The sequence below is a fragment of the Roseburia amylophila genome (assembly GCF_025567465.1).
GTDB lineage: Bacteria > Bacillota > Clostridia > Lachnospirales > Lachnospiraceae > Roseburia_C > Roseburia_C amylophila.
This window is the reverse complement of record NZ_JAOQKI010000023.1, coordinates 1-42,262: the sequence shown is the minus strand read 5'-3', so window position 1 is coordinate 42,262 and position 42,262 is coordinate 1. Positions and strand designations below refer to the sequence as shown.

The 42,262-nt window shown below is 37.1% G+C and carries 41 protein-coding genes and 1 pseudogene; 40 read left to right on the top strand and 2 right to left on the bottom strand.

Features of this window, described 5'->3' with window-relative positions:
- From OCV43_RS12345 to OCV43_RS12295, 11 genes and pseudogenes are all read left to right on the top strand, one after another.
- A pseudogene (locus OCV43_RS12345) lies at positions 1-636 on the top strand (hypothetical protein); the annotation flags it as partial.
- A 13-nt stretch (positions 637-649) separates the two neighbouring features.
- Positions 650-1,102, top strand: a complete 453-nt coding sequence (locus OCV43_RS12340) for a hypothetical protein (RefSeq protein ID WP_117842380.1) — start codon at positions 650-652, stop codon at positions 1,100-1,102.
- Between the two features lie 132 nt (positions 1,103-1,234).
- Positions 1,235-1,819, top strand: a complete 585-nt coding sequence (locus tag OCV43_RS12335; protein ID WP_158561528.1) for a DNA/RNA non-specific endonuclease — start codon at positions 1,235-1,237, stop codon at positions 1,817-1,819.
- Positions 1,820-1,868: 49 nt separating this feature from the next.
- Complete coding sequence (locus OCV43_RS12330) at positions 1,869-2,309, top strand: hypothetical protein (protein WP_242994226.1); 441 nt, start codon at positions 1,869-1,871, stop codon at positions 2,307-2,309.
- A gap of 130 nt (positions 2,310-2,439) precedes the next feature.
- Entirely contained in the window at positions 2,440-2,673 is a 234-nt protein-coding gene (locus tag OCV43_RS12325; protein WP_262624236.1) for an Imm74 family immunity protein, read from the top strand.
- 333 nt (positions 2,674-3,006) lie between these two features.
- Positions 3,007-3,339: a DUF2185 domain-containing protein gene (locus OCV43_RS12320; protein ID WP_262624235.1), complete on the top strand. Its 333-nt coding sequence runs from the start codon at positions 3,007-3,009 to the stop codon at positions 3,337-3,339.
- A 158-nt stretch (positions 3,340-3,497) separates the two neighbouring features.
- Positions 3,498-4,124 carry a hypothetical protein gene (locus OCV43_RS12315; RefSeq protein ID WP_118087635.1) on the top strand — a complete coding sequence of 209 codons (627 nt, stop codon included), beginning with the start codon at positions 3,498-3,500 and terminating at the stop codon, positions 4,122-4,124.
- A 43-nt stretch (positions 4,125-4,167) separates the two neighbouring features.
- Positions 4,168-4,545, top strand: coding sequence for an SMI1/KNR4 family protein (locus OCV43_RS12310; protein WP_262624234.1), 378 nt, complete (start codon positions 4,168-4,170; stop codon positions 4,543-4,545).
- A gap of 371 nt (positions 4,546-4,916) precedes the next feature.
- Positions 4,917-5,405: a hypothetical protein gene (locus OCV43_RS12305; protein ID WP_118087633.1), complete on the top strand. Its 489-nt coding sequence runs from the start codon at positions 4,917-4,919 to the stop codon at positions 5,403-5,405.
- 114 nt (positions 5,406-5,519) lie between these two features.
- The gene (locus tag OCV43_RS12300; RefSeq protein ID WP_022242374.1) at positions 5,520-6,506 is read left to right on the top strand and encodes a Panacea domain-containing protein; all 987 of its coding nucleotides are present in this window, start codon (positions 5,520-5,522) and stop codon (positions 6,504-6,506) included.
- Between the two features lie 65 nt (positions 6,507-6,571).
- Entirely contained in the window at positions 6,572-7,246 is a 675-nt protein-coding gene (locus OCV43_RS12295; RefSeq protein WP_262624237.1) for a YoaK family protein, read from the top strand.
- Positions 7,247-7,248: 2 nt separating this feature from the next.
- On the opposite strand, the gene OCV43_RS12290 is transcribed toward OCV43_RS12295, so the two are convergent.
- Positions 7,249-7,611, bottom strand: a complete 363-nt coding sequence (locus OCV43_RS12290) for a metal-dependent transcriptional regulator (protein ID WP_227710703.1) — start codon at positions 7,609-7,611, stop codon at positions 7,249-7,251.
- A gap of 220 nt (positions 7,612-7,831) precedes the next feature.
- Between OCV43_RS12290 and OCV43_RS12285 the strand changes: the two genes are divergently transcribed.
- The 5 genes from OCV43_RS12285 to OCV43_RS12265 all read left to right on the top strand — a co-directional run bounded on the left by OCV43_RS12285 (position 7,832) and on the right by OCV43_RS12265 (position 11,067).
- Positions 7,832-8,044, top strand: coding sequence for a FeoA family protein (locus OCV43_RS12285; protein WP_117699278.1), 213 nt, complete (start codon positions 7,832-7,834; stop codon positions 8,042-8,044).
- Between the two features lie 19 nt (positions 8,045-8,063).
- A complete protein-coding gene (locus OCV43_RS12280; protein ID WP_022242378.1) occupies positions 8,064-8,285 on the top strand; it encodes a FeoA family protein in 222 nt (73 codons plus the stop codon).
- A gap of 159 nt (positions 8,286-8,444) precedes the next feature.
- Complete coding sequence (gene feoB, locus OCV43_RS12275; protein WP_227710702.1) at positions 8,445-10,610, top strand: ferrous iron transport protein B; 2,166 nt, start codon at positions 8,445-8,447, stop codon at positions 10,608-10,610.
- Positions 10,611-10,638: 28 nt separating this feature from the next.
- On the top strand, positions 10,639-10,776 hold the full coding sequence (locus OCV43_RS12270) for a FeoB-associated Cys-rich membrane protein (RefSeq protein ID WP_227701596.1): 138 nt from the start codon (positions 10,639-10,641) through the stop codon (positions 10,774-10,776).
- An 18-nt stretch (positions 10,777-10,794) separates the two neighbouring features.
- Positions 10,795-11,067, top strand: coding sequence for a Fur family transcriptional regulator (locus OCV43_RS12265; protein ID WP_022242381.1), 273 nt, complete (start codon positions 10,795-10,797; stop codon positions 11,065-11,067).
- Between the two features lie 81 nt (positions 11,068-11,148).
- On the opposite strand, the gene OCV43_RS12260 is transcribed toward OCV43_RS12265, so the two are convergent.
- Entirely contained in the window at positions 11,149-12,252 is a 1,104-nt protein-coding gene (locus OCV43_RS12260; protein ID WP_227710701.1) for a CPBP family glutamic-type intramembrane protease, read from the bottom strand.
- 362 nt (positions 12,253-12,614) lie between these two features.
- Here OCV43_RS12260 and OCV43_RS12255 point away from each other — a divergent pair, with 362 nt between their 5' ends.
- The 24 genes from OCV43_RS12255 (at position 12,615) to OCV43_RS12140 (ending at position 41,958) form a co-directional block, all read left to right on the top strand.
- Complete coding sequence (locus tag OCV43_RS12255) at positions 12,615-13,388, top strand: PP2C family protein-serine/threonine phosphatase (protein ID WP_262624233.1); 774 nt, start codon at positions 12,615-12,617, stop codon at positions 13,386-13,388.
- A gap of 15 nt (positions 13,389-13,403) precedes the next feature.
- On the top strand, positions 13,404-15,086 hold the full coding sequence (locus OCV43_RS12250) for a serine/threonine-protein kinase (RefSeq protein ID WP_262624232.1): 1,683 nt from the start codon (positions 13,404-13,406) through the stop codon (positions 15,084-15,086).
- Positions 15,087-15,099: 13 nt separating this feature from the next.
- On the top strand, positions 15,100-15,498 hold the full coding sequence (locus tag OCV43_RS12245; protein ID WP_262624231.1) for a hypothetical protein: 399 nt from the start codon (positions 15,100-15,102) through the stop codon (positions 15,496-15,498).
- 45 nt (positions 15,499-15,543) lie between these two features.
- Positions 15,544-20,415, top strand: a complete 4,872-nt coding sequence (locus OCV43_RS12240) for an Ig-like domain-containing protein (protein ID WP_262624230.1) — start codon at positions 15,544-15,546, stop codon at positions 20,413-20,415.
- Positions 20,416-20,436: 21 nt separating this feature from the next.
- On the top strand, positions 20,437-21,474 hold the full coding sequence (locus OCV43_RS12235) for an FHA domain-containing protein (RefSeq protein WP_262624229.1): 1,038 nt from the start codon (positions 20,437-20,439) through the stop codon (positions 21,472-21,474).
- A gap of 20 nt (positions 21,475-21,494) precedes the next feature.
- On the top strand, positions 21,495-22,304 hold the full coding sequence (locus OCV43_RS12230; RefSeq protein ID WP_262624228.1) for an FHA domain-containing protein: 810 nt from the start codon (positions 21,495-21,497) through the stop codon (positions 22,302-22,304).
- Between the two features lie 4 nt (positions 22,305-22,308).
- Positions 22,309-23,361 (top strand): AAA family ATPase, encoded by a 1,053-nt coding sequence (locus OCV43_RS12225; RefSeq protein WP_262624227.1) that lies wholly within the window; start codon positions 22,309-22,311, stop codon positions 23,359-23,361.
- A 12-nt stretch (positions 23,362-23,373) separates the two neighbouring features.
- Positions 23,374-23,628: an EsaB/YukD family protein gene (locus OCV43_RS12220; RefSeq protein ID WP_022242275.1), complete on the top strand. Its 255-nt coding sequence runs from the start codon at positions 23,374-23,376 to the stop codon at positions 23,626-23,628.
- 2 nt (positions 23,629-23,630) lie between these two features.
- Positions 23,631-28,142: a type VII secretion protein EssC gene (gene essC / locus OCV43_RS12215; RefSeq protein ID WP_262624226.1), complete on the top strand. Its 4,512-nt coding sequence runs from the start codon at positions 23,631-23,633 to the stop codon at positions 28,140-28,142.
- Positions 28,143-28,192: 50 nt separating this feature from the next.
- On the top strand, positions 28,193-28,486 hold the full coding sequence (locus tag OCV43_RS12210) for a WXG100 family type VII secretion target (protein WP_022242273.1): 294 nt from the start codon (positions 28,193-28,195) through the stop codon (positions 28,484-28,486).
- A 70-nt stretch (positions 28,487-28,556) separates the two neighbouring features.
- Positions 28,557-29,267, top strand: coding sequence for a hypothetical protein (locus OCV43_RS12205; RefSeq protein ID WP_262624225.1), 711 nt, complete (start codon positions 28,557-28,559; stop codon positions 29,265-29,267).
- 40 nt (positions 29,268-29,307) lie between these two features.
- Positions 29,308-30,000, top strand: coding sequence for a hypothetical protein (locus tag OCV43_RS12200; protein WP_262624224.1), 693 nt, complete (start codon positions 29,308-29,310; stop codon positions 29,998-30,000).
- Positions 30,001-30,087: 87 nt separating this feature from the next.
- Positions 30,088-30,789, top strand: a complete 702-nt coding sequence (locus tag OCV43_RS12195) for a hypothetical protein (protein ID WP_262624223.1) — start codon at positions 30,088-30,090, stop codon at positions 30,787-30,789.
- A gap of 48 nt (positions 30,790-30,837) precedes the next feature.
- Positions 30,838-31,548, top strand: a complete 711-nt coding sequence (locus OCV43_RS12190) for a hypothetical protein (RefSeq protein WP_262624222.1) — start codon at positions 30,838-30,840, stop codon at positions 31,546-31,548.
- Positions 31,549-31,611: 63 nt separating this feature from the next.
- Entirely contained in the window at positions 31,612-32,310 is a 699-nt protein-coding gene (locus OCV43_RS12185; protein WP_262624221.1) for a hypothetical protein, read from the top strand.
- 28 nt (positions 32,311-32,338) lie between these two features.
- Positions 32,339-33,529: a hypothetical protein gene (locus tag OCV43_RS12180; protein ID WP_262624220.1), complete on the top strand. Its 1,191-nt coding sequence runs from the start codon at positions 32,339-32,341 to the stop codon at positions 33,527-33,529.
- Between the two features lie 18 nt (positions 33,530-33,547).
- A complete protein-coding gene (locus OCV43_RS12175) occupies positions 33,548-34,258 on the top strand; it encodes a hypothetical protein (protein WP_118087618.1) in 711 nt (236 codons plus the stop codon).
- Positions 34,259-34,279: 21 nt separating this feature from the next.
- Entirely contained in the window at positions 34,280-34,735 is a 456-nt protein-coding gene (locus tag OCV43_RS12170; RefSeq protein ID WP_262624219.1) for a hypothetical protein, read from the top strand.
- Positions 34,736-34,755: 20 nt separating this feature from the next.
- The gene (locus OCV43_RS12165) at positions 34,756-35,256 is read left to right on the top strand and encodes a DUF5082 domain-containing protein (protein WP_262624218.1); all 501 of its coding nucleotides are present in this window, start codon (positions 34,756-34,758) and stop codon (positions 35,254-35,256) included.
- A 29-nt stretch (positions 35,257-35,285) separates the two neighbouring features.
- Complete coding sequence (locus tag OCV43_RS12160; RefSeq protein ID WP_262624217.1) at positions 35,286-35,573, top strand: hypothetical protein; 288 nt, start codon at positions 35,286-35,288, stop codon at positions 35,571-35,573.
- 12 nt (positions 35,574-35,585) lie between these two features.
- On the top strand, positions 35,586-35,861 hold the full coding sequence (locus OCV43_RS12155; RefSeq protein WP_022242323.1) for a hypothetical protein: 276 nt from the start codon (positions 35,586-35,588) through the stop codon (positions 35,859-35,861).
- A 23-nt stretch (positions 35,862-35,884) separates the two neighbouring features.
- A complete protein-coding gene (locus tag OCV43_RS12150; RefSeq protein WP_262624216.1) occupies positions 35,885-40,867 on the top strand; it encodes a DUF6531 domain-containing protein in 4,983 nt (1,660 codons plus the stop codon).
- Positions 40,848-41,330 (top strand): hypothetical protein, encoded by a 483-nt coding sequence (locus tag OCV43_RS12145; RefSeq protein ID WP_262624215.1) that lies wholly within the window; start codon positions 40,848-40,850, stop codon positions 41,328-41,330. The genes OCV43_RS12150 and OCV43_RS12145 overlap by 20 nt, the downstream gene beginning before the upstream one ends.
- A gap of 148 nt (positions 41,331-41,478) precedes the next feature.
- A complete protein-coding gene (locus OCV43_RS12140; RefSeq protein ID WP_262624214.1) occupies positions 41,479-41,958 on the top strand; it encodes a hypothetical protein in 480 nt (159 codons plus the stop codon).
- Positions 41,959-42,262: the final 304 nt, after the last annotated feature.

Below are 42,262 nucleotides of genomic sequence, written 5' to 3'. Positions count from 1 at the left end.
TATGGCTTTTCAAATACAGTAGAAGGTGGTCAGGATGTTTATGCAGGAGTAACAGGAGACCCAAGAATGGTATCGGTTAATCCAAACCGTGATACAGTATTTGCCAGTAATCCGGACCTCTATTATTTAATAGGAAATGTATTGACAATCGCTGCTTCCCTGATACTGACAGGAGGAATGGCGGCAAATGCAGCAGTAAGTGCAGGAACATCCATCGGCAGGGCAGTAGTAACAGAGTATGCAAAGCAGGGACTGACGGTGGCAGCCAGCAGCTATGTGGAAAAGAGCATGACAGAAGCAACCAACAGTCCACTGGCAGGCTTTGTAGTTGGTTCACTAACTGGAATGGCAACATATGGAACGCTCAGTGAGGCAGAGCTGGAAGTAGTAAATAACGTAAAAAGACCGCAGCAGTTGGGGAATGTTGGAGAGAGTGGTAGTAAGACGGGTACTGTATGGGATAATATTACCCCAACTCAAGAAAAGTATCCGTATACTAATATTCCAAAATCATTTGAGATAGAGGTTTATGGAGAAAAGATTACGGAAGGTAATTGGGAATTTATATTTGCTCAGTCAAGACAAGCAGGACAGTTGCCAGTAATAAAACATGCACAGTTTAATGGATGGCATTAGGAGGTACAAGAATATGCAAGATATAATAGATATGGAATTGGAAGAATATATTCCTTTGAAGATTATATTTAATAAGGATAAGGAAGCGGTTGAATATATTTCGTATTCAAAAGATAAAACTTCTTCATTGGAATTTACAGTGGGTATAAAGAGTAAGTTATTAAAAAGAATAACGCTACTGCTTTGCAAGGAGTATTCAGAAACTACGGATAAGCTAGTGGTGGAAAATTTTGAAGATGGAAAGATAATTTTTCATAGTGATGATATAGAATGCCCTGTTTTTAAAACTATTTTGTATTCTAATGGTAGCAGAATAATATTATCAGACAAAAAAAGTTCACATTATATAAAAATGGACAAAGTGTATTTTGGATTGTCAGAAACAGATGATATTATTGAAATATGTGTATGTGATATGAGAGATTCTGAATTGGAACACTTAAAAAAAGAATTAGAGTTGCAGTGAGTGATGCCATGGCAGCCAGCAGCTACATGGAAAAGAGCATGACAGAAGAAATTTACCAGTCCACTGGCAGGCTTTGTAGTTGGTTCACTAACCGGAATGGCAACATATGGAACGCTCAACGAGATAGATTCCATGGCAAATGTAAGTGGATTACACGGTTCTTTTGCAGAAGGAATGTCAAAGGAAGATGTCCAGAAATATCTTGATTTTCTTGAGAATGGAAGCAAGGAAGGGCTCACAGAGGCAGAAATAAGAGGAATCGGAAAGGTAGACGAAGCACTTGCATTAAAGAAAGTAAACCCGGAGGAGCTGTTGGAACTTAGAAAACAGCAACTGGGGAATGTTGGGGAGAGTGGTAGAAACACAGCACAAAAAGTCTTTACAGATAATCCTTTTGATGAAGCTGGAAATTTAAAACCCAATATTAGCTATCAGACAGGTGAATTTAAGTATAATTACGAAACAGATGCTAATGGAAGAATATCCAATTGGAATACTGATAATCTACAATTAACGAAACGAAATGGTCGGCTAAAACATAACCCAAACACTCCAGGAAAAATTGCAGGAGATTATGCGGGACACTTAGCAGGAGATAGGTTTGGCGGTTCACCAAATTTGGATAATATAGTATCTCCATCAAAAGATGTTAATTTGAGTCAATATAAGAAAATAGAAAATCAATGGGCAAAAGCTATAAGCGAGGGAAAAAAGTAAATGTAGATGTTAATGTTAAAACGCATTGTTTTCAGGAAAGATTGATGTTATGAGAATGATGCGTTTTGCTTATCTGGAATTATATTGTAATTTTTGTCTCCTTGATAGTGAGTGGTGTGATAAAGTTCGAGAATTAAAAAATGAACATTACAATAGATTGGAAAATAGAAGAATGATAGGAAATGAAGAGTTTTTGCAGTTGCGAGAGGCGTATATAGAGATTGGCAAAATGGTACAAAAATATGGATATGGACAATATAACGGGATATTAAGAATTCTTATGGGACAAGTTAATTGTATTGACTCGGATGAGAGCGATGGTGAAAAAATGAAATACTTGATAGAAAGCTATAGTAAACTGTTTGCTTCGAGAGGCGGGTTAAGCGATTTCATTATTTATGATGCAGATGTTCAATTAAGAAATCAGTTAAATGAGAAATATAATGACGAAGTAAAAAGGGTTTGGAACATTATGAAAGACTATATTTAATAATGACTTCGTATAAGAATATCTGAAATCGCAACGGAACATAGTTTCTTTAAAGATGCAAACGTATTGTTTTCATAGAACTAGATGCTGTGGAGATGATTGAAAAATTATTTTCGAGAGGTAGAAAAACATGAAAATAACAGGTAGTATGAATTATGTAAAATTTGATTTGGAGAATGGATATGTTGTAAGAGCAGAAGGAGAAATGCTTGTAGGCAAAAAGTTTGTGGCATATAGAGATACAATGAAATTTTGGGAGCCACCACATGAGCATGAAGAATTTCTAGAAGAGCAAATTGAGTGTATAATACAGGAAGTTCAGAGAAACATGAATGAAAATACGGTTCAAATTGATTTTGAATAATAGGTATTATGTCTCCACATGAGGTATTTCAGATATAAAAATCGGTTTCAAAAGCGGAAGGTGAGACTGGCTAGTAGTGGGAGGTACTGGGAAAAAGTAGTAGAAATAATGGAAAATATGTAGTCAACTTTTAAACAGATAAAAGGGGAAGGGTACCATTACAATATTTGATTAACATGAAATATACAGATGAGGAATTAGAACCTTTATATCAGATTTGGTTTGCACAGAAAAATATTTTAGTTAATCATAAGAATGTATGGGGAAAATCACCATTGGAACTGGCAGCACTATTGCCATATAGAGCAAGTTTATTAGGGAGGTTGAAAAAGTATGAGTAAAGTAGTGACTTTTATTGCTGATGCAGGTGGATGCATTGTTTCAAAAAATATCTTAGATCATAAGGGAAAATTAAAATGGTGTGTTAGAGAAGAATCGCTAAATAATATGGATAATGGTTGGAGATTCTTTTCGGATATTGATACCGATGAGTATTTGAGTAAAGCAGATAATATGTGTATATGTGATTTTAATACAGTTGCCAATATCGAACCGGCAATTATCGCAATATACAATTGCGAAGTGGGGACAGACATAGAATTGGTAGAAGAGAATGGAAAGAAATTCTTTTTAGATAATAATACCGGGAAAATATTTAAACTATAGTATTTTTTATATAAGGTTAAAACGCATTGTTTTCAGGAAAGATTGATATTATGAGAACGATGCGTTTTGCTTATACGGAATTATATTGTAATTTGGGTCAAATATAGAAAAACCAATCCTCGAAGAAAATGATATTATTATTCAGGAGGTAATTATAGATGCAAAATAGTAAAGCTTATGATTGTTTAATAAAACAATTGAATGCAAACGGCTCAGAAAAAATGGATGGATATTATCCAGAAGTGATGGAAGAAATATATGATTGGGAGCGAGAAGAAGTAGAAGATATTATTTGGGATGCTTTTTTTAATAAAAATGAAATAGAATTAGCACAATTTTTTCCTAAGTTAAAAAAATATGATGGTATCAAGGCTTTAAAAGAAAGTCCTTATTTATTACAAATACCAAGTGAAGCAAGTGTTGAAATTGGTAAAATATTGTATGAGGCTACGGGAGATGAGGGATATTTAGATATAATTAAAAAAAATATTGATGCATCTCCGGAAACGATATCATTTGTTTCAATTTTGTCATATTGTAAGCCTTGTCAGCGATTATATAACATTCTTGTAGACATTTATATTAATAATAGTAATAAGGTTAACAGGAGTACTGCTGTTATGGGAATTTTATATAATAAAGGGATAATTAAAGACAGAAGCAGCATTAAAGAATCAAATGATGTAATAAGTTTGCGGAAGAAATTCAAATCTGAAGATAGTATAGAGCGTCAAAAAATTATTGAAAAATTTGAAAACGGAGAATTAAACAATGGTTACATTTGATGACAATATATCAAACAGTATTGAATAGAAAGCAGGTTTGTTTATGAATCATGACATTAATGAATTTTTGCCTATTCGACAAGGAGAATGCAAAAAAAACGCATGGGAAGAAATAGAGAAAAAAATAGGAATTATTTTTCCAGAGGACTATAAGCGGTTTATCGATTTTCATGGAGAAGGAGGGATTAATGAGTTCCTGTGGATATTATCTCCATTTTCCGAAAATGAAAATTTAAATTCTATAGAGAAGTTCAACGTTATGAAAGATGCATATATAAGTATGCAAAGTGAATTTCCAGAACAGTTTTCTTTTGACTTTTATAACGGTAAAACAGGTTTGTTTCCCTGGGGTATTACAGATAATGGGGATGAATTATTTTGGAATTATAAAAGAGATAGTATGTCCTATTTTTCCCGATGATTTCATTTTAGAGAAAAATTATTATGAAACAATATAATTTTAATTATGTGAGAGTAATAATTTTATGACATTTTTCTTAAAGCTTCAAAACCCCCATGTTACAATGGCATAAAGAGGAAGTGTTTATGAAATGGTATGATGAAATAGCACACCGGAATTAAAAAATATTTTGATAGAGAGAGTATTTGTTAAACCAAAATGGTGAATACAGATACTCTTTTTTGTGCTGGAAATAAGGAGTCTATCCATTTATTTAATTATATTTTCTCTAATTGACAATTGCTCAAATCATGTTATACTAAATATATGATACGGAAATTGCTAAAACATAAAAAACGTATCAATATGAGTTACGAAAGAGAGGTTGCTATATGGCAGAAGAAAAGTTAGGGCATTTGACCAAACTTCCAATTGAAGCAATATCGGAAGAAGTATTAGCTGAGCCTAAAGTCAAATGCCCAAGTTCAGAGGTCCTTTCGGTGTTAAAGGATTTGAGAGTGGCGGTTGAAAACAGAGATTATCAGCCACAAACACCAACTGAGGAGAATCCATCGTTATCAGATGATTATATATTTGATACAGATGATCAAAATTATATTTTGATGGATTTGACAGAAATTAATTTTGTTGGGAAGATCAAGGATGTTGGAAAAGGGGCAAAAAAGAGATTAGAAAAAGGATTACCACAAGAGTATTTGTATGTATTTAAATATCCGTGTAAGTTGAAAAGAAGAGATGCCGATTACAGTGGCATTACGAATGATAATGTGCTAATTTATATCAAGATTAATGACAGAAAGATTCCGTATAAGAAAGTTTTTATAATATCATTTCATAAGAATAGAATTAAAGTAGACTAGGAATATTAACAGCATATGGTTGGTTCCATATGCTGTATATCACAATACATAGTAAGAGAATAAGGAAAGAAACAAGAAGAGAACAGAGACAAAGAGAAGAAAGTAGGTGGAATTATGGATAAGATGAATTTGGCTTACTGTAACGAATGTGAGGATTTGGTAGAATTTACAGAGCAAGAGGAGATAGTTGAGGAATATTATAGGGGAGAATTGGTTCGGTTTAGATTTAAAGTTGGGCGTTGCAAAGAGTGCGGGCATGAAGTCGCAACAGATATAGACTATAATACAAGAAGGTCTGAAGAAAAAATAGAAGCATATAAGAGACTAAAGGGAATCATTTTACAGGATGATATAGTTGAAATATTAGAGAAATATGATGTGGGAAAAGAGGCGTTAGCAGATATAGCCGGATTTGGAAAAGCAACCATAAAGAGATATTTTGAGGGATATATTCCTACAAAAAAATATTCCGATATTTTAAGCAAATTTTTAAATGATGAAAGATTTTTCTATAGTAAAGTTGAGGAAAACAGGCATAAATTAAAAGACAGTGCATACAAGAGACTTATTGCCAGATATTCGAAATTAAAAGACATTTCAGAATCGAAAATTGAACAGGTTGCCAATTATATTATTACAAATTTGGGGGAGGTTACCCCTCTTGCATTAGAAAAATTATTAGCATTTTCGAATGGCGTTAATTATGCGTTAAATGGAAAGAGATTATTATTAGAGGAGTGTCAGGCATGGCAACACGGCTATGTGTATCCGGAAATATATAATAAGTACAAAAAATATAAATTTAATCCGATTGATAATGGAATAAATAGTACGCATGGATGCATGTTATCGAAGCTTACTGCTGATGAAATAAAAGCAATAGATTTAGTAATTAAAACATTTGGAGTTTATTCACCAAAAACACTTGAATTAATCAGTCATTCGCAAGCCCCCTGGATTGAAAAAAGAATTGCATATAAAGATGATGAGCCGGGGAATGAAGTAATAGATGAAACATCTTTAAAAAAATATTTTGTAGATAAGCAACTGAATACAGAAGAAAAAATAGTTTCGTATATTATGGCTACGTTAAAGATATAGTTTGCCCCACCCCTTGACACCCATAGTATAATAAGAAGAAAACCAAGGATGAGAGGATGATAATTATGAGGCGTTCCAGACAGATGTCGGAATCAATAGAACTTGGAATCGTGCTGGCGTTGGCTGGAGGATTTATGGATGCATATTCCTATATGTGCAGGGATGGAGTATTTGCTAATGCGCAGACGGGAAATATGTTATTGCTCGGAATCAATTTGTCGGAGAGAAACTGGGGAATGGCACTGCGTTATCTGTTTCCGGTGCTGGCATTTGCAATCGGAATAGCGCTGGCGGATGTGGTGCGGATGCATGCAAAGGATAAGAGCCTGTTTCACTGGCGGCAGCTTTCCGTATTGTGTGAGGCACTGGTGTTATCTGTGGTATGCTTCTTTCCTCAGAGCATGAATCTGGCAGCCAACAGTCTGACTTCACTGGCATGCGGCATACAGGTAGAGAGCTTCCGGAAGATTCATGGAAACGGAATTGCAACCACGATGTGCATCGGAAACTTAAGAAGCGGGACACAGAACTGGTGTGACTATCATTATACGAAGAATAAGGAATCCGCGTTTAAGGGAATGCTGTATTATGGAATCATCTTAATGTTTATTATTGGAGCAATTATTGGAAATGCCTTTGTGAAATTATTGGCAGAGAAAGCAATTTTGATATGTGCAGCCGTGTTGTTCATGGCATTCATTATGATGTTTGTAGACAAAGAAAAAGCTTTGGAGCAGTAGTATTACTGCTTCAAAGCTTTTTTGATTGCGGTAAAGCTTTCTTTACTGATAACATGTTCCATTTTGCATGCATCTTCTGTTGCGATTTCCTTTGGTACACCAAGACTTTCTAACCAGGTAGAAAGGAATTCGTGACGTTCATAAATCATTTCTGCAATTTCGCGACCGGAGTCGGTAAGATAGATGAAACCGGAATCGGTTACTGTAATATGATTCTTTTCTCTTAAATTCTTCATTGCAATGCTGACACTGGATTTTTTAAAGCCAAGTTCATTGGCAATATCTACAGAACGAACCACAGGAAGCTTTTTGCTCAGCATAAGAATAGTCTCAAGATAATTTTCTGCTGATTCATTTATTGCCATATAACACCACCCCCATTAGAGTTTTTTTCTATAATAATACATGAATTTAGGTAAGTATAACATATTAAGCCGAACATATCAAATCATAAAGTGAATCTAAAAAATGTTTCTTAATGATAAAAATTTCTCAAAAACGTTCTTGACAACTAATGATAGTTAGAATATACTAACCAATGAAATGAGAAAAAATTAACAATAGCACAATAGAAAAGAGGAGAGTATGATGCCTTTATCTATGGTAAAAGAAGGAGAGCCGAACGTAATTAAGAAGGTCGGCGGTAAAGAAGAAACAAGAAGATTTCTTGAGAACCTTGGCTTTGTTGCTGGTGGTACAGTAACAGTAGTATCTGAGGTAAATGGAAATATGATTGTAAATGTCAAAGAATCCAGAGTAGCAATTGGAAAAGACATGGCAAATAAGATTATGGTGTAACAGCCAGAAGGAGGAAATTATGAAGACATTAAAAGAAGTAGCCTGCGGTCAGACCGTAAAGGTGAAAAAGCTGTCCGGAGAGGGACCGGTAAAGAGACGTATCATGGACATGGGAATTACCAAGGGCGTGGACGTTTATGTAAGAAAGGTTGCTCCACTGGGTGATCCGGTAGAGGTGACAGTCAGAGGCTATGAGCTTTCTCTTCGTAAAGCAGATGCAGAAATGATTGAAGTAGAGTAATTTTTTTGCACATAGGTTAGTAAATACTAACATAAGGAATGCTAAGCTAACATTGAAACAGTCCGACTAACAAAAGAAATATCGGACTAACGGCATAGAAAGGCTCTATGCAGGAAATTCAAAAATGATAAAAGAAAGAAGAAAAGAGGAGTAAAAAAGATGGCGATTAAAATTGCATTAGCAGGAAATCCCAACAGTGGAAAAACCACATTATTTAATGCTCTGACAGGTTCTAACCAGTTCGTAGGTAACTGGCCGGGCGTAACTGTAGAGAAAAAAGAAGGAAAGTTAAAAGGTCATAAGGATGTAACAATCATGGACTTACCAGGTATCTATTCCTTATCACCATATACACTGGAAGAAGTTGTTGCAAGAAATTATCTGATTAACGATCGGCCGGATGCAATCTTAAATATTGTAGATGGAACTAACATCGAGAGAAACCTTTATCTTTCTACACAGTTAATGGAACTGGGAATTCCGGTTATCATGGCTGTAAACATGATGGACTTGGTAAAGAAATCCGGAGACCAGATACATATCGACAAGCTTTCTAAGAAATTAGGATGCGAAGTTGTTGAAATTTCTGCATTAAAGGGAACCGGAATTACAGCAGCAGCAGAGAAAGCAATCGAAGCAGCAAAACAGAAAGCAGCAGCTCCGGTACATGAGTTCTCGAAAGAAGCGGAGGACATCATCCGCAAAGCAGAAGAAAAATTAGGAAGTGACATTCCGGAAGAACAGAAACGTTTCTTCGCAATCAAACTTCTTGAGAAAGATGATAAGATTGCAGAGCAGATGAAACAGAAAGCAGATGTATCTGCAGAAATCAAAGAAATGGAAGATGCATTTGATGATGATACCGAAAGTATTATCACAAATGAAAGATATGTATATATTTCAAGCATTATTGGTGAGTGTATTACCAAGAATGGCAAGAAAGCACTTTCTACTTCCGATAAGATTGACCGTATCGTAACAAACCGCTGGCTGGCACTGCCAATCTTCGCAGTAGTTATGTGGGTTGTATATTATGTATCTGTAACAACAGTAGGTTCCATTTTAACAGACTGGACCAATGATACTCTCTTTGGTGAGTGGATTATCCCGGCAGCACAGAACTTCTTTGAAAATATCGGATGTGCAGACTGGCTGACAGGTCTTATCGTAGATGGTATTATCTCCGGTGTTGGTGCGGTTCTCGGATTCGTACCGCAGATGCTGGTATTATTCATCTTCTTAGCATTCTTAGAGTCCTGCGGTTATATGGCTCGTGTCGCATTTATCATGGACCGTATCTTCCGTAAATTCGGTCTTTCCGGAAAATCATTTATCCCGATGTTAATCGGTAGTGGTTGTGGTGTTCCTGGAGTTATGGCATCAAGAACCATTGAAAATGACAGAGACCGTAAGATGACAATCATGACAACAACATTTATCCCATGTGGAGCAAAACTTCCAATCATCGCATTGATCGCAGGTGCATTGTTTGATGGAGCTTCATGGGTTGCACCAAGTGCATATTTCGTTGGTATCGCAGCAATCATCTGCTCCGGTATTATCTTAAAGAAAACAAAGATGTTCGCTGGAGATCCGGCACCATTCGTTATGGAGTTACCGGCATATCACTGGCCAACAGTTGGAAACGTATTAAGAAGCATGTGGGAGAGAGGCTGGTCCTTTATTAAGAAAGCTGGTACCATCATTCTCTTATCAACTATCGTAGTCTGGTTCTTAATGAACTTTGGATGGACAGACGGAAGCTTCGGAATGTTAAGCTTTGACGGACTGGAAGGAACCGCTCTGGAAGCTGCTCAGGCAGAATGTATCTTAGCTAAGATTGGTAATGCAGTTGCATGGATCTTCGCACCTCTTGGATGGGGTAACTGGAAGATGACTGTTGCAGCGATTACCGGATTAATTGCAAAAGAGAACGTAGTAGGAACAATCGGACAGTTATTCGGATTTGCAGAAGTTGCAGAAGACGGAGCAGAAATCTGGGGTAATCTGGCAAGCAGCATGACTGCACTTGCAGCATATTCCTACTTAGTATTCAACTTACTGTGTGCACCATGTTTCGCAGCTATGGGTGCAATCAAACGTGAGATGAACAATACAAAATGGTTCTGGTTCGCAATCGGATATCAGTGTATCCTTGCATATGTTGTATCCTTATGTATCTTCCAGATTGGTTCCTTAATTACAGCAGGAACATTTGGTATTGGAACAGTAGTCGCATTCCTTTTAATCATCGGATTCATTTATCTTTTGTTCCGTCCTTATAAGGAAAGCCAGACATTAAATGTAACAGTAAAAGCAAAATAATCCGCCATAACAGAAAGGAGTGATTACGATGGGTACAGTTATTGTTGGAGCTGTAGTTGTAGCAGTCGTTGCACTTATAATTCGAAGCATGGTAAAAGACAAAAAGGCAGGAAAATCACTGCAGTGTGGTGTGAACTGCAAGCACTGTGATGGACATTGCCATTAATCTAGATTGGAGGCAGGCATGACGCAGACGACACAGACCAGAGACAAGATAATCAAGATGCTGAAAGACCGGGGATGCCGGATGACAAAGCAGCGTCGTATTCTTTTGGATATTATCTTAGAAGATAACTGCTCCAGTTGTAAGGAAATTTATTACAGAGCGTCCAAGAAGGACAAAAGCATTGGAACAGCAACGGTATACCGTATGCTCAATGCACTGGAGGAAATTGGCGCGGTTACAAGAAAAAATATAATCGTAGTAAATCTGGATGACAAGGAAGAAGAAGCATAGCCCTCGTATCCAAAAAATTTAAACAATGTAAACAATGTAGAAGAAAAGCCCGGAGCAATCCGGGCTTTCCATGTTGAACTTTTACATAAACTGCGCCATCATATCGCTGGAGTAGACCACGCTGAGAAGAACCACAGCAATGGCAGAAAGGATAATTCCTATGATGGAAGTAATCATTCCGGCAGTAGCCATAGAGTTGTTATAAGGCTTGGCTTTCTTGGAAAGAATTGCTGCAAAAATGCCCACAATACCAAGCCCAATCAGATAGCCGATGCAGGAAAGTACCAGACTGATAATACCAAGAACAAGAGATACAATGGAAAGCATCTTAGCTTCGTGTTCATCATCATAAATCGGAACGTTGTTGTAGAGCATCTCTAAGCGGATGCGTCTGGATTTACGCAGCATGACAAACATCGGAATCGCCAGCATGATAAATGACAGGGAATTAATTGCGGAGAAAGTATTGATCTGGGACACAATATTTCCGGCATCGAAAATTCCGGTGGAAAGCAGGCTGGCAAAATCAACAAGGGCATGGAAAATGACAAGCATCCAGAAATTGCGGGTAGATGCATATATTGTACAGAATAAAATACCCATCAGAGCAGCGGAGATAACCTGAATCAGTGCACTTGTAAATTTCACTCCGGAAAGGATATTTACAAAATGCATCAGACCAAAGAGGACGCCGCCTAAAACAATGGCACCAGTAATGCCTTTTCTTGTTTTTGGAAAACTGTTCAGTAACAGATTAAAAATGACACCTCGAAAAACCAGTTCTTCTACCAGTCCAACCAGAAAAATAGCAACTATATAGAATATAATTTCCAAAGCAGTTCTTACATTTCCCACTTTTGACATACTGCAAAGATAAATCTGTGCAATAAGGCTGAACAGACAGTAAACCACAAAGAAACCGCCGGTATATAAACTTCTGAGCCAGCCGGCAACATTTTCCGTAAAGATGCGGGTATAACCAATCACAAAGGTTATAATCAGGAAAACAATCAGAATGATAAATTCTGCGATTGCCTGAAGCAGGTAGTCGTTTTGTTCATTTAATCCTGGAATTTTTCCTAAAACAAAGCCAAGTCCCAACAATAACCCGGTAAAAAGAATAACCGCTACAATAGACAGCACAATTCCAACGGGTGCTGACAGATTTTTAAATTTTTCTTTCATTGTAAAATACCTCTCCTTAGTAAATGAATCAAATATGCGTCCATTATAGCATATATTTCCGGAAGTACATAATGAAATGTAAAAGTTATATAATTCGCTTTTGTGAAAATTATACAAATATGATGAGATGTTTTATACAAAATGCTTATTGACAGAAAAAGGTAAAATGATTAAGCTATTAGGTGGTTGTTGAAGAAACAGCGGGAGTATGAGCTATGAAAATAATATTTATCTTATTTTAGAGTAAGAAAGTTCATATATGTCGGAATTCTCCGGCAGATATCCCAAACAATTTATAAAACAATTTAATATAGGACAATGAGAGAAAGTATTTATTTGTCTGTTTCTGGAAGGACTGAAGGATGAATACATATATTACAGCTTACGGAACTGATATTGGAACGAAGAAAAAGGTCAATCAGGACAGCTTATGCGTGAAGATAGCAGTAGTAAAGGATAAGACAGTCTGCATGGCAGTGCTGTGTGATGGCATGGGAGGCTTAAGCAAGGGAGAACTTGCCAGTGCAACTGTAGTGCAGGGGTTTTCTGACTGGTTTATGAAAACGTTGCCATATACAGACGGGAAGGTATCTTTGATAAAAGAACAGTGGGAAAATCTGATTGTAAATTTGAATGGAAAAATATGGAATTACGGGAAAAAACATGAGGTAGAATTGGGGACAACCCTGACCGTAATTCTGTTAGTTGATTATAAACAGTATATAATTGCGCAGGTGGGAGATTCCCGGACATACAGAATAGATTCGGCACTTGTGCAGCTGACAGAGGATCAGTCCTTTGTGGCAAGAGAGATAAAACGAGGAAACATGACAGAAGAGGAAGCATTAACAGACCCACGGAGAAATGTGCTGTTACAGTGTATCGGAGCATCGCAAAATGTGAAGCCGGATTTTGTGGAAGGCAAAGTGGAAAATGAAAGCAGCTTCTTATTATGCTCAGATGGTTTTTGGCATAAGATAACGGAACTAGAAATATATCAGGCACTGAGTAATTCGAAATGGAATTCTAAAGGTCAGATAGAAGAAAAACTTCATCAGTTAATTCAATTAAATATGAAGCGTGGAGAAACGGATAATATCACGGTTATTTATATAGGTAAAAGTACAGAAGATTAAAGAGGAAAAATTATTGTGGCAATAATAGGTACATTGATTGAGGGGAAGTATGAAATATTAAAGCTGATTGGAAAAGGCGGTATGTCAGAGGTTTATCTTGCAATGGATAAGAATCTGAATAAGCAATGGGCGGTAAAAGAAATTAAAAAACGAGCACGGGATAAGAATAATGAAGTAGTCGTACAGTCAGCCATTGCGGAAGCTAATATGATGAAAAAACTGGATCATCCCTGTCTGCCTAGAATTGTAGATATCATAGATAAAGAGGATGTTATCTATGTTGTAATGGACTATATAGAAGGCGAACCACTGAATAAGGTGCTGGAGAGAGATGGTGCTCAGCCACAGGAAACTGTAATTGAGTGGGCAGAAGAATTGTGCGGAGTATTGGATTACTTACATATGCAGAATCCGCCAATTATATATAGAGACATGAAACCGGCAAATATCATGCTGCAGCCAAACGGAAATATAAAGCTGATTGATTTTGGGATTGCAAGAGAATATAAGGAACACAATCTGGAGGATACCGTCAGCCTTGGAACAAAAGGATATGCAGCTCCGGAGCAGTTCGGAGGAAAGGGACAGACAGACCAGAGAACCGACATTTATTGTCTGGGAGTGACATTGTATCATCTGGTGACCGGAAAGAATCCCTGTGAGCCGCCTTATGAGATTTATCCGATTCGTTATTGGAATCCGAATCTGTCATCAGGACTGGAAAGTATTATTTTAAAATGTACCAGAATTAACCCGGAAGAAAGATATCAGTCATGTGCAGAACTTCTATATGCAATTTTGCATTATGAGGAAGCGGATGAGACATATCAGAAGAAGCAGAAGAAAAAGTTATATACATTCTATGGAATGCTGCTGGCTGCAGTAGTGAGTCTGGGAATTGGTATTACCGGGCAGCTTCTACAAAGACATGTAAAAAATAATGATTACGATAATTTGCTGTTACAGGCAGAAAAATCAGCAACAGATGAAGAAAAAATAGAAATATATTTAGAAGCGGTTGATATCAAACCGACAGATACAAAGGCCTATTTAGGTCTTATTGCTGCGTTTAAAGATGATGCGGTTTTTACGGTAGAAGAAGAGAATGAATTTAAAAAGAAAATCAATAATAATTTGAGCGGACTTCGGGAACAGGATGATTATGCAGATTTAGCCTATGAAATAGGAAGATTGTACTGGTATTACTATGATTATGGGAAAACAGATACCAGTGATAACCAGATAACAAGAATAAAGAGTTCTGTTCAGTGGTTTTCAGATGCGTATGATTATGGAAGCGAAGAATCGGATTATCATCTGATTACACAGGTATATAAAGAAATCGGTCAGTTTACAAGAGATGTGACATTGAATGTTGAGGAAGCATCAGATAAGGGAACCTATGCACCGTACTTTCAGAATTTGGAAGATTTACTGGAGATTGTAGATGGTGAAGACAGCGAGATTGTAAATCTTGAAGTATACAAACTGTGTTTGGATTCAATCGAAAATTATGCCAGAAAGTTTAAATCAGATGGAATCGAAGAGAGCCGGATACAAGCGTTTTATCAGGATGTCCTTGACAGAAACGATGCCGTGGATACAACAACGGATAAGACTGATGAAATCAAGCAGCAGATATTAGAACGTAAAGATGCGGCGCAGGATGCAATAAAAAATGCATATAGTGAACAATAGGAGCATGAATACAATGATATATCAGATTATTTCATGGATAGGATTTGGACTGGCAGCGATTTTTTTACTGATTGCAATTATTTTGTTTTTCAGTTTTGACATTATTTCTCTGCATGGTGAAGTAAGTGGAAAAACAGCAGCAAAGCAGATGAAAGAAATTCGTGAGCAGAATCGGAAGGAAGCAAACAGAAGAAGAGTGCCGATAAAAAATGAATATCCGGTAAAAGAGGAAGCGGTATCTAGAACAATTCCGGCAGCAGAGGATGAGAAAACAACAGTACTGGAAGATGAGACAATCCTGTTGGAAGAAGGTACAGTATTGCTGAGTAACGAAGAACAGAATATATCGGAGAATGATGGACTGATTTTGTTAGAGGATGTTATGGAAATTCATACGAATGAGACAATATAAGTAAATGAAAAACTTATAGGAAAGAGAATGAAAGAGGGAAGACTTATGAAGAAATGGAAGCAGATATTAGCATTGACACTTGCGGTTGTAGTCACATTGAGTGTAGTACCGGTGGGAGATGCAAGAGCAGCAGTGGAAGAACCGACAGAGTATGCAATTGTAGGTGAGATTATAAATGCAGATGGGGCTGAAATTACAGTAAAGGAAATATCTAAGGATGGCACAGAGAATGTTGAACTGCCATGGGAAGAGTTAGAGGAAGATACACAGAACAGTGATACAGAGAAGGATACAAAGATTTTTTATACCGATGAACTGGAAGCTGGAAAGGATTATTTGATTGAGGTACAGCCGAAGGAAGATTATAAAATTGTTTTAGATGAAGAAAATGATTTCGAAGAAAAAGGGGAAGGATATCAGTATGCTTTTTCCTGCACGGAAGATAATAATTTTTTCAGATTTAAAGCAGAAGCACAGAAAACAACAGGGGAAATGACTTTGAATATAGTTACGGATGAAAAGAGTGATTTTTCCGGTGGAAGCGTAACCGTATATAAAATCAAAGAGGATGGGGAAGAAGAATGTACACCATCTGAGTCGGCACAGGGTGTAAAAAAATATAATGTAAATGCAGAAAATGATTACCGCATAGAGGTTAAACCGGACAGAGATGCCGGATATGAATTTCAAAATAACCAGAAACCGGATGATTATACCTATGATGAAGAAAATGATATTTATTATAAAACATTTTCCTGCACCACGGAAAAATTATCTTATTCCGAGCAGATTTCTTTTGTGCTTAAGAAAGTGAAAATAAAGTTGGAACTTTCAGAAGGCGGCGGGATTCAGATTGGTGATACAGCTTATAACAAATCAGAAGAAATAGACTGCAAATATGGAGATACCTTTGAAAATGTAAAAATCATTCCAAAACCAGGATATATTATAAAATCAGCAACATGGAATGACAGTGAACTGACGATTTTACAGGATGAAGATACAGTAGGAAAAGTATCTCTTCCATCATTAAAAGAGGATGCAGCACTGACAGTAAGTTTTGAACAGGCAGAAGTGGAACAGGAAGCGCAATTCCCGGATGATATAGAGATTGTCTTTTCTAATGCGCAGGATGAAAATACCAGAGAAGTATCAGAGGATGGGATAACCTACAGCATCTCAAAAGGACAGACAGTTACGATAAAAAGCAAAAGCGGAAAATCAATTTCTTTTAATAACGAGAAGAAGTCAGTTTTGGGAGCTTTCTGGGTAAGAGATTATGAGCAGAATAAGATACTGGATTCAGAAAAGACTATAAACAATATCTGGGAATTGGAGAGTCCGTGGAATATTTTCGCCAACCAGATAGGCTATGAACTAAAGAAACCGGTTACATTTATTTTTGATACAGTTCCGCCGAAAGTAACTGTTACAGAGAATGGAAAAGCAGTAGAGAACGGATATAAAACATGGATTACAGGCAAGGAAGATAATATTGTTATTACCGGAAATGTAACAGATGCAGGAACGGAAGGCTCCAATTATCTTTCGGGAGCAGACCGGGTGGTATGGTCAACAGAACCACTGACAGAAGATAAAATACTGGCAGAGGAAGAACATGTGGCAGCCGTAACAGAGGATGGAACATTTTCCATTCAGATAGATGTGGTGCCGCAGGAAGATACGGAGGTTTATCTCTATGGTGTAGATAAGGCATCCAATGTAAATGTGGACGGGCCGGTAATTAGAGGATATCAGGTGGACAAAAGTGCACCTGTTATTACAGACATTCAGGCACCGTCATTGATTGAAAAGAGAAATGTATATTATACGAGAGATGCAAAAGTCACATTTACAGTAAAGACAGCGGATGAACAATCCGGCGTAAAGTCGATTACCATATATCAGGATGGCGTAGCAAAAGCAACTAAGAATGTGGACAGCAGTAACAGTGCCACATTTACAATAACACTTTCCGATACGGCAGAAAATAAGATAACAGCATCTGCAACGGATAAGGTTGGAAATACAATGGCACCGGAAAATTATGGCAGCTTCGCAAATGGTGCGAAGATTGTGCATGATATTACAGTGCCGGAAATAAAGGCAGACCTTGCGCATTTTTATGTGGATACCAATATGGAAGGAGTTACTACATATTACGAGAAGCAGGATGAAACCATAAATTTTTCGATAGAACAGAAAAAATCAGGATTGAATTCAGTAAATGTTACCATCAATGGAACGTCATTGACAGAAGACAAGAATGGAAAAAGCTTAACAGATGCCAACAGAATCTATAAAGATGTTCAGCAGGAAATGACAACAAAGGATACATTTGTAATTTCCACGTCACAGGTTTCTGCCGTTGGAGATGGTGATTATGAAATTGTAATTGCGGTAAGTGCAAATGTAGATGAGAAAGATGTCTATACGAAAACAATTCATGTGCATAAAGAAAATCAAGCACCGGTTGTTACGGATTTTCAGGTGATTGGTGCATCAAAGGAAACAGTAAGTGATACCGGAAATTATGGATATTATGCCAATACAGATGTTACTGCGGAAATAACAGTAAGTGATGGAAATACCGGTGCAGGAATCCAAAGTATTTCATATCATCTGACAGATGCGGATGGAACGGAAGAGAAAGAAGTAACGGTAGAATGCAGAAAAAGACCCGGAGAAGATGCTGTTATCAGAATTCCAATTCAGGCTGAATTTAAGGGATACATTTATTTAAAGGCAACGGACAATGTGGGAAATGTGTCTTTGGATTATTATAAATCAGTGGGTATTTTACTGGAACGGTCGGAAGCACATGAAAGCAATCGTAATGTAGTAATAGAGCCGGAGAAGACAGATACAACAGATGGAAAAGGGAATCCATTGTATGCATCTGATACATCAGTTGCAGTAAGTATAGAAGATCCTTATGCTGGAATTCGATCCATAGAATGGTCAGTAAATGCACCATATGATACAGGAAACAACAGAAATGGCATAGTGACAGTTGATAATAACGGAGCAATATCGGATGAAGCATGGAAGATTACAACAGCAGACAGAAATCTGGTTACAGGTGTGAGCGGACAGATTCCGGTATTTCATAACAGCAATGATATTGTTGTAAATGTAAAGGTGACAGACTGTGCAGGAAATGTGACGGAAAAAGCAGTAACTATGAGTATTGATAAAACAGCTCCGGAGATAAGTATATCCTACAATGATATTGCACCGGACAGCATATATACATCGGTATATAAGGATGTAAGAGTTGCAACAGTTACCGTGAGAGAAAGAAATTTTGATGAGAATGATATTGCATGGAATCTTATAAGCACCCATGGCGCAGAGGCACAGATTTCAGGGTGGACAGAATATACAGAGGAAGGAAATCCGGATAACAGTGTGCATATGGCAACGGTAACATTTGCAGCAGATGATGATTACAGATTTTCGATGAGTGGCAGGGACCGGGCAGGAAATAATGCAACAACTTTCCCGGAGCAGACATTTACCATTGACCGGACGAATCCTGTAATTGAAGTGACAATGGATGGGCAGGCAGCCAATGGAAATTATTATGCACAGGATAGAACGGCTACGATTAAAGTAACGGAGCATAATTTTGATGCAGGACGAATTGAAGTGCATGGAACAGCTGCCGATAATGGACAGACAACAGTTTTCCCGGCATTGTCCGGTTGGACAACGGATGGTGATGTGCATATGGCAACCATATCCTTTGCAGTAGATGGAAATTACGCATTTACAGTTGATGCAATGGATGAAGCCGGAAATGCAGCGGTTCAAAGCAGTACATCAGAGTTTGTCATTGATAAGACAGAGCCTGTAATTGAAATCTCCGGTATCGAAAATGATTCTGCGAATAATGACGCAGTCATGCCGGTCGTTCAATTTTCAGATACAAATTATAATGAAGGCGCTGCAACCATAGAATTATCAGGTGCAAATCATGGAATTGTTTATTATGATGGCACCTTTGCTCAGACAGAAAATGGACAGACCTTTACTTTCTCTGATTTTGCACATGAACAGGATGTAGACGATATTTATACGTTGACCGCAAGAGAAACTGATTTTGCAGGAAATGAGACAGAACAGAGTATTACATTTTCGGTAAACAGATTTGGCTCGGTTTATGTATTGGATGATTCTTTGAAAGAAATAGAAGGTACTTATATTAAGGAACCAATCGATATTGTGCTGACAGAGACAAATGTGGACAGTCTTTCCATGGATACCATTAAAATTACGGTTTCTGCAAATGGAGAGCCGAAAAATCTGGAAGAAGGAACGGATTATACCATTACTTCAGTGGGTGGAAACGGAAGCTGGAGCCAGTATACCTATAAGATAGACAAATCAGTTTTTCAGGGAGACGGTTCCTACCTGGTTACGGTTTACTCAGAGGATAATGCCGGTAATATCAACGAGAATATTAATGAATCCAAGCAGGCAGAGATTGGATTTGGTGTGGATGGAACAGCACCGGTGATTGTGCCAATTAATATAGAAGAGGGACAGAGTTACAATACGCAGAATTATGAAGCAACGGTATCGGTTATCGATAATCTGGTATTGCAGGATATTAAGGTTATATTAAACGGACAGACACTTTCCTATACACAGGATGGGGATGATATTAGTTTTTCGATTCCGGAATCCGATAAGCGGCAGACAGTAGCCATAAGTGCAAAGGATGCAGCAGGCAATGAGGTGGACTGTGAGATAGCCGATTTGCTGGTATCAACCAATTCCTTGATAAGGTTATTGAATAATACACCGGCGGTTATCGCTATTGTATGCGGAGTTGCCGTTGTTGGTGTTGGAACCGGAGTATTTGCAGGACTTCGCAGAAAGCGGACAGTTCATATTAAACGTAAAAACTGAAACAGAATAGAGGGATAGATAGTGGCAAAGTATAGTATTTCAGCACACAAGAATTTGATAAAAATAACACAAAAGAGCATGAAAAAGCTTCCGGTAAATGAAAGAGAACTGGCGGTTTTTCAGGAGAATTTATTACCGGGGCTATTCCGTCCTGCAATGGAGGGAAAGCATCGAATTATATATACTGCGCCACAGTCTGTTTCATTGAGCCGCTATATCAGAAAAGGATTAAATGTTCATCGTTTTTACAGTATTGTTGCCCAGATTGTAGAAATGATAAAGAAGATAGAATTATATAAATTTTATCTGCCTAATCTTGTCCTGGATACAGAAATTATTTTTGTAAAAGAAACAACAGGAGAACTGTTTTTCCTATATGAGCCATTATTAAGCAGAGAGAGCAACATTAATGTATATAATTTTCTGGAAAAAATGGTGAAAGAAATAAAATCAGATGACCTGGAACTGGGAAAGGAATCCAGAGCATTTTTAGACTTTATTGCCGATACTGCAAATTATCGGATAGAAGATATTGAGCAGTATATATTAAAAAGATATCCGCAGATATATCAGGAGATAAAGCGGACAGAGAGTGGGAAAAGCGGATTTATTGCAAGTTCACAGCTTGCAAATCGGCAGCATTATGCGCCTTCCGCACAAATAGAACCTGCTTATGAACCGGAAACTACAGTTTTAATAGAAGAAGATGGAACCACACTTTTAGATGAGGAGGATGGAACGGTTCTCTTAAATGAAGGAAGTATAGCGGCAGGAATTATCCGGCTGAAAACGGGAGAATATTTTTCGATTCCCGGAACGATATTTTCCATTGGAAAGTCAGCAGAGAATGACTTGGTATTGAGTGACAATAAAGCAATCAGCCGGAAACATGCAGTTATCTATAAACAAAATGGAAACTTTGTAATAGTAGATCAGAGGTCTACAAATCACAGCTTCTTAAAAGGAGAAATGTTAGAACCGGATTGCAAAGTGGAACTGTGTGACGGAGATATCATACGGCTTGCAGATGAAGAATTTGAATTTAAGTTAGAAGATTAGGAAAGGCAAGAAAGAATAAAGTGAAAGAATTTTTAGGAAAACAGGTAACAGAAGAAGAACATGGAATGGGAATTGCGTACCTGTTGGAGAATAATGAATTATTCTACGATATCGGCTATAAAGTAATGCAGAATCTGGAAGAGACATATCTGTTAAAATGCCATCGGTTGAAATATAACGGAAAAATAAAACTGGTATATTTTACGAAAGAATATGTGACAGCAGAAACGGTACTTGCAAATGCAACACCGGAAGTGAAGGAACGTATGATAGCACGGATTCTGGATGCATTTACGCAGATTATTAATTTAGGTTTTTTGGATATTGCTTATGTAGATAACCGGCTGGATAACATTTATGTGGATCCGGCTACAGAAGAAGTAAAGATTATTTATTTGCCGATTCAGATTCCGGGAGTGACCAAGAATAAAAATACTTTTGAGAATGAACTGAAAGCACAGTTTGAAATACCGAATCTTACAATACCAAAAGCAGCAATACAGAATCCGGCGGTAATAGAAAATACCGAAACACCAAAGCAGCTCACTATTCAGTCCTTAGATGGTAGATTTGTTTTTCATATAACAGATAAGGATTTTGTACTGGGTAAAAGCAGGGATAAAGTGGATGGTGAAATAACCGGAAATCCTGCAGTCAGCCGGGTACACTGCAAGATTCTGGTTCGAAATAGAAGTTATTATATTCAGGATTTGGGAAGCTCAAATGGAACATTTTTGAATGGAAAGAAAGTTACGATGACAGAGCCTCTTGAAATTCAGGATGGAAGCAGAATTCGAATAGCAAATCTGGAATTTGTGGCGCGAGGATAAAAAGATGAGTAAACCATTGATTGTAATTGCAGATATGGATACAGCATATCTGGCAGAATTAGAAAATAAGTTTCTGGTGGAACTGGGAGACAGAGCAGAGCTTGAGATAATTTCTGACCCGGAATATTTTGAACAGTTTTTTTCAAACCCTGTCACAGCAGAAATTGTAGCGGTAAATGAAAATTTATATACCAATGCGCTGCAAAGACAGGATATTCAGAATCTGTTTATTTTATCAGAACATCAGGAACAGGGCAGAACCGAAGAATTATCGGTATCAAGAGTTTATAAGTATTATGGCATCAAAGAGTTATACAATGAACTGACTTATAAGAGTCAGGAGCGGTTAGAAGGAAAAGAGTCCGGAAAAAGAGAGACTACAATTATCGCGCTGTATTCGGCAATCGGAGGAACGGGAAAGACAAGTCTTTCCGTCGGATTAGCGGAGTGCCTGGCAAAGAAGCATAAAAGAATTTTATATGTAAATACAGAAGCAATACAGGCATTTTTCTTTTACCTGAGGGATAAGAGTGGAATGTCGAATGAAGGATATCGTGCAATAAAAGAAGATGCGGGACACATATACCAGAATATCCGTTCCTTTATCAGAAAAGAAGGATTTTCTTATATACCGCCATTTTTATCAACATTGGATGCCAGAAATTTATCATACGATATATATCTGAATTTAATTCGTGGAGCCAGGGAAAGTAAAGAATACGATTTTATTATTGTGGATATTGAGGCAGGATATGAAGCAAACAGAGTGCAATTGCTTCAGGAAGCAGATAAAGTATTGCTGATTACCATGCAGGATGCAATTTCAACCTGCAAAATGGAATATATTATGCAAAATCTCGATTTCCGGGATCATGAAAAGTATCTGGTTATCATGAACCGCTATCGTGGAGATGAGATGAATTGTTATATGCAGTCAGAACTGCAGGCACAGTTTCCGGTTAAGGAAAAGATATATGAGGCAGAAACACCGCTTGGTACAGCGGAACAATTGGCAGCATTGGAAGGAATAAAAAAACTTTCCTATATGTTTATTTAGGGGGAGTGAAATATGGACGAGAAGGCAGTTGTTGAATTTATTAGTCAGGATAAAAAGATACATGTTGATTTGGAAATTCCACTGGGAATCACAGCAAATGATCTGGTGCTTGCATTAAATGAAGCATATGATCTGGGAATTGATACAGATGATATTTTTAACTGTTATCTGGCAGCAGAGAATCCAATTGTATTCTTACGTGGAAATAAAACACTGAAAGAATTTGGAATTCGAAACGGTTCACATATTATTTATCGGAGAGACTAAAGATGGAATATCAATACAAAGTAATTGTCAGCAACAGAACAGTGTATAAGGAATTTGAGATTCAGCCGGATATGGACCGGGTTAAATTGGGAACAGGTTCATCCTGTGAATTTCGATTGAATCCGGAAGCGTTTTTTACCGGAATCGAAATGGAGTTTAGAAAAAATGGAAAAAGCTGGAACTTAGAGTGCTCAGATGATGTTTATTTTAGCAGGGGTGATATGCGAAAGCTTCTGTCAACAGAGGTAAGGCATGGGAATGTGCTTTCTGTCTGTTATGCATCAACGGGAAATGAAGCATTTGAATTACGCTTTTTAATTGATTTTGAAGCCAGAGTGCCGGACTATAACTATTATCTGGAAATTACCGGAACGATAGATATTGCGACTGATGCGACAGCGGATATTATTTTAAATAGCAAATTCAGCAGCGACAGCAAGATAAGACTTACTTTAAATGGTACACAGTGTCAATTGGAAGAGATTGTTTCAGAATATGGTGTATATCTGAATGGCAGAAAGCTGATGAACAAGACAGAATTGAAAGACAGTGATTTCTTTTCCGTTGCAGAATTTCATTTTTATTATAAGGACAGAAAGATATTTTTTGACAGGGAAAATCTGAAGGTCGCAAATGGTGAGATGAAGGAAGTCAGTACACATACGAATAATTTCCATTATCCGCTGTTTAATCGGAATACCAGAATAAAAAAGCAGTTATCCGATGAAAAGATTGAAATCCTAGATGCACCGGCAATTCCGAAAAAACCTGAGAATAATATTGTTTTGACATTAATGCCAACAGTGGCAATGCTGGCGCTGATGATTGTTGTCCGCGGAGTTATGAATACTTCCGGAGGTTCTTATATTATTTTCAGTATATGTTCTATGGGACTTGGTATTGTAACTTCAATTCTGGGATTTGTTTCAGGAAGAAAACAATATAAACGGGAATGCGCAGAACGTATTCGTAAATATACCAATTATATTGAAAAGAAAAAGTTAGAAGTAGCAACAGAAAGACAGGAAGAACTGGATAGCTTAAATGAAATGTATTGTAATGTGCAGCAGGATATAGATACGGCAATGCATTTTGACAGAAGGCTGTTTGAAAAGACCAGGGAGGATGAAGACTTTTTACATATATATCTGGGACAGGGAACCATTGCATCCAGCCGTCCGATTGACTATAAGAAACAGGAGCGGTTGGAGGTTGGAGATGAGCTGACGGAAATGCCTGAAAAAATCTATCAGCTTTTTGAACATATTGACGGAGCACCGATTTGCTCAGATATGAAAGATTCTAATGCAATTGGTATTGTTGGCACGAAAGAAGCTTTGTATGGAATGTTTAAGAATATCGTAATAGATATTGCGGTTCGTCATTACTATGGAGATGTCCGGCTCTATATGCTGGTGGATGATGAAAAAAGGTATCAGTGGGCACGCTTCCTGCCACATCTTATGAATGCCGGTGGAATAAGAAATATTGTTTTCGATAATGAAAGTAAAAATAATATTTTTGAGAGTCTGTTCCGGGAACTGACTTATCGGGAGCAGACAGAAGAAATCCCATACTATGGAATTGTACTTGTGGAAAATGAATTCGGCATAAAGAATCATCCGATATCCCGCTACATCGAGCAGGCATCAGAGCTTGGAATGACTTTTGTATTTTTTGAAAACAGTGCAGAGGAACTGCCGCTGCATTGTGATGAAATTATAGAATTACATTCAGAAAGTGAAGGAGTCATCTGCAAGGCAGAGGATGGAAATCAGATAAAACAATTTGAATATCATACCATAACCGATAAGCAGGCAGCAGATGTGGCAGAAAAGCTTGCCCCGGTTTATTGCGAAGAAATAAGCCTTGAGAATTCACTTAGAAAAAATATTACATTATATGAATTGCTGCATATATTTACGGTTGAAGATTTAAATCTGGCACAGCGCTGGCAGGAGTCACAGATATTTAAATCTATGGCAGCCCCATTAGGTGTAAATGCCAAGGATGAAATCGTTACACTTAATTTGCATGAGAAAGCTCATGGACCGCATGGTCTGGTGGCAGGAACAACAGGTTCCGGAAAGAGTGAGATTTTACAAAGTTATATTTTGTCGGCAGCAACAATTTTTCATCCCTATGAAATTGGCTTCGTCATAATTGATTTTAAAGGTGGTGGAATGGTAAATCAGTTCCGAGACCTGCCTCATTTAATTGGCGCAATTACCAATATTGATGGAAATGAGGTACAGCGTTCCTTAAAATCCATCAAGGCAGAATTGATGAAAAGACAGAACCTCTTTGCAGAAGCAGGCGTAAATCATATTGATAAATACATAGAACTGTATAAAGAAAAGAGAGTTACCGTTGCTTTACCACATCTTGTAATAATCGTGGATGAGTTTGCAGAATTAAAGGCTGAACAGCCGGATTTTATGAAGGAATTGATCAGTGCGGCACGAATCGGACGAAGTCTTGGTGTCCATCTGATTCTTGCAACACAGAAACCGAGTGGAGTAGTGGACGGACAGATTTGGTCAAACTCTAAATTCAAGCTGTGCCTGAAAGTGCAGTCGAAAGAAGATAGTAATGAGGTTTTAAAGACACCGCTGGCAGCAGAGATTAAGGAGCCCGGACGGGCATATCTTCAGGTTGGAAACAATGAAATTTTTGAATTGTTTCAATCTGCCTATAGCGGGGCACCGGCTACGATGGAAGATACAGAGGGAAGCAAAGAGTTTCAAATCAGTCAGCTTAATTTTGCCGGAATGCGTAAAGTGGTATATCAGAAGAAAAAAGAGAAACGGAAGGATGCACATAATAAGAATCAGTTAGAAGCAATTGTAGAATATATTGCCGATTATTGTAAAAAAGAACATATTACAAAGCTGCCGGATATCTGTATGCCGCCATTGCCGGAAATTCTGTATTATATAGATTCTGCAAGAAGAGATACCGAGGAAATTTATGCGACAGTCGGTCTGCTGGATGACCCGGACAGACAGTTGCAGGAGGCATTGAATCTGAATGTTACATCACAGAATTATATGATTATCGGATCAGCACAATGTGGAAAGACCAATGTATTGCAGACCATTATTCGAAGTATAGCAGGTAATTACGCACCATCAGAAGTAAATATGTATATGATTGATTTTGGCTCGATGATTCTTAAGAATTTTGCAGAATTGAATCATTGCGGTGGTGTGGTATGTGTTTCCGATGATGAGAAGCTAAAAAATCTTTTTAAGTTGTTAAATACAGAAGTAAAGAACAGAAAAGAGAGATTTGCAGAGGCAGGAGTCAGCTCCTTTGTTGCATATAAGGAAACGGGAAAAACAGATTTACCACAGATTATTGTTTTCATAGATAATCTGACCGCTTTAAAGGAAATGTATCTTCAGGATCAGGATTATCTGCTTCCATTGTGCAGAGATGGTATTGCAGTAGGAATTTCATTTGTTGTTGCGAACGCACAGACTTCGGGCATAGGATATCGCTATTTAAATAACTTTGAAGGAAGAATTACGCTGTTCTGTAATGAGACATCCGAATATGGAATGATGTTTGAGGGCTGCAGAATGAAACTTCCGGATATACCGGGACGCAGTCTGGTTCAGATAAATAAAAATATATTTGAATGTCAGATGTACTTATCCTTTGAAGGAGAGAAAGAATTTGAACGAGTACAGGAAATCCGGAAATTTGTAGAAATGCAGAATGGAAAATATGCCGGTCAGAAGGCACGGGTGATTCCGGAGATACCAAAGGAACTGAATGCCGAATATATACAGAAGGTATATCCATCCTATCAGAAGCAGGGCAGTGTGGTATTGGGATTGGATTATAACACGGTATTACCGGATGCAATCGATTTTACTTCCGGTGGAATGTTGACCCTTTCCGGTAAAAAAGAAAAGGGCAAGGACATTTTTGCAAAATATTTTATAGAGTCTGTATTACAAAATGGCTTTGGCGAGGCAGAATTATATATCTTAGATGATATGACACGTAAATGGGGTGAGTATGAGTTTCACCCTAAGACGGCACTGTATGTGAATACATCAGAAACATTGCAGACAGTAATTGATGAGATTGATCAGAGAGTACAGATGCGCTATGAGCAGTTCTCGGAAGGACAACTTGATGTACTGGAGGATGAGCCATGGATTGTACTTATCATTGAGAGTGCAGATGCCATTGCAGATATAAGCGGAAATAAGCAGGAAATTGCCGCTATCAGAAGCTGGTTAGGAAAATACCGCACCATGAAAATATTTATTTTGATGACAAATGTAGAAAATGCCAATATTGCATTTAATGCACCGGAGCTGTTAAAAGTAGTGAAAGATAATCGAAGATATCTTATATTTGAAGATGCAGCGAATATTAAAATGTGTGATATTTCAATCAGTGTGGCAAAGAAATACGCAAAACCAATTGAACCATGTGATGCATTCTATATTTGTGAGAATGAACTGACAAAATTAAAAACCGTAAAACTAAGTTGATGGATACTGCAAAGCAGTTAACCATAAAAAATTTAAGGAGGAAAAGAAAAATGGCAGTAAACAAAGTGGATTATGAGGTACTTACATCAGGAGTTAGTGTTTATGCGAATCAGGCAGAAGCACTGGATGAGGTAATTCAGGCTTTGGTAAAGATGAATGGGGAATTACAGGGTGGCTGGACTAACCAGACAGCAGATGCATTTATCGAAAGATTCGAAGATGAGTACAAACCGGCACTTGAAAATGCAAGAGATGCTATCCAGAGCATTTCTGATTTCATCCAGAGTTACATGCAGAACAGACAGGATGATGATGCACAGGGTGCAGCAGCAGTTAGAGGATAATTGCAAAAATAAGTTGGGAGGATTGCCTGTAAAAAACAGGCAGTTCTTCTGATAAAAGAGGAGCTTAAACATGAAGAAAAGGAATGTGGCAGGGTTAATTGTTATAGCATTATTTGTAATCGGAATAGCTGTTGCATTGATGCAGTATAAAAGAGAACAGACAGCATTGGAACAGCCAGAGGCCGGGAAAGAACCGGAGACAATAGTATTAAGTATGGATGAGAATCCGTTCGGAGTAGAGATAAAAAAGATAAATGAAAATTATGACCTGACAAGGGATTATTATAAAAATTACGATGATACAGGATTGGAAGAATTTAAAATAACAGGGATTTTTACAGATGAAAGAGAATATATCGTAGAATTGCGGGAATCAGGATATTGCAAGTATGCCTGGCTAGATGAAGAAGAGCAAGTAGTATATATTGAGATGACTCAAAAGCAAAAAGAAGAATGGATCGACAGAGCCATAGATGAAATCGATGAAGAGCTGAATTCACTGGAAAGCGAAGAGTTATATAAATTTACAGTTGAAGATGATTATACAGTTATCAAGTTGGATATTGACCAAAGTGCATTGATTGATGAAGTGGGAGAAGCACTTATAGTATTAATTTATGATTCTGAACTATATCAGATTTTTAATGGCAATGAGAAGTGGTCGATTCATATTATGGTAAATGATATGGAAACACAGAAAGAGATGATGAATATTCAATTTCCAAAAGAAAAATTTCGTCTATCACCAGATATGTGGGAAAAAGTAAAAACAAACGAATGATAAGGAACATATATTTTGAAAATATAGAAGGAAAAGAAAAATGAAAAAGAAAAACATAGTAGGAATAATCATTATAGCATTATTTGTAATCGGAATAGCTGCAGCACTGATGCAGTATAAAAGAGAACAGACAGCATTGGAACAGCCAGAGGTTGGGGAAGAACCGGAGACAGTAGTATTAAGTGCGGATGAGAATCCGTTCGGAGTAGAAATAAAAAAGATAAATGAAAATTATGACCTGACAAGGGATTATTATAAAAATTATGATAATAAGGGATTGGAGAAATTTGTTATACCTAATATCACTACAGATGAAAGGTCATACATTATAGCATTAAGGGAATCGGGATATTGTAAATATGGTTATATAGATGAGGAAGATAATATAATAGCAGAAATGACGGAACAGCAGAAAGAAGATTGGATTGGCAATACAGAGGCGGTTATTCATAAAACAGTATTATCGGCTGATGGAGAAGATTTGTATAAATTTTCTGTATCAGAGAATTATACGATGATTGAAGCTGATGTATCAATTAATGCACATGCTACGAAAGTTATGGATAATATAATGCGTTTGCTGGAGGAAATTGAAATATATCAGATACTTAATGGAAATGATAATTGGTCAGTTAATATAGTGACAAAAGATTTTGAAACGGGACGAGAACTTTCTAATATCAATTTTCCGAAGGAAGAATGGAATTTGTCAGCAGAAATGTGGGATGAATAAAATGCAGTAACAGAATAATCTTAGTTCATTAAAGATAGGCGAAAGAATTAAAATATAACAATTATATACTTTAGAAGGAAAAGAAGAATGAAAAAGAAAAACATAGTAGGGATAATCATTATAGCATTATTTGTAATCGGAATAGCTGCAGCACTGATGCAGTATAAAAGAGAACAGAAAGCATTGGAACAGCCAGAGGTCGGGGAAGAACCGGAGACAGTAGTACTAAGTGCGGATGAGAATCCGTTCGGAGTAGAGATAAAAAAGATAAATGAAAATTATGATCTGACAAAAAATTATTATAAAAATTATGATAATAATGGATTGGAGAAATTTGTTTTACCTAATATTGCAATAGATGAAAGGACATATATTGCCGAGTTAAGGGAATCAGGATATTGTCAATATGGTTATATAGATGAGGAAGATAATATAATAGCAGAAATGACAGAGCAGCAGAAAGAAGAGTGGCTTAATTATACTGTAAATGATATCAATAGAATTATAGGACAAGGTGAAAAAGGGTTTTATAGTTTTAAATTTACTCATAACTATGAAGAACTTCAATTGGAAATTTCAAAAGAAATACTAAATGGAAAAACAACAACACATACAGCACTTGTTATGTCATTGATATATGATTCGGAAATATATCAGGTACTGAATGGAAAAACAGATTGGGCAATACACATTGTTGGAAAAGATTTAGAAACAGGTGGTGAATTAATGAATATAAATTTCCCAGAAGAGGGATATCATATATCTATTGAAAATTGGGACAATATGTAAAATGGTAATTATTTTATACAAAAGATAGGAAAGTGAAGATACATAATAATGAAAAAGAAAAATGTAGTGGGGATAATCATTATAGCATTGTTTGCAATTGGAATAGTGGCTGCACTGATAGTATATAAAAAGATGCAGATGGTGCCGGAAAAATCACAGGTCGGGGAAGAACCGGAGACAGTAGTATTAAGTGCAGATGAGAATCCGTTTGGAATAGAGATAAAAAAGATAAATGAAAACTATGATTTGACAAGAAATTATTATAAAGATTATGACAATACAGGACTACAAAAGTATATCATTCCAGTTATTTTTACGGATAAAAGGACGTATATTGCCGAGATGAGAGAATCCGGATATTGCCAATATGGATATGAAAGCAAAGAAGAGGGACTGGTTGCAGAAATAACAGAACAGCAGCGAAAAAATTGGTTGGAATTGACGGAAAAGGATATGAAAAGGGTAATAGAGCAAAGTCAGGATGAAGAGTTATATCGTTTTAATATTAGTGATGATTGTAAAACGCTATATATGGAAGTGTCAAAAGAAATATTAAACCATCAAAATATCGCCACGATACATTCGGGTTTACTTATGACATTAACATATGATTCAGAAATATATCAGGTGCTGAATGGAAACAAAGACTGGTCATTACAGATTATCGTAACTGATATGGAAACAGGAAATGAATTGGAAAATATAAAATTCCCAGATGAGGATTATAACTTATCAATTGAAACCTGGGACAACTTGTAAAAATAGGTGGAGTATCAATAGCAATTTCAGCGGTATTATCATAAGAAAGTGGAGGAAATAAGAATGAAGAAGAAAAACATAATGGGAATTATAGTGATAGCAATATTAGTGATAGGAATTGTGGCAGCGCTTGTAATATATAAAAAGGAGCAGGTAATACCGGAGAAAACAGAAACAGGAGAAGAAGAGGATACAATTATATTAAGTGCAGATGAAAATTCGTTTGGAATGGAAATAAAAAAAATAAATGAAAATTATGATTTGACGAAGGATTATTACAAAAATTACGATAACACAGGATTACAGAAATTTGAAATTACAGCTATATATACGAATGCAACTGATTTTATAAAAGAAATACGTGGAGCAACTGAGTATTGCCAATATATATATTTGGATGAAGAAAAGAACATTATTATAGAGTTGAATGAAAAACAAAAGGAAAAATGGATAAAGAAAGCCGAAAAAAATATTAGTAATGAATTAGAAAAAACAGATGAAGATGAATTGTATAAAATATCGGTTTCGGATGATTATACCGAAGTTAATTGTCAGGTAGCTCAGAAGGCAAACGGACTTACATTTACGGCAGAACTAATGATTATATTTTTTAATTCAGAAATGTATCAGATATTAAATGGGAATGCAGAGTGGTCAATTCATGTTGTTGCAAAGGATTTATCTACAGGAGGAGAGTTGGTAAACATTGATTATCCGAAAGAGGTGTTTTCTATAACAGAAGAAACCTGGGACAACCTGTAAAAAATGAAATTGAACAGGAGAGAAAAATATGATGAGAGATTTTTCGCCAGGGGCAAAAGAACTGTTAATGCAATATGTTGATGATGTTATTGCTTCCGGTGTATGGGAAACAATTGAGAATGGAAAAGGAGAGTTTAATCAGGCAGGACAGGACTGGTTGAGCAAACTTGGTATTTCAGACTATTTGGATAATATGGAAGGATATTATCAGAATATTATAAGCAAGCATTCTACAACAAAAGAAGAGATTGAGCAAATTTTTTCAGATGTACAGCAAGTTGATACCAGACATATCGGAACAGTTGCCGGATTGGTAACGGCAGGAAATGCAATAATTACATATTTTACAGACTTAGCAGATAATATTAATCCGAATGGTGGAAATCTTGATATAGAAAAATTAAGAACAACACTGGAGGCTGACAGGGAACGATTAGACCAAATGCAGCAGAGTGTTGTAAGAAATTTAATTAAAGATGGAAAGGCAGAAGAAGCAGCAGAGTATATTATTTCCGTTTCAAGATTAAATTTGACATATGATGAATTTGAAGCACTTTCAGAAAAGGAACAATTGGAGTATATAAATCGAGTTGCTGCATGGGTATTATCAATCATTCCGGATGTAGAATTAGAGGCAGGACTATATGAGGTTACAGTTCCATTAGGGGTAGATATGACGGCATCTTATTGTGTTAGCGTGAAAGGAACAACAGATTTTGGAAACCAGTCAACGGTTAATTTGGTAATAAAGAAACAGCAGATGATGTTGCAATCTTTTAAAGTATCAAGTGAAAATTTATTTCAAAATGACCAATATAGTGTCAATTCTTCAATAGGAATTGCAATAGATCAGGATGCAAAAGCAGTATTGTCGACTACGGCAGAAGCAGGGAATAATGTGTTTACATTGGAATATGGCAGTGGAATAGAAAACACAAGTGTGAAGTATGAAATAGAAGAAGCACTTAATGATAACTTAAAAGTGGCATCATCTATTGAAATTGAAAAATCCAATAACATAGATATGCCGGAATGGGAAGCAGTAGATATACCGGTAGAAGAAGTGACTTATTCTTATGAATCATCATATAATGAGTCGTGGATGCCTGATTGGGAAATGGTTAACGAATTTATGGAGGGTGTGACTGTGGTACTTAAGGCTGTGGGAGAAGCACTTATATGCGTAGTTTTGGTAATGATGATGTTTGCGCTTATATAGAGAAGTGGAGAAAATAAAATGAAAAAGAAAAGTATAACAGGAATTATAGTAGTGGCATTATTTATCATAGGAATTATAGCTGCACTGATAGTATATAAAAAGATGCAGATGGTGCCGGAAAAATCACAGGTCGGGGAAGAACCTGAGACAGTAGTATTAAGTGCAGATGAGAATCCGTTCGGAATAGAGATAAAAAAGATAAATGAAGACTATGATTTGACAAGAAATTATTATAAAGATTATGACAATACAGGACTACAAAAGTATATCATTCCAGTTATTTTTACGGATAAAAGGTCGTATATTGCCGAGATGAGAGAATCCGGATATTGCCAATATGGATATGAAAGTAAAGAAGAGGGACTGGTTGCAGAGATAACAGAGCAGCAGCGAAAAAATTGGCTGGAGTTAACAGAAAAGGATATAAAAAGAGTAATAGAACAAAATAAGGATGAAGAATTATATCATTTTAGAATTAGTGATGATTACAAAATACTTTATCTGGATGTATCAAAAGAAATATTAAACAGTCAAAGTACCTTTACGGCAAAGATGAGCTCACTTATGACTTTGACATATGATTCAGAAATATATCATGTATTGAATGGAACCAAAAACTGGTCATTACAGATTATCGTAACTGATATGGAAACAGGAAAGGAACTGGAAAATATAAAGTTCCCAGAGGAAGATTATAACTTATCTATTGAAACCTGGGACAACCTGTAGATACAGAAGGGAGCATAGAAGATGAAGATATGGGAAGAAAAAGCAGAAATTCAATTACCGGAAGGGTTTGAAGAGGCTACTGTAGGGGAAAAGAGAAAAACATATGGAATGGGGAAAAAACTGCCGGATAAGATGTACATAGTAAGAGACAAGCATGTTATCATCAGCGCATCTTCACAGGAGTTAACGGAGCAGAAAGAAAGCAATATAGAACTCGTAAAAACTTTAAATTACCTCTATACCAGAACCGTTCCGGGATATAAGAATATTGGGACTTACAGAAAGAATATAGATGGACAGGAAATATATGTAATTCAGTATACATCATATGCACAGGAAGATGATATTTATACGATTGTAGCAATTTGGAGAACAGAAGAGGAGATACATTTATTGAGTGGTGTTTGCAGATATGAAGAGATACCACAGTGGCATCCTGTTTTTAGAAGTGTAATAGAAGGCATAAAAATTGGATAGAGTGGGAAAGGAAGATGCAAATGACGAAATCACAGTGTAGTAATGAAATTGTACGAAATCAGACATTAATCGCACAATATGAGAGTGAGATACGTGGATATCAGCAACAAATAAGTGAATTACAGGAAACAAAAACAAAGCTGGGAGTGTTGCAGGCGAGGTTGTCTGACAGCAAGACAGCGAGCAATACAAAATTGGCGGAAACAGAGTCGCTGAACAAAATTAACAGTAAGATAGTAGCCGGTTTTTATGCTGGAATGTCAGATATATTCACCGGGCAGCAATATCAGAATGTATATGGTGGTCTGGATAATGCAAAAGTGCGGGTTGATGTGGAAATATCAAATATAGCAAATAAAATAGTGGAATGTCAGAACAAGATTGCAGCTTGTAGTAATACAATTCAGGAAATGAATAGTACTATTGCAAGACTGGAAGCTGAAGAGGCAGCGAGAGCGGAAGTAGCAAGAACAATGAATACAAATACTACAAGAGCAGGAACTACAAGAAAAGGAAAATAGGGATATAAAGAATACAGAGGAGAAGCAGAATGGCAGGAATAGAATTAAAAATTGATGATGAGTATATAAATGGAATGGCAAGTCTTTTGGAAACCCGCAGTCAGGATTTACAGGAAGGCGTAGACAGCTATTTGACAATATTAGCAGGAATCAGAGAAGAGGCAATACAGGAAGGTGATACAGCGGACGCATTAGACGCCTTTATAGAATATGCTTCCAGTTTAAAAGGAATTATAAGTGAACTTGGAAAAACAGCGAAAGATACCTGCAATAATTTTCTTGCAGAAATAGATGAGAAGGATCAGTACTTATTTTAAGGGGGATTTATCATGGCAACAACAGTAACGAATACAGAAGCACTAGAAAATAAAATCAGTGAATTACAGACTTTGCATGATACATGGGCAGATAAGACATATACAGCGGTGGATATAGGAGAGTGCGGCGGTAGTACAATTATACAGATAGAAGAAATGGGAAATATGTTTCAGCGGATGCAGGATGCATATGTGACATTACTGGCACAGACAATTTCTTATATGACGAATCGAAAAGAATCATTAGATACCAAAGAAAGCAATGCAACAGCAACAGTAAGTGAATAAGCGTGCATGGGGGAAAAGAAGAAATGTTAAGAGATTTTTCAGATGAAGCGAAGCAGAAGCTATTACAATATGTAAAAGATGTAACATCAACAACGATCTGGGATACGATAACCGATTTTTTTGGAGATATTGGATTAACGGTACAGGGATGGTTTGGAAAACTTGACATTCAAAATTATGTGAATGATGTAGATGCATATCATAAGAAAATATTAGATAAAAATGATACGACAACACAGCAGATAGAGACTATTTTCACGGATGTACAGGCAGTTGATACAAAATATATCAGTGTAGTAAGTCAGCAGATTTCCTGTGGCAACAATATCATAAAATTGATAAATGATCTTGCAGATACGATAAATCCGAATGGCGGAAATATGGATATGAGCAGGATGAAAGGTGTCTTAGAGGCAGACGTAGAGGATATTCGAAATTCCAAAGCAACGGTAGAGAAGACCATAGAGGAAAAGATGCTTGGAACGGATGCAGAAGGCTGTATGAACAGTGAAGATCCGGTTAATTTAAGCACAGGAAATTTCATTTATGAACATGAAGATTTAAAGATAGGCGGAGAGATACCGCTTTCTTTTCATCGCTATTATAATTCAAAAGACAGCCGTAGGGGAGTTCTGGGAAATTGCTTTTTACATAATTACCAGATTTCATTGGAGAAAGAAAAGAACGGAACCGTCGGAGTGCGTCTTGCGGATGGACAGATAAATTACTATGATAAAAATGAGCAGGGAGAGTATGTTGGAAGAAATACTGCATTGGAATTCCTGAAAGAAACAGAAGAGGGATATATCCTTATACATCCGGGGCAGGAGAGAATATCTTTTGACCGGGAGGGAAAGATGCTTCGAAAAGAAAATATGAACGGAAGGGGCATTTCTTTTTCCTACCTTGAGGATGGAAAGCTGGAAAAAGCAGAAGCAGACAATGGCAGCAGTCTGACATATAATTATAATAAAGAGGAACAGCTTGAAAAAGTAACTGACCACACCGGAAGAACAGTTTTGCTGCAGTATCAGGAGAAAGAACTGAAAAAAGTGATAACGGCATCAGGGGCAGAGTATGCATATCGCTATGGAGAGAACGGAAGAATTACTGAGGTGGAAAATGCCCGTCAGGTTACATCTGTTAAGAATCTCTATGACAGAAGATTCCGAATCATTCAACAGGAATTCCCGGATGGTGGAACAATGACTTTTGCCTATGATGATAAAAATCGTCGTGTGACATTGACAGAACGAAATGGAAGCAAAATTATCCATGTGCATGATGATCGTTACCGGAACATAGAGACAATTTATGAAGATGGTACAAAAGAGAAATATCTTTATAATGATAAAAACCAGTGTATCAGTAAAACTGACCGGTTAGGAAGAACCACCAGGATGGCATATGATAACCGTGGCAATCTTACCCAGACAGTAGATGCCATGAAGCGCAGAGTGAATTATACTTATGATGCAGACTGTCATTTGCTTAGTGTAAGCATCAATGGAAAAGAACGTCTGAAAAATCATTATGATGCAAAAGGAAATCTGGCAGGGACGGAAAACCTGTATGGAAACAGAGTTGCAGTCAAAAATGATGAAGCAGGAAGACCACAGGCAGTTACTTATGCGGATGGCAGTTTTTTAGAAATCAGTTACGATGAAAGAGGAAACATTGTAAAGTTAAAGGATGTCAGCGGAAGTGTAACGACTTATGGCTATGATGCATTAAACCGGGTGACAGAAACAGTAGATGCCAACAGCAACGTGACACGTTATGCTTATGATGCGGCAAATCGTATCACAGCAGTAACAGATGCTCTGGGAAATCAGAGGGCATATACCTATAATCCGGGTGGAAAGATTATGGCAATCCGGGATTTTGATGGAAATGAAGCAGGATTTACTTATAATCCACTTGGAAAAGTAGAGACATATACAGACAAAGAAGGACAGACAGTACATTTTACCTATGATAAGATGTGGAATATCAGTAGTGTTACAGCTCCGGATCAGGGCAGACAGGAATATATCTATGACAGCAACAACCGGCTTGTAAAACAGACACTTCCGATGGGCGGAGTGGTGACGTATGCTTATGATGCAGCAGGAAACCGGACAGAAATGACAGATCCTGCGGGAAATACAACCCGTTATTGTTATGATGCCGTAAACCGTCTGACAGAGGTTTTAGAGGCAGATGGCGCAAAGACTGCATATGAATATGACAGAGAGGGAAATCTTATCAAAGAAACCAATGCAGCCGGTCAGGTAACAAGTTACACTTATGACGATTTGGGAAGGCGAACCAGCGTCACTAATCCAGCAGGGGCAACTACAAGTGTGTTCTATAACGAACTTGGAAAAGCAGAACGCATCTGTTATCCAAATGGAAGCAGTACTGTTTATGAATATGAAAAGGGTGGCAGATTAAAAAGTGTACGTTATCCGGATGGTGCCGGAGAGCATTATGGCTATGATGCAAAGGGAAATCTTACGGAGCGTACTACTACGGCAGGAGAAAGTTATCGTTATAACTATGACAGCCTTGATCGTATGATATCTGTTCAAAATCCGGCAGGAGGTATATCCCATTTTACATATGATGCATTGGGACGAGTAATAAAGGCAGAAAATGAAAATGGAAATCAGACCTGCTATGAATATACTCCAAACGGTAATCTTGCAAAAGTTACGGATGCCATGGGAAATGAGGCTTTCTACCAGTATGATGCCATGGGACATCTGACACAGAGCAGTTGCACCGGAGCAGAGGGGGAAGAACCACAGAACACGGTATATACCTGGAATAAGGAAGGTCATGTTACAGCAGTGACAGACCCGCTGGGAGATGTGGAGTGCTATACCTATGATCCGGCTGGAAGAATGAAAGCAAAGATAGATAAAGATGGTTATGAGACATCCTTCCACTACGGAAAAGATGGACAGGTAGAGGAAATCTGTTATGCGGATGGACGAACAGTATCTTTGACCTATAATGCAATCCGCCAGTTAGAAGAAGTAAGAGATTGGCTTGGCACAACTAAGATTGCCATGGATGAGGCAGGACGCATTGCTTCTGTTACAGACCCATATGGAAAAACCGTAGGCTATGAATGGGGCAGTATGGGTGAGAGAACGGCAATTTGTTATCCGGATGGAAGAAGGACAGCATACGAATATAACGAAGCCATGCAGTTGTCGGCTTTAAAACTCCTTTCAGATGATGCACAGGAGAAAACAATTCTCTATAGCTACGATGAAGCTGGAAGACTGACTGGAAAGCAATTCCCGGGAGGAAATCGTACAGACTATAGCTACAATGGGGCAGGAAAAATCAAAGAGATTTTACATACCGGAGCAGACTTTACAGAGCGTTATCACTATGATTATGATGTTATGGGAAATAAGGTCTTGGCTGAAAAAGAGAGACCGGGACTGCCGGAAGACAGTGGAAACTTTTCCTATGATTATGATGCATTGAATCGACTGACCAGCGTAGCATGTAACGGAAAGACCCTTCGTACCTATGGATATGATGCCTTTGGAAACAGAAATACCAGGACAGAGTACCAGGCAGCAGGGGAACTTGTAACAACCTATCATTACAATACAAAGAACCAGTTGATGCAGGAGACAAATGCAGGCGGAACCAGGAATTATAATTATGACCACAGAGGAAACCTGTTATCCGTAACAAGCGGAGAAGAGGTTTTAAAAGCATACGGATTTGATGCGGCGAACCGGATGAGCAGTTCTGTTGACCGGACAGCCGGAGAAATCACGAAGGCATACTATCAGTACAATGGTCTGGGGCATCGTGTGGGTCAAACCATTGCATCAGGAAATGCAGATGTAACTCAGACCATCCGCTATACACTCGATCTTACCCGTCAGTATCACAACCTCTTACAGAAAACCGGAAATGGATTAGACCAGACTTATTTCTGGGATGGAAATGTCGCAGGAATGGAAGAGAATGGAAGAGACCATTTCTATTTCCAGGATGATTTGGGAAGCCCGATGCGCCTTGCAGATGAAGATGGAAGAAGCGAGGAAGTCTACGGATTTGACGAATTTGGTAATGATATTCGGACTGCAAAAGATATCTTTAAAGATTCTTTACAAAGCTTTGGATTTACCGGTTATCAGATGGACAGCGTTGGTGTACTATACTTTGCACAGGCAAGACGATATGATGCCGGAGTTGGCAGATTTATCAGTGAAGATTTTATAAAGGGGCATATTGCTGCACCATATACAATGAACCATTACAACTATTGCTGGAACAGACCGTTGGATTTGGTTGATTTGAATGGAATGGAACCGACTGCAGGTGTGATAAAGGCATTGATGGATATGTTAAAATGTGATGAGACGGTATCTTACATTTTTTATACAACTGGAGAGAATTCTGATTTTACAGATCAGGCAAATTGGAAAAAAGAGCAGTTAGAGAGTGAAGGCAAAAATGTCGTAATGATACCAATTGCAAATGCAAATGATTTCGTAGATGGTTGGAATCATATGGGAATGACACCAGATGGAATTGCAAATATTGAGGATGTAGAAATATATACTCATTCAAATGAAACAACATTTATTTTTATAGATAATACAGAGACAGAAGCTTTAAGTATTTCGGGAAAAAATAAATCAGGTAAAGCTATTAAAGGAATATCAGATTTATCATATAAAGAGATAGAAACCTTGAATATATATGGTTGCAATTCAGGAAATTTAAGTACATACTTTAGGTATGATGCTAATATTGCGTCAGAGCTATCTAAGATAGTGAGTGGTGATGTTTATGCATATGATGGAAATGTGGGATTCGGTCCAACATGGACAAGACCATTTAGTAAATATGGTGAATATGAGGATCGATTATCCAATATACAGAAAAGTTATATAAAAATATCATTAAAAAATGGATGGTTGAATGAACCAATGGGAAAACTTAGATATAAGGAGGGTAAATTAGATGGAAAATGTGATGAATAGAAGAAAGGGGAAAAGGAAGATGGTAGTTATAGGTATTATTATTCTTATTTTTATAGTATTAGTTATATTTCTTAAAATGAAATACGGTACATATGGATTACACGATTTTAATTGTTTTTTTCGTCAAAGCAAACAGGAAATTTTAGAAAAAGAAGGTGACCCTGTTAGCAGAGAAAAATTATATGGAAGTTGCGAGGATATTAAATTTGAAGATATAGAATATACCTTTATTGGAAATTATCCGGAAAGTGTTAGAATTACAGATCCTGATATTCGATTTGGAATACTGCAAATTGGGGTAGGCTCATCAAAAAAAGAAGTTATGCTGGCATATGGATTAAAGGAAACTTTAAGTAATGAGGAAGAAAATGAATATGCGGTTCAAAATGGTATTTATTCAACATCATTCTATTTTGATGAAAATGACAGAGTATATAAAATTGCATGCGGAACAGGAGTATAGCGCGGAATGAATTCAAGGGAGAAAATCAAACATGCCTGAAAGTAAATATAAGAAAGAAAAAATTTTGAAAGGATTTCGCTGTTTTTCAATAGGACTAGCAATTTTTTGGACAATTTTTTTAATATATATTTTAATAAGTGAACATTATATGGAGTATTATCGTATACATTTGTCACAGGTCGATGCAAGCATACCTAAGGTATATATGGATGATGAAGGGGCTGAACGCGGCAAAATAGGTAACGAATTTCTGATAAAATCAAAGGAAAACTCTTATCTGATTTATGGAATCGAATTGTCCAATGTCGATGAAAGCAGTCTGTTGAAATTCAGAGATGAAGATGCAATAAAAAAGTTAAAGTCGGCAAACACATGCAGCCAGGTATTAGAGGAAATTCAGGATGAAACAGGATTCCTGCGGGGGGATGTGACTACAGGAAATATGGAGAAACCTTCTTATACAGTTTATTATTTCTCTTCGGTGGAAGAATGGTATGGCAAGAATTATCAGGTATATATTATGTTTTATATAAAGGGAGATTTAAAATATATGGAGATATGCATGACAGACGCGAGGTATGCTCTATCAGAAAAACAAAAAGAGCATATGGCATTGTTTACCAGATGATGTTAAGAGGTGACTTGCTCAGTTGCAGACTTTAATATGGAGATGAGGCTATGGTGAAAAAGGGCAAAGCAATTTAAAAACAAACAGGAGCAGGAATTTTTGTATATAGTGTGTTGGGGTTACTGGGAGCATTTGATAGCTATTATCGTGGAGCCGATATGGGCTTTACAGCATGTATAGCAGTGTGTGTAATAGCTTTTATTATTTTGGGGGCAATAGTTTCATTTATAAGAAAGACTAACTATTAAAAGTCAAGTCTGAAAATGAAATATTTTGAATGAATTGCAGAAATGCATTTCAGATA

Coding starts and splice junctions, on each gene's coding strand:
- OCV43_RS12265 (WP_022242381.1), top strand. CDS start 10,795: ATGACGCAGACGACACAGACCAGAGACAAGATAATCAAGATGCTGAAA.
- OCV43_RS12340 (WP_117842380.1), top strand. CDS start 650: ATGCAAGATATAATAGATATGGAATTGGAAGAATATATTCCTTTGAAG.
- OCV43_RS12315 (WP_118087635.1), top strand. CDS start 3,498: ATGCAAAATAGTAAAGCTTATGATTGTTTAATAAAACAATTGAATGCA.
- OCV43_RS12295 (WP_262624237.1), top strand. CDS start 6,572: ATGAGGCGTTCCAGACAGATGTCGGAATCAATAGAACTTGGAATCGTG.
- OCV43_RS12240 (WP_262624230.1), top strand. CDS start 15,544: ATGAAGAAATGGAAGCAGATATTAGCATTGACACTTGCGGTTGTAGTC.
- OCV43_RS12185 (WP_262624221.1), top strand. CDS start 31,612: ATGAAGAAGAAAAACATAATGGGAATTATAGTGATAGCAATATTAGTG.
- OCV43_RS12160 (WP_262624217.1), top strand. CDS start 35,286: ATGGCAGGAATAGAATTAAAAATTGATGATGAGTATATAAATGGAATG.
- OCV43_RS12280 (WP_022242378.1), top strand. CDS start 8,064: ATGAAGACATTAAAAGAAGTAGCCTGCGGTCAGACCGTAAAGGTGAAA.
- OCV43_RS12305 (WP_118087633.1), top strand. CDS start 4,917: ATGGCAGAAGAAAAGTTAGGGCATTTGACCAAACTTCCAATTGAAGCA.
- OCV43_RS12165 (WP_262624218.1), top strand. CDS start 34,756: ATGACGAAATCACAGTGTAGTAATGAAATTGTACGAAATCAGACATTA.
- OCV43_RS12205 (WP_262624225.1), top strand. CDS start 28,557: ATGAAGAAAAGGAATGTGGCAGGGTTAATTGTTATAGCATTATTTGTA.
- OCV43_RS12335 (WP_158561528.1), top strand. CDS start 1,235: ATGGCAAATGTAAGTGGATTACACGGTTCTTTTGCAGAAGGAATGTCA.
- OCV43_RS12245 (WP_262624231.1), top strand. CDS start 15,100: ATGATATATCAGATTATTTCATGGATAGGATTTGGACTGGCAGCGATT.
- OCV43_RS12200 (WP_262624224.1), top strand. CDS start 29,308: ATGAAAAAGAAAAACATAGTAGGAATAATCATTATAGCATTATTTGTA.
- OCV43_RS12225 (WP_262624227.1), top strand. CDS start 22,309: ATGAGTAAACCATTGATTGTAATTGCAGATATGGATACAGCATATCTG.
- OCV43_RS12210 (WP_022242273.1), top strand. CDS start 28,193: ATGGCAGTAAACAAAGTGGATTATGAGGTACTTACATCAGGAGTTAGT.
- essC (WP_262624226.1), top strand. CDS start 23,631: ATGGAATATCAATACAAAGTAATTGTCAGCAACAGAACAGTGTATAAG.
- OCV43_RS12220 (WP_022242275.1), top strand. CDS start 23,374: ATGGACGAGAAGGCAGTTGTTGAATTTATTAGTCAGGATAAAAAGATA.
- OCV43_RS12285 (WP_117699278.1), top strand. CDS start 7,832: ATGATGCCTTTATCTATGGTAAAAGAAGGAGAGCCGAACGTAATTAAG.
- OCV43_RS12190 (WP_262624222.1), top strand. CDS start 30,838: ATGAAAAAGAAAAATGTAGTGGGGATAATCATTATAGCATTGTTTGCA.
- OCV43_RS12270 (WP_227701596.1), top strand. CDS start 10,639: ATGGGTACAGTTATTGTTGGAGCTGTAGTTGTAGCAGTCGTTGCACTT.
- OCV43_RS12170 (WP_262624219.1), top strand. CDS start 34,280: ATGAAGATATGGGAAGAAAAAGCAGAAATTCAATTACCGGAAGGGTTT.
- OCV43_RS12180 (WP_262624220.1), top strand. CDS start 32,339: ATGATGAGAGATTTTTCGCCAGGGGCAAAAGAACTGTTAATGCAATAT.
- OCV43_RS12300 (WP_022242374.1), top strand. CDS start 5,520: ATGGATAAGATGAATTTGGCTTACTGTAACGAATGTGAGGATTTGGTA.
- OCV43_RS12175 (WP_118087618.1), top strand. CDS start 33,548: ATGAAAAAGAAAAGTATAACAGGAATTATAGTAGTGGCATTATTTATC.
- OCV43_RS12255 (WP_262624233.1), top strand. CDS start 12,615: ATGAATACATATATTACAGCTTACGGAACTGATATTGGAACGAAGAAA.
- OCV43_RS12330 (WP_242994226.1), top strand. CDS start 1,869: ATGAGAATGATGCGTTTTGCTTATCTGGAATTATATTGTAATTTTTGT.
- OCV43_RS12140 (WP_262624214.1), top strand. CDS start 41,479: ATGGAGTATTATCGTATACATTTGTCACAGGTCGATGCAAGCATACCT.
- OCV43_RS12150 (WP_262624216.1), top strand. CDS start 35,885: ATGTTAAGAGATTTTTCAGATGAAGCGAAGCAGAAGCTATTACAATAT.
- OCV43_RS12320 (WP_262624235.1), top strand. CDS start 3,007: ATGAGTAAAGTAGTGACTTTTATTGCTGATGCAGGTGGATGCATTGTT.
- OCV43_RS12290 (WP_227710703.1), bottom strand. CDS start 7,611: ATGGCAATAAATGAATCAGCAGAAAATTATCTTGAGACTATTCTTATG.
- feoB (WP_227710702.1), top strand. CDS start 8,445: ATGGCGATTAAAATTGCATTAGCAGGAAATCCCAACAGTGGAAAAACC.
- OCV43_RS12325 (WP_262624236.1), top strand. CDS start 2,440: ATGAAAATAACAGGTAGTATGAATTATGTAAAATTTGATTTGGAGAAT.
- OCV43_RS12145 (WP_262624215.1), top strand. CDS start 40,848: ATGGAAAATGTGATGAATAGAAGAAAGGGGAAAAGGAAGATGGTAGTT.
- OCV43_RS12260 (WP_227710701.1), bottom strand. CDS start 12,252: ATGAAAGAAAAATTTAAAAATCTGTCAGCACCCGTTGGAATTGTGCTG.
- OCV43_RS12155 (WP_022242323.1), top strand. CDS start 35,586: ATGGCAACAACAGTAACGAATACAGAAGCACTAGAAAATAAAATCAGT.
- OCV43_RS12310 (WP_262624234.1), top strand. CDS start 4,168: ATGAATCATGACATTAATGAATTTTTGCCTATTCGACAAGGAGAATGC.
- OCV43_RS12195 (WP_262624223.1), top strand. CDS start 30,088: ATGAAAAAGAAAAACATAGTAGGGATAATCATTATAGCATTATTTGTA.